The 57,671-nt window shown below is 69.0% G+C and carries 46 protein-coding genes (1 of these 46 running past the window's edge); 25 read left to right on the top strand and 21 right to left on the bottom strand.

Going from position 1 to position 57,671, the window contains the following annotated elements:
* Nucleotides 1-1,019 carry the 5' portion of a family 2B encapsulin nanocompartment shell protein gene (locus tag DMC61_RS29760; RefSeq protein ID WP_125693231.1) on the bottom strand. 403 nt of this gene lie to the left of the window's left edge, so the window shows 1,019 of its 1,422 coding nt (coding positions 1-1,019); its start codon is at nucleotides 1,017-1,019; its stop codon lies beyond the left edge, outside the window.
* 453 nt (nucleotides 1,020-1,472) lie between these two features.
* On the opposite strand from DMC61_RS29760, the gene DMC61_RS29755 reads away from it, so the two are divergent.
* The 4 genes from DMC61_RS29755 to DMC61_RS29740 are packed head-to-tail and all read left to right on the top strand — an operon-like array spanning nucleotide 1,473 to nucleotide 3,546.
* Nucleotides 1,473-1,799, top strand: a complete 327-nt coding sequence (locus tag DMC61_RS29755) for a helix-turn-helix transcriptional regulator (protein ID WP_125693229.1) — start codon at nucleotides 1,473-1,475, stop codon at nucleotides 1,797-1,799.
* On the top strand, nucleotides 1,796-2,449 hold the full coding sequence (locus tag DMC61_RS29750) for a cation transporter (RefSeq protein ID WP_199750137.1): 654 nt from the start codon (nucleotides 1,796-1,798) through the stop codon (nucleotides 2,447-2,449). The genes DMC61_RS29755 and DMC61_RS29750 overlap by 4 nt, the downstream gene beginning before the upstream one ends.
* Before the next feature lie 10 nt (nucleotides 2,450-2,459).
* Nucleotides 2,460-3,071 carry a class I SAM-dependent methyltransferase gene (locus DMC61_RS29745; RefSeq protein ID WP_125693227.1) on the top strand — a complete coding sequence of 204 codons (612 nt, stop codon included), beginning with the start codon at nucleotides 2,460-2,462 and terminating at the stop codon, nucleotides 3,069-3,071.
* 43 nt (nucleotides 3,072-3,114) lie between these two features.
* A complete protein-coding gene (locus tag DMC61_RS29740; protein WP_125693225.1) occupies nucleotides 3,115-3,546 on the top strand; it encodes a hypothetical protein in 432 nt (143 codons plus the stop codon).
* On the opposite strand, the gene DMC61_RS29735 is transcribed toward DMC61_RS29740, so the two are convergent.
* Together DMC61_RS29735 and DMC61_RS29730 are read right to left on the bottom strand one after the other, a co-directional pair.
* Nucleotides 3,492-4,340, bottom strand: coding sequence for an MBL fold metallo-hydrolase (locus tag DMC61_RS29735; RefSeq protein WP_125693223.1), 849 nt, complete (start codon nucleotides 4,338-4,340; stop codon nucleotides 3,492-3,494). The two genes, DMC61_RS29740 and DMC61_RS29735, sit on opposite strands and share 55 nt — an antisense overlap.
* The gene (locus DMC61_RS29730) at nucleotides 4,334-4,912 is read right to left on the bottom strand and encodes a TetR/AcrR family transcriptional regulator (RefSeq protein ID WP_125693221.1); all 579 of its coding nucleotides are present in this window, start codon (nucleotides 4,910-4,912) and stop codon (nucleotides 4,334-4,336) included. Before DMC61_RS29730 ends, DMC61_RS29735 begins: the two co-directional genes overlap by 7 nt.
* A 70-nt stretch (nucleotides 4,913-4,982) precedes the next feature.
* Here DMC61_RS29730 and DMC61_RS29725 point away from each other — a divergent pair, with 70 nt between their 5' ends.
* On the top strand, nucleotides 4,983-5,876 hold the full coding sequence (locus DMC61_RS29725; RefSeq protein ID WP_125693219.1) for an NADP-dependent oxidoreductase: 894 nt from the start codon (nucleotides 4,983-4,985) through the stop codon (nucleotides 5,874-5,876).
* A 6-nt stretch (nucleotides 5,877-5,882) separates the two neighbouring features.
* On the opposite strand, the gene rraA is transcribed toward DMC61_RS29725, so the two are convergent.
* Nucleotides 5,883-6,362, bottom strand: coding sequence for a ribonuclease E activity regulator RraA (rraA, locus tag DMC61_RS29720; protein WP_063273961.1), 480 nt, complete (start codon nucleotides 6,360-6,362; stop codon nucleotides 5,883-5,885).
* The gene (locus tag DMC61_RS29715; RefSeq protein WP_125693217.1) at nucleotides 6,359-6,964 is read right to left on the bottom strand and encodes a TetR/AcrR family transcriptional regulator; all 606 of its coding nucleotides are present in this window, start codon (nucleotides 6,962-6,964) and stop codon (nucleotides 6,359-6,361) included. Before DMC61_RS29715 ends, rraA begins: the two co-directional genes overlap by 4 nt.
* Before the next feature lie 60 nt (nucleotides 6,965-7,024).
* On the opposite strand from DMC61_RS29715, the gene DMC61_RS29710 reads away from it, so the two are divergent.
* On the top strand, nucleotides 7,025-7,261 hold the full coding sequence (locus DMC61_RS29710) for a hypothetical protein (protein ID WP_233595006.1): 237 nt from the start codon (nucleotides 7,025-7,027) through the stop codon (nucleotides 7,259-7,261).
* Here the strand turns inward: DMC61_RS29710 and DMC61_RS29705 are convergent.
* Nucleotides 7,245-7,829 carry an NAD(P)-dependent oxidoreductase gene (locus tag DMC61_RS29705; protein WP_125693215.1) on the bottom strand — a complete coding sequence of 195 codons (585 nt, stop codon included), beginning with the start codon at nucleotides 7,827-7,829 and terminating at the stop codon, nucleotides 7,245-7,247. The two genes, DMC61_RS29710 and DMC61_RS29705, sit on opposite strands and share 17 nt — an antisense overlap.
* Nucleotides 7,826-8,716 carry an EamA family transporter gene (locus DMC61_RS29700; RefSeq protein WP_125693213.1) on the bottom strand — a complete coding sequence of 297 codons (891 nt, stop codon included), beginning with the start codon at nucleotides 8,714-8,716 and terminating at the stop codon, nucleotides 7,826-7,828. The genes DMC61_RS29705 and DMC61_RS29700 overlap by 4 nt, the downstream gene beginning before the upstream one ends.
* Before the next feature lie 79 nt (nucleotides 8,717-8,795).
* Here DMC61_RS29700 and DMC61_RS29695 point away from each other — a divergent pair, with 79 nt between their 5' ends.
* A complete protein-coding gene (locus DMC61_RS29695; protein WP_125693211.1) occupies nucleotides 8,796-9,680 on the top strand; it encodes a LysR family transcriptional regulator in 885 nt (294 codons plus the stop codon).
* Nucleotides 9,681-9,854: 174 nt separating this feature from the next.
* On the opposite strand, the gene DMC61_RS29690 is transcribed toward DMC61_RS29695, so the two are convergent.
* Together DMC61_RS29690 and DMC61_RS29685 are read right to left on the bottom strand one after the other, a co-directional pair.
* The gene (locus tag DMC61_RS29690) at nucleotides 9,855-10,715 is read right to left on the bottom strand and encodes an NAD(P)-dependent oxidoreductase (protein WP_125693209.1); all 861 of its coding nucleotides are present in this window, start codon (nucleotides 10,713-10,715) and stop codon (nucleotides 9,855-9,857) included.
* Nucleotides 10,716-10,725: 10 nt separating this feature from the next.
* Entirely contained in the window at nucleotides 10,726-11,607 is an 882-nt protein-coding gene (locus DMC61_RS29685) for an NAD(P)-dependent oxidoreductase (protein ID WP_125693207.1), read from the bottom strand.
* Between the two features lie 83 nt (nucleotides 11,608-11,690).
* Between DMC61_RS29685 and DMC61_RS29680 the strand changes: the two genes are divergently transcribed.
* The 4 genes from DMC61_RS29680 to DMC61_RS29665 all read left to right on the top strand — a co-directional run bounded on the left by DMC61_RS29680 (nucleotide 11,691) and on the right by DMC61_RS29665 (nucleotide 18,950).
* Nucleotides 11,691-14,879 carry a BTAD domain-containing putative transcriptional regulator gene (locus DMC61_RS29680; RefSeq protein ID WP_125693205.1) on the top strand — a complete coding sequence of 1,063 codons (3,189 nt, stop codon included), beginning with the start codon at nucleotides 11,691-11,693 and terminating at the stop codon, nucleotides 14,877-14,879.
* A 147-nt stretch (nucleotides 14,880-15,026) separates the two neighbouring features.
* Nucleotides 15,027-17,603, top strand: a complete 2,577-nt coding sequence (locus DMC61_RS29675) for an FtsX-like permease family protein (protein WP_125693203.1) — start codon at nucleotides 15,027-15,029, stop codon at nucleotides 17,601-17,603.
* A complete protein-coding gene (locus DMC61_RS29670) occupies nucleotides 17,596-18,288 on the top strand; it encodes an ABC transporter ATP-binding protein (RefSeq protein ID WP_016334419.1) in 693 nt (230 codons plus the stop codon). The genes DMC61_RS29675 and DMC61_RS29670 overlap by 8 nt, the downstream gene beginning before the upstream one ends.
* A complete protein-coding gene (locus tag DMC61_RS29665) occupies nucleotides 18,288-18,950 on the top strand; it encodes an ABC transporter ATP-binding protein (protein WP_125693201.1) in 663 nt (220 codons plus the stop codon). The genes DMC61_RS29670 and DMC61_RS29665 overlap by 1 nt, the downstream gene beginning before the upstream one ends.
* Before the next feature lie 73 nt (nucleotides 18,951-19,023).
* Here DMC61_RS29665 and DMC61_RS29660 read toward each other — a convergent pair whose 3' ends face one another.
* A complete protein-coding gene (locus DMC61_RS29660) occupies nucleotides 19,024-20,667 on the bottom strand; it encodes a tannase/feruloyl esterase family alpha/beta hydrolase (protein ID WP_233595005.1) in 1,644 nt (547 codons plus the stop codon).
* A gap of 226 nt (nucleotides 20,668-20,893) precedes the next feature.
* Here DMC61_RS29660 and DMC61_RS29655 point away from each other — a divergent pair, with 226 nt between their 5' ends.
* Nucleotides 20,894-25,186 (top strand): GH92 family glycosyl hydrolase, encoded by a 4,293-nt coding sequence (locus DMC61_RS29655; RefSeq protein WP_125693199.1) that lies wholly within the window; start codon nucleotides 20,894-20,896, stop codon nucleotides 25,184-25,186.
* A gap of 67 nt (nucleotides 25,187-25,253) precedes the next feature.
* Here the strand turns inward: DMC61_RS29655 and DMC61_RS29650 are convergent, their stop codons facing one another.
* Both DMC61_RS29650 and DMC61_RS29645 read right to left on the bottom strand, forming a co-directional pair.
* Nucleotides 25,254-26,636, bottom strand: coding sequence for an MFS transporter (locus DMC61_RS29650; protein WP_125693197.1), 1,383 nt, complete (start codon nucleotides 26,634-26,636; stop codon nucleotides 25,254-25,256).
* A 368-nt stretch (nucleotides 26,637-27,004) separates the two neighbouring features.
* On the bottom strand, nucleotides 27,005-29,677 hold the full coding sequence (locus DMC61_RS29645) for a M36 family metallopeptidase (RefSeq protein WP_233595004.1): 2,673 nt from the start codon (nucleotides 29,675-29,677) through the stop codon (nucleotides 27,005-27,007).
* 265 nt (nucleotides 29,678-29,942) lie between these two features.
* On the opposite strand from DMC61_RS29645, the gene DMC61_RS29640 reads away from it, so the two are divergent.
* From DMC61_RS29640 to DMC61_RS29625, 4 genes are read left to right on the top strand one after another with little or no spacing between them, the layout of a single operon-like run.
* Complete coding sequence (locus tag DMC61_RS29640) at nucleotides 29,943-30,839, top strand: RNA polymerase sigma-70 factor (protein WP_125693193.1); 897 nt, start codon at nucleotides 29,943-29,945, stop codon at nucleotides 30,837-30,839.
* Nucleotides 30,840-30,870: 31 nt separating this feature from the next.
* Nucleotides 30,871-31,629, top strand: coding sequence for an SDR family oxidoreductase (locus tag DMC61_RS29635; protein ID WP_125693191.1), 759 nt, complete (start codon nucleotides 30,871-30,873; stop codon nucleotides 31,627-31,629).
* Nucleotides 31,630-31,684: 55 nt separating this feature from the next.
* Nucleotides 31,685-34,765, top strand: coding sequence for a GH92 family glycosyl hydrolase (locus tag DMC61_RS29630; RefSeq protein WP_125693189.1), 3,081 nt, complete (start codon nucleotides 31,685-31,687; stop codon nucleotides 34,763-34,765).
* Nucleotides 34,762-36,849 carry an FUSC family protein gene (locus tag DMC61_RS29625; protein ID WP_125693187.1) on the top strand — a complete coding sequence of 696 codons (2,088 nt, stop codon included), beginning with the start codon at nucleotides 34,762-34,764 and terminating at the stop codon, nucleotides 36,847-36,849. Before DMC61_RS29630 ends, DMC61_RS29625 begins: the two co-directional genes overlap by 4 nt.
* 71 nt (nucleotides 36,850-36,920) lie before the next feature.
* Here DMC61_RS29625 and DMC61_RS29620 read toward each other — a convergent pair whose 3' ends face one another.
* Complete coding sequence (locus DMC61_RS29620) at nucleotides 36,921-37,565, bottom strand: DUF4360 domain-containing protein (protein ID WP_016334429.1); 645 nt, start codon at nucleotides 37,563-37,565, stop codon at nucleotides 36,921-36,923.
* 222 nt (nucleotides 37,566-37,787) lie between these two features.
* The gene (locus tag DMC61_RS29615; protein ID WP_063273945.1) at nucleotides 37,788-38,429 is read right to left on the bottom strand and encodes a DUF4360 domain-containing protein; all 642 of its coding nucleotides are present in this window, start codon (nucleotides 38,427-38,429) and stop codon (nucleotides 37,788-37,790) included.
* 383 nt (nucleotides 38,430-38,812) lie between these two features.
* Between DMC61_RS29615 and DMC61_RS29610 the strand changes: the two genes are divergently transcribed.
* The 3 genes from DMC61_RS29610 to DMC61_RS29600 all read left to right on the top strand — a co-directional run bounded on the left by DMC61_RS29610 (nucleotide 38,813) and on the right by DMC61_RS29600 (nucleotide 42,894).
* Nucleotides 38,813-39,301 carry a MarR family winged helix-turn-helix transcriptional regulator gene (locus DMC61_RS29610; RefSeq protein WP_125693185.1) on the top strand — a complete coding sequence of 163 codons (489 nt, stop codon included), beginning with the start codon at nucleotides 38,813-38,815 and terminating at the stop codon, nucleotides 39,299-39,301.
* A 44-nt stretch (nucleotides 39,302-39,345) separates the two neighbouring features.
* Nucleotides 39,346-40,335: a malate dehydrogenase gene (locus DMC61_RS29605; protein ID WP_016334432.1), complete on the top strand. Its 990-nt coding sequence runs from the start codon at nucleotides 39,346-39,348 to the stop codon at nucleotides 40,333-40,335.
* Between the two features lie 111 nt (nucleotides 40,336-40,446).
* Nucleotides 40,447-42,894 (top strand): DUF6493 family protein, encoded by a 2,448-nt coding sequence (locus DMC61_RS29600; protein WP_125693183.1) that lies wholly within the window; start codon nucleotides 40,447-40,449, stop codon nucleotides 42,892-42,894.
* Here DMC61_RS29600 and DMC61_RS29595 read toward each other — a convergent pair.
* On the bottom strand, nucleotides 42,877-44,010 hold the full coding sequence (locus tag DMC61_RS29595; RefSeq protein ID WP_125693181.1) for an SWIM zinc finger family protein: 1,134 nt from the start codon (nucleotides 44,008-44,010) through the stop codon (nucleotides 42,877-42,879). The genes DMC61_RS29600 and DMC61_RS29595 overlap by 18 nt on opposite strands.
* Nucleotides 44,011-44,101: 91 nt before the next feature.
* Nucleotides 44,102-44,971 carry a TetR/AcrR family transcriptional regulator C-terminal domain-containing protein gene (locus DMC61_RS29590; protein ID WP_125693179.1) on the bottom strand — a complete coding sequence of 290 codons (870 nt, stop codon included), beginning with the start codon at nucleotides 44,969-44,971 and terminating at the stop codon, nucleotides 44,102-44,104.
* Nucleotides 44,972-45,059: 88 nt separating this feature from the next.
* On the opposite strand from DMC61_RS29590, the gene DMC61_RS29585 reads away from it, so the two are divergent.
* Both DMC61_RS29585 and DMC61_RS29580 read left to right on the top strand, forming a co-directional pair.
* On the top strand, nucleotides 45,060-46,859 hold the full coding sequence (locus tag DMC61_RS29585; RefSeq protein ID WP_125693177.1) for a right-handed parallel beta-helix repeat-containing protein: 1,800 nt from the start codon (nucleotides 45,060-45,062) through the stop codon (nucleotides 46,857-46,859).
* A 70-nt stretch (nucleotides 46,860-46,929) separates the two neighbouring features.
* Complete coding sequence (locus DMC61_RS29580) at nucleotides 46,930-47,559, top strand: hypothetical protein (protein WP_125693175.1); 630 nt, start codon at nucleotides 46,930-46,932, stop codon at nucleotides 47,557-47,559.
* Nucleotides 47,560-47,577: 18 nt separating this feature from the next.
* Here DMC61_RS29580 and DMC61_RS29575 read toward each other — a convergent pair whose 3' ends face one another.
* Entirely contained in the window at nucleotides 47,578-48,957 is a 1,380-nt protein-coding gene (locus DMC61_RS29575; protein WP_125693173.1) for a PLP-dependent aminotransferase family protein, read from the bottom strand.
* Between DMC61_RS29575 and DMC61_RS29570 the strand changes: the two genes are divergently transcribed.
* Nucleotides 48,956-50,179 (top strand): aminotransferase class V-fold PLP-dependent enzyme, encoded by a 1,224-nt coding sequence (locus tag DMC61_RS29570; protein WP_125693171.1) that lies wholly within the window; start codon nucleotides 48,956-48,958, stop codon nucleotides 50,177-50,179. The two genes, DMC61_RS29575 and DMC61_RS29570, sit on opposite strands and share 2 nt — an antisense overlap.
* Before the next feature lie 56 nt (nucleotides 50,180-50,235).
* Here DMC61_RS29570 and DMC61_RS29565 read toward each other — a convergent pair whose 3' ends face one another.
* From DMC61_RS29565 to DMC61_RS29550, 4 genes are all read right to left on the bottom strand, one after another.
* Nucleotides 50,236-52,278 carry a M3 family metallopeptidase gene (locus DMC61_RS29565; RefSeq protein ID WP_125693169.1) on the bottom strand — a complete coding sequence of 681 codons (2,043 nt, stop codon included), beginning with the start codon at nucleotides 52,276-52,278 and terminating at the stop codon, nucleotides 50,236-50,238.
* Nucleotides 52,279-52,381: 103 nt separating this feature from the next.
* Entirely contained in the window at nucleotides 52,382-53,092 is a 711-nt protein-coding gene (locus DMC61_RS29560; protein WP_043848846.1) for a histidine phosphatase family protein, read from the bottom strand.
* A 106-nt stretch (nucleotides 53,093-53,198) separates the two neighbouring features.
* Nucleotides 53,199-54,038, bottom strand: coding sequence for an undecaprenyl-diphosphate phosphatase (locus tag DMC61_RS29555; RefSeq protein ID WP_016334442.1), 840 nt, complete (start codon nucleotides 54,036-54,038; stop codon nucleotides 53,199-53,201).
* On the bottom strand, nucleotides 54,038-55,084 hold the full coding sequence (locus DMC61_RS29550; protein ID WP_125693167.1) for an LLM class F420-dependent oxidoreductase: 1,047 nt from the start codon (nucleotides 55,082-55,084) through the stop codon (nucleotides 54,038-54,040). The genes DMC61_RS29555 and DMC61_RS29550 overlap by 1 nt, the downstream gene beginning before the upstream one ends.
* A 136-nt stretch (nucleotides 55,085-55,220) precedes the next feature.
* On the opposite strand from DMC61_RS29550, the gene DMC61_RS29545 reads away from it, so the two are divergent.
* The 3 genes from DMC61_RS29545 (at nucleotide 55,221) to DMC61_RS29535 (ending at nucleotide 57,531) form a co-directional block, all read left to right on the top strand.
* Nucleotides 55,221-56,186, top strand: coding sequence for an aldo/keto reductase (locus DMC61_RS29545; protein WP_199750136.1), 966 nt, complete (start codon nucleotides 55,221-55,223; stop codon nucleotides 56,184-56,186).
* Between the two features lie 113 nt (nucleotides 56,187-56,299).
* On the top strand, nucleotides 56,300-57,313 hold the full coding sequence (locus DMC61_RS29540) for a YncE family protein (protein ID WP_125693165.1): 1,014 nt from the start codon (nucleotides 56,300-56,302) through the stop codon (nucleotides 57,311-57,313).
* Nucleotides 57,310-57,531, top strand: coding sequence for a DUF5703 family protein (locus DMC61_RS29535; protein ID WP_016334446.1), 222 nt, complete (start codon nucleotides 57,310-57,312; stop codon nucleotides 57,529-57,531). Before DMC61_RS29540 ends, DMC61_RS29535 begins: the two co-directional genes overlap by 4 nt.
* Nucleotides 57,532-57,671 lie beyond the last annotated feature (140 nt).

Raw genomic sequence — 57,671 nt, 5'->3', positions numbered from 1 at the left:
ACCAGGGCGAGCAGGTCGTCGAAGTCGTCCGGCGTCGGCGGGCCGGTGCGCGTCGCGATCCGCTGGGTGAAGTCGGCGTTGTGGAGCAGGCCGAAGTCGGTGTTGTTGATCATTTCGTGCTCTTGCCGCTCACGCAGCGCTTCGATGGTCAGGCGCAACTGCTGTTCGGTCTGGTCCATCGGCTGGTTGTACAGATCGGACACCCGGCTGTGGACCCGGAGCACGGTCTGGGCGACGCTCAGTTCGTATTCGCGCGGTGAGGTCTCGTAGTCGACGAACGTGCCCGGCAGCAGCGGCTCACCGTCGTGTCCGGACGAGATGTCGATCTCGGCCTCGCCGAAGTCGTTGGAGCGCCCGGAATCCTGTGACGCCTGCTCGATCTGCGCCTGCAGTGATTCGGACTGTTCCAGTACGCGTTCGAAGTCCTGGCGCGTCAGGGTGAGCACGGTGCACGCGGTGGCCGCCTTGGCGGTGAACTCCCAGATGCCGTCGTCGTCGACGAGGATTTGCGCGCCGAAGTAGTCGCCGTCCTTGACCACGCCGAGCGCGGTCTCGTCACCGTAGTGGCCGGGGCCGGTCTTGCTGATCTTGCCGTGCGCGATGAGAAAGACCCGATCGGCGCGATGCCCGAATTCGACGAGTACGTCGCCTGCCGCCACTTCCTGCTGTTCGAAGCGGCGGGCGAGTTCGGCGAGGACTTCTTCGTCGTCATATCCCTTGAGCGGTTTCAGTTCACCGAGTTCCGCCGGGATCACGCTGACCTCGGCGCCCGCCTTCGAGAAGGTCACTCGTCCGTCGCCGACCGCGTAATTGAGCCGCCGGTTGACCCGGTAGGCACCACCGTTCACCTGAACCCATTCGAGCGACTTCAGCAGCCACCGGGACGAAATCCCCTGCATCTGAGGAACGGATTTGGTCGTCGTCGCCAGGTTGCGCGCGGCGGCCCGACCCAAACTCAGCTGCGGATTTTCCGGCCCCTGGACACCTTCGGCGGAAGTGTCCGATTCGGTCACGGTCACAGCAAGGTCCACCCTTCGATAGTCGTGTGAACAAACAAGATCCACAAATCGCGGCGTGCCGGTCATGCCCCGAAGTGCGGCCCCGCAGGATCAACATAGCAAGGGGTTTTTCCCGCACAAGCGCACTATCAGGTAATACGACAAGGCCACCCGAATGCCGATTTTCCCATTGCGCAGGAAAGCTTTTGTTCATGTCACTCGGCGCTTTATGGCGGCACGCAATCGGGCCAGTAATTGTTCTGAGGTGTCACGCGAGGCCACGCCGAAACTCCCCCGCGTGCCCGCGACACGGCCGTTGGAGTGGCCATACGGGACTCTTTCGGGTCGCCTCCGCGTCCTCGTTCGACACTGGCTTGACAGACAGCGACGAAACAGAGGGTCGCGTCCGGACACTCCGTCGGGTCATGGTTCAGCCCTTGCTGACATATCAGCGATGGCTGTACTGTCCTGCGAGTGCTGACATGTGAGACTCAGGGTGCCGCGCTCGCCCGGCTCGGTCGTGCCCTCGCCGACCCGAATCGGTGCCGCATCCTGGTCGCCCTCCTCGACGGGGTGAGCTATCCCGGCAGGCTGGCCGATCAGCTCGGCCTGAGCCGATCGAACGTGTCGAATCACCTCGCCTGCCTGCGTGGCTGCGGGCTGGTCGTGGCGACCTACGAAGGTAGGCAGGTCCGCTATTCGTTGGCGGACGAGCATCTGGCCCGCGCGCTGCGGGAGCTCGTCCAGGTCGTGCTGGCCGTCGACACCGCCGAGCCCTGTGTGGACGAGGTGCTCCGATGAGCGTGGAAAGTGACTCGTGTACGGACGGTTGCCGCGCCGAGGAGTCCACAGTGGCCCCGGATCGGCGCGCGGTGCTGTCCCGGCGCGTCCGGCTTCTGGTCGCCGCGACGATCACCTACAACGTCGTCGAGGCGGTCGTCGCCATCTCCGCGGGCACCATCGCGTCCTCGACCGCCCTGATCGGCTTCGGTCTCGACTCGGTCATCGAGGTCGCTTCGGCCGCGGCCGTCGCGTGGCAGTTCTCCGGCAAGGACCCGGAAGCCCGAGAACGCACCGCACTCAAGGTCATCGCGGTGTCCTTCTTCGCGCTGGCCGCCTATGTCACCGTCGAGTCGGTACGTTCCCTGTTCGGAGCCGATCCCGCCGAGCACTCCCCTGTCGGCATCGTGCTGGCGGCGGTATCCCTGCTCGTGATGCCTTTCCTGTCCTACGCTCAGCGCCGGGCCGGGCGCGAACTGGGCTCCGCGAGCGCCGTCGCCGACTCGAAGCAGACCTTGCTCTGCACCTACCTTTCCGGTGTGCTGCTCGTCGGGTTGCTGCTCAACAGCCTCTTCGGCTGGTACTGGGCCGATCCCGTGGTCGCGCTCGTCATCGCCGCCGTCGCGATCAAGGAAGGCCGCGAGGCCTGGCGCGGCGAGCACTGCTGCTGAAAGGAGCGCCATGACCCCGCCCGCACGGTGGAACCGGTACTGGGACGGCAAATCCCGGAACTACGACCGGGAAATGCAGTTCATGGACCGGAAGCTCTTCGGCGATTCGCGGGCGTGGGCCTGCGGGCAGGCCACCGGTGAAGTCCTCGAAGTCGCCGTCGGGACCGGCCTGAACCTGCCGCTCTATCCAGGCGAAGTCACGCTCACCGGCATCGACCTCAGCGACGGCATGCTCGCCATCGCCCGCGGCCGCGCCGAACGCCTCGGCCATCCGGTGACGCTACGGCGCGCCGACGCGCACGACCTCCCTTTCGACGCCGATTCGTTCGACACCGTCGTCTGCACCCTCGGGCTCTGCGCCATCCCCGACGACGGCAAGGCATTGCGGGAGATGACCCGGGTCCTCCGGCCGGGCGGCAGGCTCATCCTGCTCGACCACATCGCGAGTTCGTCCCGCGCGGTCCGCGGTCTGCAATGGATCGCCGAGAAGATCACCGTGCCGATGGCAGGCGAGCACTTCCTCCGGCGGCCGTTCGACAGGATCGGCGACCTCGGCCTGGCCGTCGAACAGCGGGAGCGGTTCAAACTCGGGCTGGTGGAACGGCTCGTCGCCCGCAAATGAGCCATGTCATCGAAATTTCATCGACACGGACGATCCTGATGACGTGACCTACCCCCAGCAGCAGCCGCCCCTCTGGCAGCAGTACCCCGTCGCCCCGCCGAAGAAGACGCCCAACACCCCACTGATCGCCGGGATCGCCGCCGCGTCGCTCGTCGTGACCGGCGGGGCCATCGCGGTGACCGTGGCGCTCACCACCGGCGGCAGCGCTCCCGAGGTCGACCCCGACCCGTTTTCCGCACAGGCAGGCGATTGCCTCTCGGCCGACGAAGACGCCGGCTCCAACGGCGCGTTCAGCGCCAGCGCCGTGCGGGTGCACTGTTCGGACAGCTCCGCCAACTACACGGTGATGGCACAGCTTTCGAGCGGGTCCGGTTCGGATTGCAACGCCGTGCCCGGCTACGAGTACGGCAACCCCGTCGTCTACGACTTCACGTCGGGCCAGTCGCGGGAACTCTGCGTCATGCCCAAGGGCTGAGCGAGGCGCTGTACCTGCCCGGCGTGCAGATCGCTCACCCACTCCCATCCGGGTTCGGCCGACGAGCCGATCCGCGGGTCTTCGGGAGTGCGGCCGTCGCGCACGGCGTGGACATACGCCCGGTCGCGGTCGATCCGTGCGCGCACCTCGCCGGCGCCGCCGACCGACCCGTGGCCCGGCACGACGACCTGAACGTCGTCCGCGACCTCGTCGAGCAGCCGAAGCCCGGCCAGGTAGTCCCCGAGCGGGTCGGCGGTGTCGTCGAACATCGGGACCAGGACGTCGGAAAGCATGTCGCCCGCGACGAGAACCCCGCTTTCCTCGATCACCAGCGCCGCATGGCCTGGAGCGTGGGCCGGATGCTCGACGAGCCGCAGTTCCGGGCCGCTCCAAGGAATCCGCGTGCTTCCGGCCGGTAGAGCGGTGATGAGGCCGAACAGATCCACCGGCACCTCGCCGGCGATCTCCGGCGGCAGCCCCTCGGCGAAGTCGGCCTTCCAGCCGGTTTTCGACCGCAGATCGCGTAGATAGGCCACGCAGCGTTCCGTGCCGTGGCGCGGCACGTCACCGAACGCGGGATGCCAGAGCGCGTGATCCCAGTCGGGATGTGTCGCGAAACCCGCCACCACGGTCCGGCCGGACTCGGCCAGGTCGTTCGCGAGGCAGGCCATCTCGTCTTCGGTGATCCCGGGATCGACGAGCAGCACGCCTTCCTCGCCATCGACGACGACCGTGTTGTTGCGGAGCAACGCGCTCTGGTGGACCAGTACACCCGCCGCGACCTGGGTCAGCATGCTCCGGTCACCTTCCAGGCCGCTTCGATCATTCGGAAGATCTCGTCCACCGCGGCCTCCGGATCGGCCGCCTCCCGGCCGATCGCGTAGGCGTCGATCACAAACCTCGCGATGGTGCGGCAGGCGATCGCGGACCGCGCCGACTCCGGGTCGGCCGCGATGGCCGCCGCCAGGGACTCCGCGTGACGCAGCCTCATCGAGTCCTCGTACTCCCGCAGAGCGGGCGATCCGTCGATCATGCGCCAGATAGGGGCGGCGCCGTCCGCCGTGCAATGCCGCACCATCGCATGAACCTCGCGGCACAGCGCGGGGATGAGCGGCTCTCCCGGCGACCTTTCGGCGACCGCCCGCGTGAGGCCTTGCTCGAAGTTCGCGTCCTGCTCGAACACCAAAGCCTCTTTCGAGGCGAAGTGGGAGAAGAGCGTCGTGACGGCGACGTCGGCCTCCGCGGCCACCTCGCGGATGCCCACCGCGTCGTACCCGCGCTCCAGGAAAAGCCGCAGGGCGGTCTCGGCGATCTTCTGACGGGTCGCGGCCTTCTTCCGCTCGCGACGTCCGGTCGGCGCTGTCATGCGGTGAAGCTACCAGATACGAAACAACAACCGTTCCAAAACACTAACCGTTAGTGCTACGGTCGGTCGCATGAAGCAAGTGATCTTCACCGAGTTCGGTGGCCCGGAAGTCCTGCGACTCGTCGACGCCGAAGAGCCGCACGCGGGGCCAGGCCAGGTACGCATCGCCGTGCGAGCGGCAGGAGTGAACCCCGTCGACTGGAGAATCCGCGAAGGCCAGGTCCTCGGCGCGCATCCGACCGTGCTGCCGTCCGGGGTGGGCATCGACGCCGCCGGCGTGGTGGACGAGGTCGGCGAAGGCGTCGCTGGGGTCGCGGTCGGCGACTCCGTGTTCGGCGAGGGTTCGAGCACCTATGCCGAGTTCGCCGTGCTGTCGGCCTGGGCGGTAATGCCCGACGGGCTCACCTTCGAGGAGGCGGCCGGATACCCGTCCGTCGTCGAGACCGCACTACGGCTCATCCGCGAAGCCGATGTGCGGCCGGGCGAGACACTGCTGGTCAGCGGTGCGTCCGGTGGAGTCGGCTCGGCCGTGCTGCAGATCGCGCGCGAACGCGGCATCACGGTGATCGGCACCGCGGGCGCCGCGAACCAGGACTATCTGCGCGAACTCGGCGCGCTCGCCACCACCTATGGCGAAGGTTGGGTGGACCGCGTGCGGCGGCTCGGCCGGGTCGACGCAGCCCTCGACCTCGCCGGGTCAGGCGTGATCGCGGAACTGGTCGAGCTGACCGGCGATCCGGCGAAGGTGCTCTCCATCGCCGACCTCGGCGCGCCCGCGTTCGGCGTCCGCTTCTCCGGCGTGGCCGGGAGCGTGCCGGACGCGCTGGCCGAGGCCGTCGACCTCATCTCGCGGGGGAAGCTGCACATCCCGGTCGAGAAGTCCTATTCGCTCGCCGACGCCGCGGCGGCACACGTCGACAGCCATGCCGGGCACACCCGCGGCCGCCGGGTCATCGTGGTCTGAGCGGGTTCAGGCGGCGGGAAGGATGACGACGCCGTCGTCATCGGAGTAGAGCGTGTCGCCGGGAGTGAAGGTCACTCCCCCGAAGCCGACCGGGACGTCGACAGCGCCGGCGCCCGCCTTGGAGCTCTTGCGCGGGTTGGTGCCGAGCGCCTTCACCCCGAGCGGGAGCCCGGCGAGCTCGGCGCTGTCGCGTACCGCGCCGTTGACGACGATGCCCGCCCAGCCGTTGTCGACGGCGGACTTCGCGATCATGTCGCCGGTGAGCGCGCTGTGCAGGGAACCGCCGCCGTCGACCACCAGGACGGCGCCGTCACCCGGGGTGGCCAGAAGTTTCTTGACCAGGCCGTTGTCCTCGTGACAGGAGACGGTGCGGATCGGACCCGAGAAGGACCGATGCCCGCCGAACTGGCGGAACTGGGTGTCGCAGACGCGCAGCCGGTCGCCGTGTTCGTCGACGAGGTCGGCGGTGGTGAAGGAATCGATCACGGTTCCCGAGTGTAGGGCGGGAAAAGCGTGTCCAGAACGTGGGTGAGGATGGCGGCGGGATCCGCGGCGGGGGCGACCGTCTGCCGCAGCGCGAGCCCGATGCCCAGCGCGCCCAGCATGACGACGGCCTGATCCAGTGGCATCGCGGGTTCGAGACGCAGGCGCCGGGTGTGTTCGGCGAGCAGGGCGACCACCTCGTCGTCGTGCCGTCGCTGGATCGCCGCGATCAACGCGGCCGTTTCCGGTTGCTGCGCCGTCGCCGCGAGCACCTCCGCGGCCGCCGCGCTCCACTTCGCCGCGTCCTTGTCCGCCACGTCGACGGGGTTCAGCGCCGCGATCACCTCGTCGCGCGAAGTGGCTCCGGCCAGCGCTTCGCGCAGTCCCCGCAGATGGCCGTCCGCGTCGGCTTCGATGATCGCCAGCCACAGCCCTTCCTTGCCGCCGAAGTGCTTGTAGACGGCGCCGCGGGTGTACCCGGCGTCGGCCGCGATCTCTTCCACCGTCGCCGCGAGGAAACCGCGCCGCAGGAAAACCTGGCGCCCGGCGGCCAGCAAGTGTTCATGGGTGCGGCGCTGCTGCTCGGCCCGCGTCAGCCTGGTCATCGGCTCCCATTCAGTAACAGCGTGTTTCTGGAAACGCGACGTTACTGTACCGTCGTGCGCATGGACCTCCTGGCACCCGTGGCGGCGTTTCTCAGCCTTCCCCTCTTCCTGGCCGGGTTCGCTTGGTACGCCGTCCGTGCCCGGCGTTGCGGTGTCAGCCAGTCCTTGCTCGCGCCGATCGAGGAGATCTGGGATCCGATCGCGCACAAGACGAACATCGAGATCCAGATCGAGGCCGAACGAAGTCCGGAGACGCCGTCCCCCGGTGATCCGCCCGACCTCAGTATCCGACGGTGAAATGCTGGTCCCGTCCCGGATTTTCGAGCTCGTCGACGATGGCGACCGCCGCGGAGAGGATCGTCGTCGTCCCTCGCCAGTAGGCGCCGGTCCGGACGCCGGGCTCGAGGATCGCGGGTGGGCTGAGGTACACCCAGTCGCCTGGGTGCGCTTCGCAGGCTTCAAGCTGTGTCGTGCTGGCCGAAGCGATGGTCCGCCACTCCGCCGGGACGAACGCCGGATCGTCGATCACGAGCCCGCCCGACGGCGAGCGCAGTGGTCCCGCGCCGCCCACGACCAGGACACGGAGACCCGCCGCGGCACCAAGCAGAGCCGTGACCGTGACGGCGACGGTGGCTTCCGCGCCGGGCTCGGGTCTGGTGGCGCCCACGACGGCGTCGACTCCCGCGAAGACCGCGCGCATCCGATCGACGTCGGTGGCGTCACCGCGCACGATCTCGACCCCGGGATGCGGCGATTTCGGTGGCGTACTCCGGAAAACGGCGGTGACGTGGTGTCCACGGGAAGCGGCTTCGGCGACGACACGGGAACCGGCCATCCCCGACGCTCCGACGACGGCGATCTTCATGGGACGGCGCTCTTCGGGGTGATCTGCCCCGCGACGATCGAGGCCAGTGCGAGCGCGAAGCCGACGAGTTGGATCAAGCCGAGCGACTGACCGAGCAGCGCGGCACCGAGCAGTGCGGCGACCATCGGCGAGAGCAGGCCGAGGACGGCGACCGAGGTGACCGGCAGCGACGTGATGCCGCGGAACCACAGGACGTAGGCGAGCAGGCCACCGACCAGGCCGAGCCAGAGGTAACCGAGAGCGGCGTTCAGGTCGATGGCGGGCGGTGCTCCTTCGAACAGGAAGGTCACCGGTACCAGGAACAACCCGCCCGCGGTGAGCTGCCACGAGGCGAAGGCGGTCGGCCCGACGTCCGCGGGGCGCCCCCAGCGTTTGGTGAGCGTGACGCCGAGCGCCATCGTCGCGGCGCCCCCGAGACCCGCGATCACCCCGATGAAGTCGAAGCCCGCCGCCGGCCCGAGCACCACCAGCCCGACACCCACGATCCCGACGACTCCCCAGGCGAACCGCCACGCGGACGGGCTCTGCCGCAGCACGGCCACGGCGAGGATCGCGACGAGCAGCGGCTGGGCGGCGCCGAGCGTGGCGGCGACTCCACCGGGCAGCCGTTCGGCGGCTACGAACAGCAGGGGGAAGAACATCCCTATGTTGAGGACACCGAGCGCGGCGGCCTTCAGCCACCAGGTGCCGCGCGGGAGGGTGCGAGTGATGGCGAGCGCGATGAGTCCGGCGGGCAGGGCGCGCATGAGTCCGGCGAACATCGGGTGTCCCGGCGGGAGGAGTTCGGTGGTGACCACGTAGGTCGTCCCCCAGACCATGGGGGCGAAGGCGGTCAGCGCGGTCCCGGCGAGACCGGTGGCGAGCGGTGTGGTCGTCAGCGTTTTCACGCTTCTCAGCTTCGACGGTGCGGATCAATGAGTCCAACACATGTTTGTCACGTGATCCATCGTGATTCAAGATGGATTGATGGAGCTTCAGCAGATGCGGTACGTCGTGGCCGTGGCGGAGACGAACAGCTTCACGCGGGCCGCGCAACGGTGCCTCGTCGTGCAGTCGGCATTGAGCCACCAGATCGCCCGGCTGGAACGGGAACTCGGCGCGCGGCTGTTCGAGCGCACCAGCCGCCGGGTGCGCCTCACCGCTGCGGGCGAGGCGTTCCTGCCCGCCGCCCGGCAATGCCTCGAAGCCGCCGAACGGGCGGGCTCGGAGGTCGCCGCGGCCGTCGGTGAGATCCGCGGGCGGCTCACCGTCGGAGTGATCCCGACCGTCGCGGCGGTCGACGTCCCGGCCGCTCTGCAGACTTTCCGCAGCCGATACCCGCACGTCCGGATCGGGCTGCGGGTCGGAGCGAGCGGCCAACTTGTCGAGCAGATCAAGGAGGGCGCGATCGAGGTGGCGTTCCTCGGCCTTCCGGTGACCGATCGGCCGGACGGTGTGGGCACCTGCGAACTGGGCCGCGACGACCTGATCGCCGTGGTGGCTCCCGGGCATCCGCTCGCCGTCGAGTCCGAAGTGGACTTGAAGCGGCTTTCGTCCGAAGTGTTCGTGGACTTCCCGTCGGGATCGGCGGGACGGGCCCAGACGGATCAGGCGTTCGCCGCGGCTGGCGTGACCCGGGAGGTCGCGTTCGAAGTGACGGCCGCCGACTTCATGGCGCGGCTCATCCATCAGGGACTGGGGGTGGCGCTGCTGCCGTCGAAGTACGTGCCGAATCTGACCGATGTCGTCACGGTGCCGGTGCGGGATGCGCCCGCTCGGATCGAGCATCTGGTCTGGAACCGCTTCACCGTCACTCCGGCGGCGAAGGCCTTCCTGGAGGTGCTGGGTGTCGCGAGTGGGGAGGACGGTTAGAACCAAGTCGCAGATCCGTGAAGGCCCCCTTCCCTCGGCTCAGCCGAGGAAACGCGACCTTCACACCTTCCCCAGTACGTGAAGGCCCCCTTCACTGCGTCTAGCGCAGTGAAGGGGGCCTTCACGTACTTCAAACGAACACAGGCGGCGGTGGCGTCTCCTGAGCGCGGACGCCTACTTGCCCTCCGCCTTGATGATCTCGTACAGGCTCGTCCACGAGCTACGCCCGTGGCCCGCGGCGATCGCCCGGTCGTAGTGGGACTTGATCGCCTCCGGCAGGATCACGTCGACCCCCGCGTCCCGGCTCGCCTGGACGATGTGGTCGGCCGTCGCGCCCATCATCGTGACGTTGGCGTCGTCGCCCGGGTGATCGCCCTTCTCGATCTGCTCGGCCGCGGCGTCCAGATAGAAATCCATCATCTTGAAGTTGTCCTTGGCGTACGGGACGAACTTCTCCGCAGGCACCCCTGCCGACCGAACCAGTGCGCTCGCGTGCAGGAACACCGAGAGCGAGGTGAGGAAGATGTCCAGCTGCGCCTGGTAGAACAGCTGCGCCAGCCGGACGTCCTCGCCGAGGTAGTCCGGTCGCCCGATCAGCGCCAGGGTGTCGCGGTGCTTCTCGAACACGTCGGTGGGGCCGCTGTAGAAGACGTAGGCCTCGTCCTTGCCCACCAGTTCGGCGGGCACCATCACTCCGCCGGCGACGAACCGCGCACCGCGGGCCTCGACCCACTCGGCGGCTTCGCGGGTCTTCTCCGGGGTGTCCGAGCTGAGGTTGACGATCACCTTGCCCGCCAAGGCGTCTTCGGCCTTGCCGAGGATGTCGTACATCGCGGCGTAGTCGGTGAGGCTCAGCAGCACCAGTTCCGACGCCGACACCGCGTCCGCCGGGGTTTCCGCACGCACGGCACCGGCGGCGACGACGCCGTCCGCGCGGGCGGCGGTGCGGTTCCAGACGGTCACTCCGTGGCCGTTCTCCAGCAGCACGCGGACCATGGCCTGTCCCATCGGGCCGAGCCCGATCAATGTGATCATTGTGTTTTCCTTACTTCTTGAGGAGTTCGATGACGCCGATCAGGTCTTCGGCGCCGTGTCCGTCGGCGACCCGCTTGTCCATCAGCGGCTGCAACGGGGTGAGCAGTTCGGCGCTGATGCCTTGGTCCGCCGCGGCTTTGGCGAGGTTCGGGAAGGCCGCGGCCTGCATCTCGATGTTCGACACGACATCGGTCACGTAGTCGCCGTCGTCGATCTGTTCGGCCGAGCGCTCCAGGAAGCCGCCCATCGCGTCCAGCCAGCCGCGGAGCAACGGCGCGAATTCCCGTGCCTTGACTCCGGCGGAGCCGACCAGCGCGTATGCCTGGATGACGCCGACGAAGTACCCGTACATCCCGCTGAGCAGCGCGATGTCGTGCAGTGGCGCGAGCCCGGGGTCGGCGCCGAGGTAGTTGACGCCGCCGAAGGTCTCGAGCGCGGTGCGCGCCCGGCCGAAGACGGTGCCCGATCCGCTGTAGAAGATGAACGCCGCGGGCGTGCCGATCATCGGCGGGACGGCCATGATGCCGCCGTCCAGATAGGCCGCGCCCAGTTCCTCCGCCCAGGCGCTCATTTCGCGCGCCTGGCCGGGGGTGCCGTTGGTCAGGTTGATCAGCTGCCGTCCCGCGAGCTCCGCCGCCACCGGGTCCAGGACCTCGTGCACCGAGTCGTAGTCCAGCAGGCAGGCGAGCACGATCGCGTTCGTGTCCGCCGCGAGAGCCTCCGAGACGGTCGAAGCGACCGAAGCTCCCTTCGCCGCCACCGCCTCGGTCCGGCTCACGGTCCGGTTCCACACGGTGACGGGGTGGCCCGCCGTCAGTAGTGCTTCTACGAGCGCGGTTCCCATCGCGCCCAGCCCCAGTACCGTCACCGGGGTCTTGCCGTGTTCGCTCATGGGACCACCGTGACGCGCCCCGCGCACGGATCGCTGCGGGTTCACGCACGGTCTTGTCGGTGGTCCACGCTAACGTCGGTTCCGTGCGTTTCGGAGTGCTTGGGCCGCTCGCCGCGTGGACGACCGCGGGCGAGCCCGTCGCCGTGCCCGAGGCGAAGGTCCGCCTCCTGCTCGCCGCGCTGCTGTCCCGCGAGGGCAGGGCGGCGTCGGTGTCGTCGCTGACCGACGATCTCTGGGGCGAGCATCCACCGGGCAATCCCGGCAACACCCTGCAGACCAAGGTCTCCCAGTTGCGCCGCGCCCTGGACAAGGCCGAGCCGGGCGCCAGGGAGCTCGTGACGCACCAGCCGGCCGGTTACGTCCTCGCCGTGGAGCCCGGCGACCTGGACGTTCATCGGTTCCGCGCGCTCACCGCCCGCGCTCGCGACGCGGTCGATCCGCGCGCCCGTGCGGCGCTGCTGGCCGACGCGCTGGCTTTGTGGCGAGGGCCCGCCTATGCCGGCTTTGAGGACGAACTCTTCGCCGTCGCCGCCGCCCAGCGGCTGGAGGAGGAAAGGCTGCTCGCCGAGGAAGACCGTGCCGAAGCCCGGCTGGCGCTCGGCGAACACGGCGTCCTGACCGGGGAGCTGGCCGGTCTGGTCTCGCGGAATCCGCTGCGAGAGCGGCTGCGCGGCCTGCTGATGCGCGCGTTGTACGCGGCCGGTCGGCACAGTGAGGCGCTCGAAACCTATGCCGAGCTGCGCGCCCGCCTGCGTGACGAGTCCGGGCTCGAACCGGGCCCGGACCTCGCGGCGCTGCACCAGGCGATCCTCACCCGCAGCCCGGAGCTGGAGCAGGCTCGCGTGGCCGAGCCGGTGCGCGGCAACCTCCCAGAGGCGCTGACCGAGCTGATCGGCCGCACGAACGCGGTCAAGGAGGTCGAGGCCCTCGTCACCGACACGCGGCTGGTCACCCTCACCGGCCCCGGCGGTGTGGGCAAGACGAGGCTGGCCATCGAGGCCGCGTCGAAGCTCGCGATGGCCGACGGCACCTGGCTCGTCGAGCTGGCCGGTCTGGACGTCGTCGAGTGCCCGACTTGCCCGCCCGAGGACCTCGTCGCCGTGGTCGTCGCGGCCGTGCTGGATCTTCGCGAGGAGGCGACGTCCACCGGAACACTGACCCAGTCGATGGCCGCCGCCTTACGGGACAAGGAGATCCTGCTCGTCCTGGACAACTGCGAGCAGGTCGTCGAGCCGGTCGCGGCGATGGTGGAACGGTTGCTCGCGGCGGTGCCCCGGCTGCGTGTGCTCGCCACCAGCCAGGAACCGCTCGGGCTGCCCGGAGAGAACGTCTGGGCCGTGCCGCCGCTCGAACTGCCCGAGCATCCGGATTTCCCCGCCGTGCGGGAGTCGAGCGCGGTCCGGCTGTTCGCGGCCCGTGCCGAGGCGGCCGCGCCGGGGTTCGCGCTCGACGCGGAGAACGCCGCGGTGGTCGCCCGGATCTGCCGCACCCTCGACGGAATCCCACTGGCACTCGAACTCGCCGCCACCCGCGTCCGGACGCTGGGCGTGCACGAGCTCCTCGCCCGCCTGGACGACCGGTTCGGCCTGCTCTCCTCGGGCAGACGAGGCGGCCCGCGCCGCCAGCAGACCCTCCGCGCGATGATCGACTGGAGCTGGAGCCTCCTGAGCGAGCCCGAGCAGATCGTGCTGCGCAGGCTCGCCGTACACGCCGAGGGTTGCGGGCTCGACGCCGCCGAGTCGGTCTGCGCGGGCGGCGAGATCGCCGCCGGCGACGTCCTGGATCTGCTGTCCCGGCTCGTCGACAGGTCCCTAGTGGTCAGCAGGCCGGGCAGATCCGGCGAACCACGGTTCAGGCTGCTGGAGTCCGTTTCGGCGTACGCCTTGGACCACGCCGGGCAAGCGGGCGAACTCGACGATCTGTACTTGCGGCACGCCCGCTTCCACGTCGAGCTGGCCGAACGCGGCGACGCGGGGTTGCGCGGCCGGGAGCAGCGCCGCTGGCTCGACCGGCTGGACGCCGAGGGCGCCAACACCCGGCGAGCGCTGGAAACGCTGTTGAGGCAAGGAGAACACCGGCTCGCGGCACGGCTGGTGAACGCGACGACCTGGTTCTGGTTCCTGCGCGGGCGGCTCACCGAGGCCCGGCGCTCGCTGGACCTCGTGCTCGCCACGGAGATCGACAACGGCGACGAGTACGCCCAGGCTCTGGGCTGGCGCACCGGGATCGCCGTGCTCGACGGCACCGGCACGGACGCCGCCGTGGAAGAGACCGTGCGGGGCATCGCCGACGCCGGTGTCCGGGCACGGATGTCGTGGTTCCTCGGCTACGCGTGGTCGACGGTCGGCGACCTGTGCCGGGCGGAGAAGCTCACGCTCGACGCGTTGGAAACCGCCCGAGACATCGGCGACGACTGGAGCGCCGCGGCGGCGCTGAGTGACCGGGCGTCCCATCTGATCTCCGGCGGCGACCTCACCGGAGGTGGCCGGATCGCCGCGCAGAGCGCCGCGATCTTCGACGGACTCGGCGAACGCTGGGGCTGGCTGCAGGCGTCGTTCGTCATCGGCATGCTGGCCTCGATCGCCGGGGACTACGACCACTCCGCCCGCGTCCATCGGGAAAGCCTCCGCCGCGCGGAGGAACTCGAACTGTGGCCGGAGGTCACCTACAAACTGTCGTGGCTGGGCCGGACGGCGCTGCTCACGGGCCACTTCGAAGAAGCGAAGGAGTTCCACGAGCGGGCAAGGGCGCTGGCCGTCGAACACGGCTTCAAACCCGGCGAGGTCTACGCCGAAACCGGGCTAGCGCTCGGCGCGCGGCGCGAAGGGCTGTTCGACGAGGCCGAGCGGCGCCTGCTGTCCATACTGGACTGGCATCGCCGGGTGGAGTCCGAAGCGGGCAGCACCCTGGTCCTCGCCGAGCTCGGGTTCATCGCCGAACAGCGCGGGGACGCGGCGGCGGCGAAACGGCTCCAGCTCGAAGGCCTGGCGATCGCGCGCCAGAGCGAGGATCCGCGCGCGATCGCGCTCGGCCTCGAAGGTCTCGCGGGCGCGGAAGCGGCGGCGGGCGCGCATCATCTGGCCGCACGGCTGCTGGGTGCGGCGGCGGCTTCCCGCCGCTCCGTGGGTGCTCCCCTGCCGAAGGCCGAACGCGGCGACGTCGACCGGATCACCGGCGTCGTCGTCGCGGCGCTCGGAGAAACCGCATTCTCGGCGGCGGCCGAGGCAGGTGAAACCACCCCGATCGATCAATTGGTGACGGACAGTCAGTAGGCAGGCACCCGTATCACCACAATGGACCATGCCTTACTTCACGTCCGCAACAAACGGTGATTTCTTTCTGTCGCCCGGGCGCCTCGACCGGTAGCGTGCGTATCCATGCGGGTGAGGTGGGGGGCTCCCGGCGGGCCCAGGGTGACAATGGCGTGGCGAGCGGCTCCGAAGGCGGCGCTGACCAGTCCGCTGACTTTGATCATCGCCGCGGTGACCGCCTTGCTGGCGTGTTTCCTGGGCACGGCCGCCGTGCTGCAGGCTTCGGCCGCGGGCGGCGCGGCCGTCACGTATCAGTCCGACATCGTGTGCCCGGACTACTACGGGCCCGTGTTCAGCAAGGACAACGTCCCCGCCGCGGTCGCTCCGCAGGTGATCGACTCGGTCCGCCGCAACGCGCCGGCACACGGTTTCCCCGCGCCGGTCACCTCCCGCTACACGCCGTACCTGTTCGGCACCGAGTTCAACGGCGACCCCAACTACAAGGTCGTCCTCGCTCATCGTGATCAGGCGATTCAGGGCCATCTCGATGTGGCGGGTGGCTCGACAGGCGCCGGATTCCTGCTCGGCACCGTCGTGGCCGGGGCGGAGAACATCAAGGTCGGCGCCACCCCGAGCATCAAGGGCACTTCGATCCCGCCGGTGACCGGGCTGTATCGCGACCTTCCCGACCCCGCGCCGCGCTGGTGGTGCTCGCAACAGCGGAACGCCGTCGTCAGCAGGCTCGCCAACGACCCGCTCGACTCGGTCATGTTCGCCAACGACGGCAAGACCTTCGACGACACGGTCCGCGCGCTGAACATCCCGACGATCAAGACGCTCCACATGTCGTTCTACGACGCCCCGCCCAAGACCGTGGGCGAGGCCGAGGATCTCCAGGAACGCGGGAAGGCGCTCATCGCCGCGGTCAAGGCGGACCTGGGTTCGCGCGGCCTCGGCGACGCGATCATCGGGTCGCTGCCGTTCGAGCGTTCCGTGGAGATCAGCAACCAGGCGGAATCGAACGTCCTGATCTCGATCCTGCCGCTCGCGGCCATCAGCATCCTGGTCGGCTGCGCCGGGATCGGCACGGTCGCCCTGCAGTGGTACCAGCGGCGGCATCCGCAGCTCAGGCTGCTTTCCGCCCGCGGCAGCGGTCCGGGAGCGCTCGGGCTGCTCGCGGTGGCCGAGCTCGGGCTACCGATCGTCGCGGGCGGCGCGGCGGGCGCGGTGCTGGCCCGGCTGTTGCTCGGCGTGTACGGACCACCGGGTGAACTGAACGACGGGGCGACACTGTGGGGGTCGCTCGTCGCGGCCGCGATCCTGCTCGTCTCGCTCGCGCTGCTCGCCGGCGTGATCTCCGTCCGCACCCACCGGGAGTTCGAACTCGGCCGGGTCCGCTCCGGACGGCGCAAGAAGGTGAAGGTCCTGGCCTTCTTCCCGTGGGAGCTGCTCACCGCCGGTGTCGCGCTGCTCGGCTGGAACCGGCTCGTCGACTACAGCAAGGGATCGCGGATCGGCAACCCGCTCCCCCAGGTCGACCCGCTCGCGCTCACGTATCCGGTGTTCGTCGTGCTCACCGTCGGGCTCGTCGCCGCCCGGCTGGCCTGGCTCGCGCTGCACGCGTCGCATCGCGCGCGGCTGTGGTCCCGGCCCGCGCTGCAGCTGGCCATCCGGCGGCTCGCCAGCGCCCGCGCCCCGGTCACCGGCGTGCTCGTGATCGGCACGCTGGCCATCGGGACGCTGGCCACGGGGATCGGCATCGCGCGTGGCCAGGAAGAGGCGCTGCAGACGAAGTCCGCCATCTTCGTCGGGGCGGAGACCAGGGTCGACACCGAAAGCGTGGTCGGCACCGGCAAGGTCGGGCTGCCCGCCTCGATCACCGACAGCACCGCGATCGTCGGCGAACTGACCGGTGCGGGCAACGTCGTGCTGGTCGTGGATCCGCGGACGTTCCGGCACGCGGCCACGTTCGGCCCGCTCGACGGAGCCGAGGTCGACCGGCTGCTGGGCGAGCTGTCGAGCCCCGGCGCCGGTGTCCCGGCGATCCGGATCGGGAACGATCCCGCCCAGAAAGCCACGCTGCCGGCCGGCCTCGGGGAAGCCAGGGCCGTCGGTGAGCTGCCGATGTTCCCGATCATCGGCACCAAGGCCGGGTACGTGGTCTCCCGGGATTCGTTCACCGAGGCGCAGCTCCGCACGGTTCCCAAGTGGAGCCTGCTGTCCAGCTCGTCGATGACGCAGGTGACCGAGGCGCTGGCGTCCGTGGGGGTGATGACGGCGGTCAACCGTGTGACCCGCGAGTCCGCGCTCGACGCGCTCCCGTTCTACGTGGTGTCGTGGACGTTCTCGTTCATGGCCCTGCTCGGTGCCGTGCTCGGGGTGGTGGCGGTGCTGTCGCTGCTGGTCGCGGTCGAAGTCCGCCGCCGCCAGAACGCGCTGGCCGGGGCCCTGGTGCTGCGGATGGGGATGCGGCCGCGTGCCCTGCTGGCGAGTCACCTGATGGAACTGGGCGCGCTCAGCGGGCTCGCCGTGGTGATCGGCGTCGTCTGCGGTGTGTCGGTCGCGGGACTTTCGGTGCCGCGCTTCGACCCGGCGACGTTCCTCCCGCCACAGTCGGCGCTGCCCGACCCGACCCCGCTCGCTCTGACCGTGCTCGCCGTCGGTGTGCTCGTCGTGGCGCTGGCGGGCTGGATCGCGATGCGCTCGGTGCGCACCGCCCGGACCGCGGAGTTGATCCGTGCCTGAGAAACCGATCTTCCGGCTGCGCGGGATCGGCGTCGACTACCAGACGCCGGCGGGCACCGTGACCGGCGTCGACGACGTCACCATCGACATCCCGGCACGCGGGATCACCGTGCTGGCGGGGCCGTCCGGCTCCGGGAAGTCCACCCTGCTGCGGACGCTCGGCCTGTTCGAGCAGCCCGTGCGGGGCACGATCTCCTTCCAGGGCACCGAAACCGGAAAGCTCCGGCATCGTGACCGGCGAGCACTGCGGCGGCACCACCTCGGCCTGGTGTTCCAGAACCCGACCGACAACCTGCTCGGGTATCTGAGCGTCGCCGACAACCTCCGCGCGGCGGCGGAATCGGCCGGAACCGAATGCCTTCCCGACGACATCCTCGATCAGCTGGGGCTCGGCGGCACCGGCGACTGGCGGATCTCCGCGTTGTCGGGCGGGCAGCAGCAGCGTCTCGCGTTCGGCTGCACGCTCGCTCGCCGCTCGACCGTCGTACTCGCCGACGAGCCGACGTCCCAATTGGACGAAGCCTCGGCCGACCGCGTGCTCGACACCTTGAGATACCTGGCGGGTCAGGATTTCGCCGTCATCGTCGCCTCGCACGACGACCGGCTCATCGAACTCGGCAGCCGGGTGGCGCGGATGCACAAGGGCAGACTGGAAAAGGTCGACGAACGGGAGGTCGTGCCGTGATGGCGGAACCCGCCCTCGAGGCCGTCGGGTTACGCCGCCGGTTCCCCCATCCCAGCGGGGACGTCGAAGTCCTGCGCGGGCTCGAACTGCGGGTGGCCGCGGGTGAACTGGTCACCGTGTCCGGCCGGTCCGGCTCCGGCAAGAGCGCGTTGCTGGCCCTCCTGTGCGGTTTCGACTCGCCCGATTCCGGCAGTGTCCTCCTGGACGGCGTCCCGATAGCGGGCGCGCCGCCCTGGCACACCTGCGCCGTCCTGCCGCAGGCGCTGGGCCTGGCGAACGAGCTGACGATCGCGGAGAACGTGGCGCTGCCGCTGCGGCTCCGGTCCGACGTCCCCAAACCCAGCGCGAAGGACATCCACGCGCGGGTTGCGGAACTGCTGGAGGAACTCGGGATCGGCGACCTCGGCGACCGCTACCCGCTCGAGGTCTCGTTCGGGCAGCAGCAGCGGGTCGCCCTGGCGAGGGCGGTCAGCGGGCGGCCCCGGGTCCTGCTCACCGACGAACCGACGGCGCATCTGGACGCCGGGAGCACGCCGCGGGTGCTGCGGCTGCTGCGGCGCTGTGCCGAAGAGGGTGCCGCGGTGATCGTGGCGACGCACGACGACGAGGTGCACCGGATCGCGGACCGGCGGGTACGGCTGCTGGACGGCGTCCTTTCGTAGCTTCCGGATGTCATGAAAGGGTCGTTCAGGACGTTTTTCGTCCTGAACGACCCTTTCATGACATTTGGCGCGGCTAGGGAGCGACCGGCCCCGCCTTGCCGTACAACCCGTTCCCCGCCCAGTTCACGAGATCGTGCGAAGGCCGCGAAGGCGGGACAGGCACGAAGTTCGCGGCGTCGTCGACGCTTCCCGTGCCGTCGTACTTCGCCTGCAGCGGATACGGGAACACCGGCCGCGTACGGAAGACCTTGCCGTCGGCGTCGCGGCCGGTGGCGATCGTCCGGTCCGGCGCGGTACCGCGCTCGACCCAGGAGACCAGTTCCTTCAGCGGGTCGTACTCGGTCAGCTTGTCGCCCGTCGCGCAGTGGTACAGCGCGGGCACCATGAACAGCCGCGCCCAGTCCCGCGTCGCGGCCGGGCCGCCGTTGGCGCGAGTGAGCCGCTCGTAGTAGTCGATGCTGCCCGCGGCCGGGATCGCCTGATCCGCCCAGCCGTGCCAGATCACGAGTTTCCCGCCCGCACGACGGAATTCGCGCAGATCCGTCGACATCGCGTTGGAGCGGACGCCTTCCGGGGTCAGCCGGTCGAATTCACGGGCGGTGAAGGCGAACTTCTCGACCGACGAATGCGGTGTGCCGATCGGGTACGCCATGTACTTCAGGTAGTTGTCGGCGAGCGCGTGCGCGAACGGGATGCCGCCGGTTTCCGGCGACGGGATGATCCAGCCGTACCAGGACAGTTCGGAGCCGACGGTCTGGCCGCCCGGGTACAGCTTGCGGCCGCGTTCGTCGGTCGGCGGCGCGTAGATCTTCTTCGTGGCGTCCACCTGCGCCGGGGTGAGGCAGCCGGCGTTGTCGGTGCCCTGCGGGCAGGCGATCGTGGCCGGGTCGAACCGGCAGGTGCGCGGGTCGTCGATGGCGCCGTCGCCGAGGCCGTCGGACTTGTCGCAAGAGGACAGTGCGGCGGCGTGCAACGCCGGGAGTTTCTCCGCGGTCAGGATCGGCTTGCCGTCGGCGCCGGTGTTCACCTTGGCGAGCCAGGTCTGGTACACCCCGAGCAGCGGCCCCCAGTATCCGGCCGGTGCGCCCGCGATGATGCCGTCGAAGTCGTGCGGATAGCGCTGCGCGAGCAGCAGCGCCTCGCGGCCGCCGTCGGAGCAGCCGCTGAAGTACGACTTCTTCGGCGGAGCGCCGTAGAACGCCGTGATCAGCCGTTTGGACACCTTCGAGACCACGTGCGGTGCACGGAACGCGAAGTCGTCGCGGGCGGACTGGTCGTTCTCGGCCCATTTGCCGTCGTCGACGATCGCGGGGGTCTTGCCGACGTGCCCGTCGTCGGTGGCCGCCACGGCGACGTCGCCGCCGTGCGGGAGACCGCAGTCGGCGAACGGCGGCGTGGTGACCACTCCGCAGAAGCCGCCGCAGCCGAACTGCAGGTACCGGCCGGCGTAGGTCTTGGTCGGCAGCCGCAGCTGGAACCGCACCGCCGGCTCCACGTAGCCGCGGACGTCGCAGTTCTCCGGTTCGGTCGCCGTCGCCGGTACGACGGTCGCGGTCTCGACGTGTGTGGTCGCGCCGGGTACGTCGTAGGTCCGCACCAGGTCGGCGCAGGTGCGCACCGGGCGGAACGTCGTTTCGCCGGCGGTGGCCGCCGGTGCCGTGAGTATCGAGCCTGCCGTGATGAGCGCTGCCACGCCGAGCATGGACAACCGCCGCATGTCCCCACCCCAGTTTCCCGGATCGGCTTCAGTCGTGTCTTCACCCTGGCCCCGGGCCCGTCGGTTGTCCACCAGGTTTCCGGGCATCCGGGTTGTCCAGTTCGGGCCAGGTTTGTCCGAGTGTCTTGACATCGATGTCACAGCCGGGCTTTTCTCTCTTGGCGCCACCGGTCCCCCTGCCTGGGCGGCGCCCAGCATGCCCCCGCGAGAAAGCATTGGTGCAACGATGCCCCGAAGCGTCAGACCTTGGGTCTGCGGCCTCCTGAGTGCCACGGTGGTGGCGTCCGGGCTGGTAGCCCTCCCGGCCACCGCCTCGGCCGAAGAGCTCCCACCGGATTTCTATTCGTCGTTCGAACAAGGCGAGCCTGAGCCGACGTGGAGCGACACCGTCGACGTCGACCCGTCCGGCAAGCCCAAGGCGTTCGGTGTCGACGGCGCGAACGCCACCACCATCCCCGGTGACATCCGCGGCAAGGTCACCGAGGTCTCCGCCAACAGCGAGAACACCCCGAACGAGGGTGTGGCGAACCTGGTCGACGGTTCGACCGACACCAAGTGGCTGGCCTGGACCCCGACCGGCTGGGCGCAGGTCACGCTGTCCGAGCCGACGTCGATCACCCGGTACGCGCTGTCCTCGGCGAACGACTTCGACAACCGCAACCCGCAGGACTGGACGCTCCAGGGGTCCGCGGACGGGAAGTCCTGGACCGATCTGGACAAGCAGACCGGGCAGAAGTTCAGCGAGCCCTTCCAGAAGAAGGAGTACCGCCTCGCCGCCGCGAGTGCCGCGTACAAGTACTTCCGGCTCGACGTCACCAAGAACAACGGCGGCCCGATCATGCAGCTCTCGGAGCTGCTCCTGGCGAACGAGGACCCGGCGCCGCCAGCGCTGCCGAACATGCGCAGCTTCACCGACAGCGGCCCTGGCAGCGGCTACACCAGCAAGAACCGGGTCGGCTTCACCGGCCTGCGCGCGTTCCGCTACTCCGGCAGCCACAAGGCGCAGGGGCACGGCTGGTCGTACAACAAGATCTTCGACGTCGACATCCCGGTGGCGGCGACCTCGGAGCTGTCGTACAAGGTCCAGCCGGAGTTCATCCGCGGCGACCTGAAGTACCCGAGCATGAACGTCGCGGTGGACCTGGCGTTCACCGATGGCACGTACCTGAGCCAGCTCGGCGCGGTCGACCAGTACGGTTTCGGTCTTTCCCCGCAGGGCCAGGGTGCGAGCAAGGTGCTCTACACCAACCAGTGGAACCTGGTGCGCTCGCAGATCGGCGTGGTCGCGAAGGGCAAGACGATCGACCGGATCCTGGTCGGCTACGACAACGCCGACGGTCCTGGTTCGCTGCAGGGCTGGCTGGACGACATCAAGGTCTCCGCCACGCCCACGCCGCCGGCGAGCCTGCGCCCGTCCGACAACGTGCTCACCACGCGCGGTTCGCTGTCCAACGGCTCGTTCTCGCGCGGCAACAACATGCCCGCCACCGCGGTCCCGCACGGGTTCAACTTCTGGATCCCGACGACCGACGCGGGCACGTTGAGCTGGATGTACTCCTACCACTCGCGCAACAACGAGCAGAACCTCCCGGCGCTGCAGGCGTTCTCCGCGAGCCACGCGCCGAGCCCGTGGATGGCCGACCGGCAGACCTTCCAGTTCCTGCCCTCGACCGCGAGCGGTGTGCCGAACCCGGACCGTGAAGCGCGGAAACTGCCGTTCAAGCACTCCAACGAGACGGCACGGGCGCACTACTACGGCGTCGACTTCGAGAACGGGATCAAGGCCGAGGTCGCGCCGACCGATCACGCCGCGCTATACCGCTTCAAGTTCCCCGGAGCGGACTCGAACCTGATCTTCGACAACGTCAACAACAACGGCGGGCTCACCCTCGACCCGGCGGGCCGAGCGATCACCGGCTACAGCGACGTGAAGAGCGGGCTGTCAGCCGGCGCGACCCGGATGTTCGTCTACGCCACCTTCGACAAGCCGGTGACCGCCGGTTCGAAGCTGTCCACCGGTTCCGGTGACCAGAAGCGGGACAACGTCCTCGGCTACCTGAAGTTCGACGCGGGTGCCGACAAGACGGTGAACATGCGGATCGCGACCTCGCTGATCAGCGTGGACCAGGCGAAGAAGAACATGGAACAGGAGCTCGCGCCGAACGCGACTCTCGAGTCCGTCGCCGACGCCGCGCAGAACGCCTGGGATCAGAAGCTGAAGGTCGTCGAGGTCGAAGGCGCCTCGAAGGACCAGCTGATCACGCTGTACTCCAACCTCTACCGCCTGTTCCTGTACCCGAACTCGGGCTTCGAGAACGTCGGCACGGTGGAGAAGCCGGTGAAGAAGTACGCGAGCCCGGTGTCGCCCAAGGCCGGTCAGGACACCCCGACCCAGACCGGGGCGAAACTGGTCGACGGCGAGTTCTACGTCAACAACGGGTTCTGGGACACCTACCGCACGGTGTGGTCGGCGTATTCGCTGCTCAGCCCGGAGACCACCGGCAAGCTCGTCGACGGTTTCGTGCAGCAGTACCGCGATGGCGGCTGGATCTCGCGCTGGTCCTCCCCCGGCTACGCGGACCTGATGACCGGAACCAGTTCGGACGCCGCGTTCGCGGACGCCTATCTCAAGGGAGTCAAGGGTTTCGACGTCCAGTCGGCCTACGACTCGGCGATCAAGAACGCCACCGTGACCCCGCCGAACGGCGCGGTCGGGCGCAAGGGCATCGACGAGGGCACGTTCCTCGGGTACGCGCCGAACACCGCGGACCACGGGTTCTCCTGGGCGATCGAGGGCTACGTCAACGACAACGCCATCGCGAACATGTCGAAGAAGCTCTACGACGAGGCCCCGGCGAACGACCCGCGCAAACAGGAGTACCTGGACAACTACGGGTACTTCACCGAGCGGGCCACGCAGTACGTGAACGTGTTCGACCCGAGTGTCGGCTTCTTCCAGGGCCGTGACGCGGCGGGCAAGTTCACCCGCAGCAAGGAGCAGTTCGACCCGGAGGTCTGGGGTATCGATTACACCGAGACCAACGCGTACGGCATGCGGTTCTCGGTCCCCCAGGACGGACAGGGCCTGGCGAACCTCTTCGGCGGCAAGGCGGGGCTGGCGTCCAAATTGGACGAATTCTTCGCCAAACCCGAGCAGGGGCTCAAATTCGGCACCTACCCCGGGGTCATCCACGAGATGACCGAGGCCCGGGACGTTCGGATGGGCATGTACGCGCATTCGAACCAGGCCGCGCACCACACGCTCTACATGTACGACTACGCGGGCCAGCCGTCGAAGACGCAGGCGAAGGTCCGCGAGGCGCTGGCCAGGCTGTACGTCGGCAGCGAACTCGGCCAGGGCTACGGCGGCGACGAGGACAACGGCGAGCAGTCGGCCTGGTGGCTGTTCGGCATGCTGGGCTTCTACCCGCTGCAGGTCGGCAGCTCGGACTACGCGATCGGCTCGCCACTGTTCACCAAGGCGACCGTGAACCTGCCGGGTGGCAAGAAGATCGTGGTCAACGCGCCGAAGAACAGCGCGAAGAACGTCTACGTGCAGGGCCTGAAGGTCAACGGCAAGGCGCAGACCTCGACGTCGCTGGCGCATTCGGCGATCGCGAACGGCGGGACGCTCGACTTCGACATGGGTCCGAACCCGTCGTCGTGGGGTACCGGCCCGGACGACGCGCCGAAGTCGATCACCAAGGGCGACGCGGTGCCGACGCCGGTGCACGACCTGACCAAGCCGGTCTCCGGCGCGGACGCGGCGTTCTTAGACAACACGTCGCGGACCGAGGCGAAGGTCACGGCGCCGATCCAGTACCAGGTGCCCTCGACGAACGAGGCGGGTTCGTTCTACACGCTGACTTCGGGCAAGGGCGCGGGCGACGCGAAGAGCTGGGTGCTGAAGGGCTCCTACGACGGGAAGAACTGGGCGGTCGCGGATCAGCGGACCGATCAGAAGTTCTCGTGGCGGCAGCAGACAAGGGCGTTCAAGATCGCGAACCCGGCGCACTACGCCTACTACCGGCTCGAGGTCACGGCGACCACGGGCGGCGAGGCGTCGCTTTCGGAGTTCGAGGTGCTGGGCAAGCCCGACGCGGCGTGCGCTCAGACGATCACCGGCGAGCGCAAGGGTCCGCTGACCGTGCAGAGCGGGGTGACCTGTGTGGACGGTGCGACGGTGTCCGGTCCGGTGTCGGTCGCGGCGGGTGCGAGCCTGATCGTCCGCGGCGGCTCGATCTCCGGTCCGGTGACCGCGAACGGTGCGGCGCAGGTGGTGCTGGACCGGACGAAGGTGGGCGGCCCGGTGGCGATCACCGGGACGACCGGGACGGTCTCGATCGAGCTGACCGAGATCGGCGGACCGGTGGCGTTGACGGGCAACAAGGGACCGGTGCTGACTTCCAGCACGATCGGCGGCCCCCTGGCGTGCGCGGCCAACTCCCCCGCTCCGACGGATTACGACCTGCAGAACACCGTCCGCGGCCCGGCCGCCGGGCAGTGCGCGAAGTTGTAGTCCTCCGGTAAGTACGTGAAGGCCCCCTTCATTGCGTCTAACGCAGTGAAGGGGGCCTTCACGTACTTCAGGAGCGCAGGATGCCGAACCCGACCAGTGCCGCGGACAGCACGGTGAGAGCGAGACCCGCGTAGGTGGTCGCCGTCAGGAAGTCGGCCGAGTGCAGGGCCGCGGTCAGGGCTCCGGGGAAGGCGAGGGCGAGGACGGTGCCGCTCAGCGCGATCCCGATCCCGGTGGTGACTTCGCCGGAGGTGTCGACGAGCGCGGCTCCGATGGTGGTCCGGTTCGCGGGCAGGCCCCGCATGACGTTGGTGCCCGCGACGACGCCGACCACGCGCATCCCCGCCGCGACCAGCGCGAGCGCGACGGCGATCCAGACGTAACCGAACCCGCCGAACAAGGTGTAGACCGCGAGTCCGCACACGACGGCGGCGGCGCTGAGCCAAGCGGCCTTGGTGAGACCGACGCGGGTGATCAGCGGGGTGATGAGGGCGCCGCCCGCGATGAGGACGACGACCTGCGGCAGCATCCCGAGCGCCGCTTGGGCGGGCGCCCAGCCGAGACCGAACTGGAGGTGCAGCGTCACGAGGTAGCTCAGCCCGGCGGTCGCCGCTCCGGCCGCGGCCTTCATCGCCAGACCGCTGGACACGAGCGGCCTGGCGAGGAGGGCCAGATCGAGCAGCGGGTGCCGGGCGGTCTTCTCGCGGAGGACGAAGCAGATTCCGGCGACGAGGGCGGCCGCGGCGGAGCCCCAGGGCAGCGGCGAGGCGGTGCCGGCTTCGACGAAGAACGTAGGGGCGAGCAGGGCGAGGACGATCGTCGCGGTCGCCAGGACCGCTCCCGCGACGTCGATCGGTTCGCGGTGCAGGCCGGCGGGATCGTCGGCAGGGATACCGGTCCGGATGCCGAGGAACGCGAGCGCGGCGACCGGCACGTTCACCAGCAGCAGCGCCTGCCATGGCGCGACGGTGAGTGCCAGCCCGCCGACGGTGGGGCCGACGGCGAGCCCGATCAGGCCCACCGTTGAGATCAGCGTGGTCGCGCGGACGCGCTGCACGTCTTCGTCGAACAGGCGGAACGCGAGGGCGAGCGAACCCGGCGTCGTCATCGCGGCCGCGACACCCATGAGCGCCCGGACCGCGATGAGCTGCCACGCGGCGGTGACGAACATCGTGGCCAGGCTCGCGATGCCGAGCAGGACGAGACCGGTGAGCATGGTCTTGCGCCTGCCCACCCGGTCGGCCAGCGCGCCGAACGCGAGCATGAGGCCGCCGAACACGACGGAATACCCGCCGGTGACCCATTGCAGGGTCGTCGTCGAGGCGGAGAGTTCGCGGCCGATGGTCGGGAGAGCGACGTTGAGGATCGAGTTGTCGAGCATCTCGAACAGGAACACGGCCGAAAGCCCGGCCAGCGCGGGCCACTTCTCGGCGAGAACAGGGGTACGCAAGGGGTCTACTCCTTCGGAAAGAAGGAGTGACGGTTCATTCGATACCGCGTATGCGCGTGCTCGGCGAGGAGCACGTTTCTACCCCGATGCCTCCAGCCTACTGCACTCGTGAGCGTTACGGACGGTTAGGGCCGACGCACTTACTTGTCCGAAGTCCGTGAAGGCCTCCTTGAGGGACTCTGGTTCCCTCAAGGAGGCCTTCACGGACTGGCCACTCGGAGCGCGGCGTGATTGAGGGCGTGACTCACGTGATCAGGGACGTAACTCGCGTGACTGGGTGCGGAACTCGATGTTCCGCCCCTGATCACGCGAGCTCCGCCCTCAATCACGCGAGTTACGCCTTCGATCACGTGAGGCCGGTGGACGGGTCAGGCGGCGGCGCCCCGCACCGCCAGTTTCTGCACGTCCATGTACAGGCACCCGGCCGTCGTCGGTTGTGGCGAGCAGGGCCTGTCCGGATAGAACGACAGCTGGTTGGACGAAACGGTCAGCCGCACGAAGCGCACCCCGGTCGCGCTGCCCGGCGCGAGCTGGAGCGCGGTCAGCTTGTTCAGGTCGGCGGGTTTGAAGTCGCCGGTGCCGGCCTTCACCCAGGTCGCGCCGTCCACCGAGGTCTCGACCGTGACGTCCTTGGCCGCGGCGGGCGGGTCGTCGCCGCAGACGTTGGCCGGGTCGATTTCGATGGCGCTGACGTTGACCGGCTTGCCCAGCTTGAGCGTGACGAAGCGCGTCTCGATCTTGCCGTCGGGGCCGACGACCTTGTCGGTCGACCAGCCGCCACCGCCGAGCGCCGACGAGGCTGCGAGGTCGCCGGGGCCGCAGCCGTACGGGGTGAAGTCCTCGCCGTTGAACGCGGTGACGCCGGCACCCGCGTCGCGGGACGCCCAGTTGAACCGCAGCGCCCAGTCGACCTTGGTGGTTCCCGACCGCACCGAGACCGCGCGGGTCTCGCTGTCCGCGCCGCCGCCGGAGGCGTAGACCTTCGGGTAGGTGCCGGGAAGCACGCCGGGGATGGTGTAGCCGCCCGCGGCGTCGGTGACCGCGGACAGCGAACCGGCGAAACCGGAGTCGTGCCCGCTGAACCGGATCGCGACGCCCGCGATCGGGGTGCCGCTTTCGGAGTCGGTGACCTTGCCGGTCACGGTCCCGGTCGGGGTGCCGGCGGGCGGCGGGGTGGAGAAGTCCTCGGCGGGCGCGGTGTCGGCGCCGGTGATCGACGCGGCGAAGTAGCCCATGCCGCGGGCGGCGAAGGCCTTCCACAGTTTGGCGTGCGCGCGGCCGCCGTTGATCACCGTGTCGGCCTGCAGGATCGCGTTCCGCATGTCGAGGAACGACGGCGCCGCGGGCGAGAGCTCCATCGCGCGGGTGACCAGCGCTCGCGTCAGCTGCACCCCGAGCGCCGAGCGGAGGTCCCACAGCGTGCTCGCCCAGATCTCACCGTCGGCGTGGACCTCGGGGAAGCCGATGATCCGGCCGAGGTCGCCGTAGGTGTAGCCGCCGGGGCCGGCTCCGGGCGTGCCGGGGCACTGCGGCGCACCGGCGCCGACCGGGCAGTCCAGCGGCTGGGTGCGGGCGAGAGGGACACCGTTGCTGACGTAGTCGCCGCCGAGGAGTTCACCGGGTGCCGAGGTGTCCTTGATCGCGTTGCGCCCGACGAGGTAATCGAAGGCGTACCAGTCGCTCCAGGCCTCGCCCATCGAGCCGGACTGCAGGGAGCTCAGGGTGGAGTTGCCCTGTGCGTCGACGACGAGCCGGTTGGACAGGCCGTGGGTGTACTCGTGGTGGATGATCGTGGCGTCGTCCGCGGAGTTCGCCGCGAGGAACGGATCGGTCGGATCCCTCGGGTCGCGGAACAGGAACATCCCCATCGTCGGCGCTTGACCGTCCGGCGGGGTACCCATGAACGCGTTGTTGTAGTAGCCCGGCGTCTGCGCGCCGAGCAGGGTGTGGACCTGGACGGCGTCGCCGTCGACCTTCTCGAAGTTGCCCGCCTCGCGGGTGAAACCGATCGGGAAGGAGGCGAGGTGATCGTGGAAGCTGCCGACGTACGCCAATGCCTGCACGGCGTTCTGTTCGCGGTTCTTCGCCCACGAACCAGGCGTTTTCGGGTCCCAGGAGCAGGGCCTCGCCGTCGAGCACGGCGGGCCGACGACGGCGTTGAAGTCGGTGAACCTGTAGCGGAAGGTTCCGTCGGTGTTCCGGCCGATCTCTTCCTGCGGCTGGAACTTCTGGTCGCCGTTGACGTCGGCGGCGACGTGCGCGACGTTGCCGTCCAGTGTCTTGGCGTCGGCGGGCAGCCAGCCCTTCCGGCTCAGGTCGACCTGCTTCTGGGGGCCGGGCTGAGCCTCCCAGGCGAGGCCCTTGGCACCATCGGCGTCATTGGCGTGGTTCACCAGGTTCTTGCGGTAGAGCAGTTTCCCGGTGCCGGCGTCGGTCACTTCCTGGAACATCTGGTCCACGGCGGGTTTGGCCAGCGTGTACCAGGCGGGACGGATGCCGTCGCCGGTCAAGAACGCGACCTGCTTCGAGTCGGGGCCGGGTGCGGCCAGGGTCGCCGCACCGAGCGACGCGGGAAGGTCGCGCACGGGCGCGCCGTCCAGCTGGATCAGCCTGCCGTCCTTGGTGACGTGTGCCTTCAACCCGTTGCCGAACACCGGAACCCCGCCGACGGACTGGGTGAAGGACAGATGATGCGTGCCTTCGACGTCGACGTAATCCTTGCGCAGGTTCAGTTTCGCGGTGTCGGCGGTACTGAGGCCGACGAGGCCTTCCTTGTCCCGCAGGTAGTCCAGCACGACGTCACGGGGTGACTTTCCGCTCGGTCCGGTGAGGAAGCCGTCGGTGCGGGCCAGGACCCGGGGCGTGCCGGTCAGCTCGTCGAAGTCGAGCAGGGCCTGATTGCCCAGTTCCGCCCGCGCGGTGGCGACGGAGTTCGCCCGCGACGCCGCGAGCCGGTCGTGCGCGGCCAGCACGCGCGGACTGGTTCTCGCCGTGTCACGGACATCGACGTCCTTCCCGGATCTGTCCGGTGTGGTGTGCACGGCGCCCGGTGCCGGTGCCGCACCGGCTTGGGGCGCTGTGACCAGCGCTAATACGGTGATGGCGGTCGCGGCGCACAGCGAGGCACACGAACGCGACGAACGTGACGTCACTCCAGACCCCTCTCTCGGTGGTGACGCAGACGTTCCATTCGTACCGATACAGTCACAGCGGACGTCAGCGCCGATCAGGTACCGCAATCCCGGTGAGCGGTACCCCCGGCAGGATGGTGTCCACAGTGGATTCAAGAGGGATTCGTAGGGGACGATGGACAGCGCCACGGAATTCGAGCGGCTGCGGCCCGCCATGTTCGGGCTCGCGTATCGCCTGCTCGGTTCGGCGGCGGAGGCGGAAGACGCCGTGCAGGACGCCTACCCGAAGTGGGCGGGCGCCGATCGCGAGTCGATCGCGTCGCCGCGGGCGTGGCTGGCGAAGGTGGTCACCAATCTCTGCCTGAACCGGCTGACGTCGGCCAGGGCGCAGCGCGAGCGGTACGTCGGGCCGTGGCTGCCCGAGCCGGTTCTGACCTCGACCGATGTGCTCGGTCCCTTGGAGACGGTGGAGCAGCGGGATTCGGTGTCGCTGGCGATGCTGGTGTTGCTGGAGCAGCTCAGCCCGGTGGAGCGCGCGGTTTTCGTGCTGAAGGAGGCCTTCGCCTACAGCCATCGGGAGATCGCCGGGATCCTCGACGTCTCCGAGGTCAACTCGCGTCAGCTGCACAGCCGTGCGCGAAAGGCGCTGGACCGCTCGGATGAGCGACGGGTTTCGAACCCGCGACAGCACGAGAAGCTGGTCGAAAGCTTCCTGTCCGCGGCGCGGGACGGCGATTTGCCCGCTTTGGAGAGTCTGCTCACCGCCGACGTGACGGCGTGGTCGGACGGTGGCGGCAAGGTCACCGCGGCGCGGCGTCCGGTGCACGGCGCGGCCAAGGTCGCGCGGCTGTACGCCGGGATGTTCGCCGGTGCCGGCCAGGTGTCGATCGAGATCCTGGAGGTCAACGGCGGCCCGGCGGTGGTCGCGACGGCCGGTGACGTCCTGTTCGGCATCCTCGGGTTCGAGGTGGTGAACGGCCGGATCCGCGGGCTGCGCGCGGTCGGGAATCCGGACAAGCTCGCGTTCCTGTCGGGGCAGTTGTCACGTTCCGGGTGGCCCGCTGGTTCTTGAGGGTGGAGGCTCTCGTGAACGGAGGACCAAGGTGACGAACCCGATTCTGGTGACCGGTGGGACCGGCGACCTCGGCCGTGAGGTGGTGGGGCGGCTGGCGGCCGAAGAGCGGCGGGTCCGCATCATGAGCAGGCGGCCTCGGCCCGCGGACGAGCGGCACGAGTGGGCGCGGTGTGACCTGAAGACCGGTGACGGTCTCGCCGAAGCGGTCGACGGGGTGTCGGCGATCGTCCATTGCGCGTCGACGCTGGGCCGCGGGGACGAGCAGGTGACGCGGAACCTGGTCGAGGCCGCGAAGCGGGCGGGAAATCCGCACGTGGTGTACATCTCGATCGTCGGTATCGACGTGATCCGATTCTTCTATTACAACGAGAAGCTGGCCTCGGAGAAGGTGATCGAGGAGTCCGGTCTGCCGTGGACGGTGCTGCGCGCGACACAGTTCCACGAACTCGTCGCACGGGCGTCGTCGGCGCAGCGGCGGCTGCCGGTGACGATCATGCCCTCGGGCTTCCGGTTCCAGCCGGTCAGCACCGGCGATGTCGCGGACCGGCTGGTCGCGCTGGCGTCCGGTGAGCCGTCGGGGCGGGTGCCGGACATGGGCGGCCCGGAGGTGCGGACCGCGCGTGACCTGGCGGAGGCGTATCAGCGCTCGGTGGGGCGCCGGAAGCCGATCTTGTCGCTGTGGGTGCCGGGCAAGGCGGCCAGGGCGTTCCGGGCGGGCGGCAACCTGACCCCGGAGAACGCGACCGGTGCGGGCACGTTCGAGGAGTTCCTCGCCTCACGCGTTTAGTCCTCTGGATGCGGCACACCGAGCCGGGCGCACGCGTGGGAGTTACGGTGGCCTGGTGACGATCACCGGGTTCTTCTCCTCCTTCGAAACGGGTGATCCGCAGCCGGTGGATCCGGCCTTGCGCGTCGGCACCGGGCCGCGTTCGTCGCCGACTGCCAAGCCTGGCGTCGGGTTCACGGGCGCGCACGCGCTCCGCTACGAGAACACGCTGCGCGCGACGCTGTTCGAAGTGGACGTCGAGGTCACCGGCCACACCGAACTGTCCTATGTGGTCTTCCCCGAGGCCGAGTCCGACGTGCCCGGCTATCGCAGCACCTTCGTGGCGCTGGACGTCGAGTTCGACGACGGGACGTCGGCCGGGTTCAGCGCCACGGAGCAGGGGCTGGGCAAGACGCTGTACGTGGACCAGTGGAATCTCGTGCGCCGGCGGCTGGGTGAGTTCGCCGGACGGCGGATCACCCGGATCGTCCTGGTCAGCGAACCGCCGGACGGCGAGAGCGCGGGCTGGGTGGACGACGTCCGGCTCACCGAGCGCACGATCGAGAGCCGCGAGCCCGTCGATCACGTCCGCACCACGCGCGGCACGCATTCCAGTGACAAGTTCTCGCGGGGCAACAACTTCCCCGCGACGGCGATCCCGCACGGCTTCAACTTCTGGACCCCGGTCACCGACGCGAGCGCCACCAACTGGATCTACAGCTACCACCGGCACAACGACGCCGCGAACCGGCCGGCACTGCAGGCGTTCGCGCTGTCGCATCAGCCGAGCCCGTGGATGGGCGACCGGCACACCTTCCAGGTGATGCCGGGCATCGGAGAGGTGGAGGCCGACCGGTCCCGCCGCGCGCTCGCGTTCTCCCACGACGACGAGATCGACCGGCCGCATCACTACGGTGTCCGGTTCGCCAACGGTGTCACCACCGACATCGCCCCGGCGGATCATGCGGCGCTGTTCCGTTTCACCTTCCCGGGTGATCGCGGCTGGCTGCTGTTCGACAACGCCCGCAACCGGGGTGGCTTGCGCCTGGACGCGGCGAACGGCGTGGTCACCGGGCACACCTGGGTCCGCAGCCGGTTGTCGGCCGGGGCGCGGCGGATGTTCGTGTACGCCGAGTTCGACGTCCCGGCCGAACGCGGCGGGAGGATCCGTCGTCCGGTGTGGCGCACGGTGACCGGGTTCCTGGAGTTCGCCGCAGGCGAGGTGACGATGCGGATCGCGACGTCGCTGATCAGCCTCGCGCAGGCGAAGCGGAACCTCGACCAGGAGATCCCGGCAGGCACGAGCTTCGAGCAGGTCCGTGACCAGGCCCGTGCGCGGTGGTCCGAGGTGCTGGACCGGGTGGAGATCGAGAGCGCGACCGAGGACCAGCGCACCACGTTCTACTCCAACCTCTACCGGCTCTTCCTGTATCCGAACTCCGCGCACGAGGACACACCGAAGGGCGTCCGTCACGCGAGCCCGGTCATCCGCCGCCTCTGGCCCAGCTCACGCACCAGGACCGGCGCGAAGGTCGTGGACGGCGAGATGTACGTCAACAACGGCTTCTGGGACACCTACCGCACCACGTGGCCCGCGTACGCCCTGCTCACCCCGGGCCGGTGCGGGCGGATGATCGACGGGTTCGTCCAGCAGTACCGCGAGGGCGGCTGGATCTCGCGCTGGTCCTCCCCCGGCTACGCCAACCTCATGACCGGCACCAGTTCCGACGTGGCGTTCGCCGACGCGTACCTCAAGGGCGTGCGCGGCTTCGACGTCGAGGCCGCCTACGAAGCGGCGCTGAAGAACGCGACCGTGACACCGGGCGGCCAGAGCGTCGGCCGGAAGGGGCTGCACGAGTCGATCTTCCTCGGGTTCACGCCGACGTCGGTCCACGAAGGCCTGTCGTGGGCGCTGGAGGGCTGCGTCAACGACTTCGGCCTCGCCAACTTCGCCGAGGCGCTCGGACGGAGCGACGACGCCGTCTACTTCCGGCAGCGCTCGCAGCAGTACGCGAACCACTTCGACCACTTGATCGGGTTCTTCCAGGGCCGCAACCGAGACGGGAGCCGTCATTTCGGCGCCGCGGGTTACGACCCCGAGGCATGGGGCGGCGACTTCACCGAGACGAACTCCTGGAACACCGCGTTCTCCGTTCCCCACGACGGCGCCGGGCTCGCCGCGCTGCACGGCGGCACCGAAGCGCTGGAGTCCAAACTGGACACCTTCTTCGCGACCCCGGAGACCGGCCGCAAACCGGGCTCCTACGGCGGGCTGATCCACGAGATGACCGAGGCCCGCGACGTCCGGATGGGACAGTACGGGCATTCCAACCAGCCGTCGCACCACATTCCCTGGATCTATCACCACGCGGGCGCGCCGTCGAAGACCCAGCGGATCGTGCGGGAGGTCCTGCGGCGGCTCTACGTCGGGAGCGACCTCGGCCAGGGTTATCCGGGCGACGAGGACAACGGCGAGATGTCGGCTTGGTACGTCTTCGCCGCGCTCGGGTTCTATCCGCTGGCGATGGGCAGCCCCGAGTACGTGATCGGCTCGCCGCTGTTCACGAAGGCGACCGTCCACCTGGAGAACGGGAAGGACCTGGTCATCGAGGCGCCCGGCAACACGGAGGACACCGTGTACGTCCAGGGGCTGACGATCGACGGGCAACCGCACGACAGCGGCACGCTCGCGCATTCCGTGCTGGCCGAGGGCGCGGTGCTGAAGTTCACGATGGGCGAGCAGCCGTCGGAGTGGGGCCGCTTCCCCGCCGAGCCCGCCGCGCCGAGCCCGCTCACGGACATCACGGTGGCCGACGGCTCCCTGTTCGACGACACCACCAAGACCGAGATCACCTTCCCCGGGCGTGAACCCGTCATCGAGTTCCCCGTCGAGGACGCCTCGCGCGAGGTGGTGATGTACACGCTGACCTCGGGAAGCCGGCGGGGTGATCCGCGGTCGTGGGTACTGGAGGGCTCCGACGACGGCGAGCACTGGACGCTGCTGGACCAGCGCGAGGGCGAGAAGTTCCGCTGGCGCCGTCAGACGCGGCCGTTCGCCCTCGCCGGGCCGGTGAAGCACGCCCGATACCGTCTTCGCGTCACCTCGTCCACCGCCCGGCGGGTCACCCTCGCCCAAGGAGAGCTGCTCGCCCGATGATCTCCCGCATCACCCAGGCCACGACCGACCGTCTGGTCGCCTCCGATCCCGGCTTGGTCCGGCTCCGGCTCGGTTTCTCGGCCGTGCTCAGCATCGTGGTCGCGGTGCTGGCGATCCTGCCGTTCCATCAGCCGCTCACGGTCGTCCTCGTCGCCGCGATCGCCGCGATGACGTCCGCCTTCACCGTCAACGACGAGACCCCGGGCCAGCAGGCGGTCACCCTGGCGTTGGGACTGGTGCTCGGCGCGGCGTCGCTCACCGCGGCGAGCGTGGGGGCGGCGGTGCCGCCGCTGGACAGCATCGTGTTCGTGTTGCTGATCTTCGTCGCGGTCTACGCGCAGCGATTCGGTTCGCGCGGGATCGCGCTGGGTTCGCTGTCGTTCTTCCTGTTCTTCTTCGCGATGTTCCTGCAGACGCATCTGAAGCAGGTCCCGGTGCTGCTGCTGGCACTGACCATCGGGATCGCGGCCAACGCGGTGGTCCGGTTCGTGCTGCTGCGACGGCATACCGACGCGGAGTTCCTGCGGATCCGGCGCGCGTTCCGGGCCCGGCTCGCCGCCGTGGTGCGGGCGGCGGAGGACCACCTGGCGGTCGGCGGCAGCGAGCGCACCCGCAAGCGGCTCCGCACGACGAACGCCCGGATGCACGAGTCCGTGCTGCTCATCGAGGACACCGCACCGGAGGTGACCGGCGCGGATTCGGTGAACCGGCTGCGCCGCCGGGCGATCGAGGTCGAGCTGGCGGTGCAGTGGCTGACGATCACGGTGCAGCGCACCTGCGCGGAGGATCTCGACGACGACGTCCGCGACGATCTGATCGCGCGGATGCGGCGGTTCCGGTCGCTGATCGAGCGCGACCCGCGAGAGCTGCCGCTGATCAGCGAGACCGAAGAGTTCAGCAAGATGCTGGTGGAAGGCAGCCGGATCGACGAGCACGCCGCGCCCGGCGACGGCGTCCGGCGCGCGCTCGCCGAACTCGCGCTGGCCGACGTCCGCGCGCAGCGGGTCGCCGAGCACGACGTCTCCGATGCCGCCGACGATCCCGAAGACCCCGACGAGGAGAAGTCGTCGGCGTTCGCCTACGACAACCAGACACGTAGCGCCATCCAGGCCGTGGTGGGCGGCGGGCTCGCCGTGCTCGGCGGGGAGCTGGTGTCGAGCCAGCGGTGGTACTGGGCGGTGCTGACGGTGTTCGTGGTGTTCATCGGCTCGTCGACCGCGGGGGCGACGTTCGTCAAGGGGGTCCGGCGGATCGGCGGCACGCTGATCGGGATCGTGGGCGGGCTGGTGCTGACGCTGCTCGTGTCCGGCAGTGTGCCCGCGACGCTGGCGCTGATCCTGGTGTGCGTGTTCGGCATGGTCTACATGGCGCGGGTGTCGCAGGTGATCATGGCGTTCTTCATCACCAGCATGCTCGGGCTGCTGTACAGCCTGCTGGGGACGTTCAGCCTCGAGGTGCTGTGGATCCGAGTCGCGGAGACCGCCGTCGGCGCGGCGGCCGGGGTGCTGGCGGCGGTGGTGATCGTGCCGGTGCGCACGCGCGCGGTGATGCTCGACGACGTCTCGGCGTTGCTGGAGGAACTGGACGAGTTCGTCGAGAAGACCGCGGGCCTGTTGTCCGGCGCGGAGAACGTGAGCGTGATCGAGAAGTCGCGTGATCTGGACCGGGCGGTGGCCAAGGTCCGCACGACGATCGAGCCGCTGACGCATCCGGTGAACCTCAGCAGCCGCCGTGACTACGGCTGGCACGTGCTCACGACGGTGGAGACGATCGCCTTCCGCGCCCGGCACGTCGCGGCGCGGTCGCAGGCGGGCCTGCTGCTCAACGAGGCGGACCGGCTCCTGCTGTACACCGGGCGGATCCGGACGAACATCGCCGTGCTGCGGGAGGCGATCGGTGATCCCGGCGGTTCGGGGCACGGGACGCTGGTGCGGGACGACGGGACACCGGTGGCGGACCGGATCGACGATCCGCGGGCGCGTTCGGTGCTGACCAGTTTCGGGCATCTCGACGAGACGGTGATCGCGCTGGGGCGGGTGTTCGGGGTGGAGGCCACGGATCCGGCTCCGTCCGGGAAGTCGTGACGACCTCGGCCGAGTCACGTGAAGGCCCCCTTCACCGCGTCTAGCGCGGTGAAGGGGGCCTTCACGTGACTTCAGTTCTTCGGTTTCGGGCAGTTCTTCCACGAGAAGTGGTAGGTGGTCTTGATGGAACCGTCGGTCGAGTCCATGGTGACGAAGCTGGTGGTCTTCTTCGGATCGGAAGTGCCGACCGCGGCCCGCAGTTCCGTGTTGATGTTGAAGTTCCGGTCCTCACCACAGGGTTTGTAGACGATGGCGCCGACTTCGATGTTGTCGGTGAACTGCCAGTTGTCCTCGAACGGGCCTTTGAGGCTGTGGTTCACATACGACGTCGGCGAATTGCCTTGGAAGTAGTAATTGGCCCGTTCCAGTCCGGTGGCTCCCGCCGCCAAGGACGCGAATCCGCGGTAATCGGTGCCCGCGATACCGTAGGTGAATCCCTGCGGTACGTGGACATAGAGGTTGAGCTGACAGTTCTTGCGCAGATCGGTCGGTTTCGCGCCGACGCCGACCTGTGCGGTGTATTCGCTGTAGGTGACCGTGAACGCGGTGTTGTCCGGTGATACCGAAACGGCCGCCGTACCGGGTTTGCATCCGGTTCCGTTGACCGTCACGACATCGATGACAATCTTGTCGGCCGGTAACGGGGGCGGCACCCAGGCGTTCGGGGTGACGACCGAGGAGAAAAGCGTTACGGCAGCGACCAGCACGTTGAGCATGGGATCCTTCCCAAAGCTTCGACACGGCGGGATCGGGGGATTCAGCGAGGCGATTTCCCCGCCGTCCGCCGGAAATGGGGTCGTCGAGAAGACTCGTCGCCGCCGGGCAGGGGCGGCGACGAGCGGTGAAGTCCTCGTTCAGAGCGGCCAAGGCCCTGACCGGGCATGGGTGGGACGGCCTTCTTCCGGACCGGGAAGCAGGCCGTCACCCTGGAGGAGAGGTCAGGAGGTCGGGCAGGTCTTCCACGAGAAGTGGTAGGTGGTCTTGAAGGCGCCGTCGGTGGAGTCCATCGTGATGAAACTGGTGGTCTTCTTCGGATCCGACGAACCCGCGCCGACCCTCAGTTCCGTGTTCACGTTGAGATTCCGGTCCTCGCCGCACGGCTTGTAGATGATGACGCCACCTTCGGCCTCGTCACGGAATTGCCAGTTGTCCGAGATCGGCCCGTTGACGGGATGGCTCACCTGTGCGGTCGGCGAATTCCCCTGGAAGTAGTAATTCGCCCGCTGCAATGCCTTGGCGCCGGATTCGAGCGAGGCGAAACCGCGGTAATCGGCGCTGGCGATACCGTAGGTGAATCCCTGCGGCACGTGGATGTTGAGGTTCAGCTGGCAGTTCTTCCGGAAGTCGGTGGGCTTCGAGCCGACGCCGACCTGCGCGGTGTATTCGCTGTAGGTGACCGTGAAGGAAGTGTTGTCCCTGGCGACGGCCACCGCGGACGAACCCGGCGGACAGCCGGATCCATTGACGGTGACGACGTCGATGACGACCCGATCGGGCGGCGGCCCGGGCGGCGGGGACATACTGTTCGGCGTTATTATCGACGAGAAAAGAGATACGGCGGCAACCACTGCATTGAGCATGGGGTCCTTCCCAAAACTTCCACACGGGGGGCGGGGAACTGGGCGGACTCATGTTAGCGAGTCGATCATCACGATGCCGCCCGCCGATCGGACGAAACCGTCTCGGCAATCGGTTCATGAAAACACATTATGGACTGTAACCGTTTTCCGGAGTCATTGAGAACACCGTCGGCACCGGAAAACACCATTAGATTCGCACGATATGGAAAATGCTTTCGCGGCTTCGCCGTTGACGATTTCGTGGAGACAAGCCGGCGGTCGCCGTCGCGGATCTCGCTCTCCGTACTGCGCATGGTGTTCCATCCGTTTCGTTCGACTCCTTCGCGGTTAGATGCCAAATGATTAGACATCAAACCCTTAGATTCATGCACTATGCTCCTGACGTGCAGAAACCCACCGCGGCACCCATCGGGGTCGTCCTCGCCAAGACCGCCAAATCCGTCGGACGCGCCTTCGATCCGGCACTGGCCGCCGACGGGGGCTCACAGCCCGTCTGGCAGATCCTGATCACACTGAAGACCCGGCACGTGGCCAACCAGCGAGAACTCGCGGCCGCGGTCGGCATCCAGGGCGCCACGCTCACCCATCATCTGAACGCCATGGAGAGTGCGGGCTTGATCACCCGGCGGCGCGCTCCCGACAACCGGCGGGTGCACGTGGTCGAACTCACCGACGAGGGTGAAACCGTCTTCCACCGGCTGGCGAAGGCTGCGATCGCGCACGACAAACGGATCCGGGCCGGATTCAGCGACGACGAGATCACCACGCTGGCCGCGCTGCTCTCGCGACTCGCCGCGAACGTGACCGCCGACGGCATCGATCAAGAAAACAGTGACTGGACGCACCCGGACGGCGACTCGGGACAGGACTAGCATCGCGGTACAAAGTCGATGTCGCCTCAAGCTGGAGAACCGCAATGACCCAAGCCCCTGTCAACGTCACCGTCACCGGTGCGGCCGGCCAGATCGGCTACGCGCTGCTCTTCCGCATCGCGTCCGGTCAGCTGCTCGGCCCGGACACCCCGGTGAAGCTGCGGCTCCTGGAGATCCCGCAGGCGGTCAAGGCGGCTGAGGGCACCGCGATGGAACTCGAAGACGGCGCGTTCCCGCTGCTGTCGGGCATCGACATCTTCGACGACCCGAAGCAGGCCTTCGAGGGCGCGAACGTCGCCCTGCTCGTCGGCGCTCGTCCCCGCGCGAAGGGCATGGAGCGCGGCGACCTGCTCGAGGCCAACGGTGGCATCTTCAAGCCGCAGGGTGAGGCCATCAACGCCGGCGCGGCGAGCGACATCAAGGTCCTCGTGGTCGGCAACCCGGCCAACACCAACGCCCTCATCGCGCAGGCCCACGCGCCGGACGTCCCGGCCGACCGCTTCACCGCGATGACCCGCCTCGACCACAACCGCGCCCTCGCGCAGCTGTCGAAGAAGCTGGGCGTACCGGTGACCGAGCTGAAGAAGGTCGCGATCTGGGGCAACCACTCCGCGACCCAGTACCCGTCGATCGCGCACGCCGAGGTGTCCGGCAAGGCCGCCACCGAGGTCATCACCGACCAGGCGTGGCTGACCGACGACTTCATCCCGACCGTCGCCAAGCGCGGCGCGGCGATCATCGAGGCCCGCGGCCTGTCCTCCGCGGCGTCGGCCGCCTCCGCGGCGATCGACCACGTCCACACCTGGGTCAACGGCACCCCGGAGGGTGACTGGACCTCGGCGGCGGTCGTGTCCGACGGCTCCTACGGTGTCCCCGAGGGCCTGATCTCCTCGTTCCCGGTCACCGCCGCGAACGGCGAGTACAAGATCGTCCAGGGCCTGGAGATCGACGACTTCTCGCGTGCCCGCATCGACGCCTCGGTCAACGAGCTGGCCGAAGAGCGCGACGCGGTGAAGAAGCTCGGCCTCATCTGAGCCTGAACCACCTCACGAAGGCGGCCGTGTCCCCCGGGACGCGGCCGCCTTCCGGCTTCGATCTCGTGAGTGCGGCGCACCCGTCCTCACCACTCACGACACAATGGGCCCGTGCACCTCGACGAGCTCCTCACCGGCCAGCCCTCGGAAGTCCTCACCCGGGCCCTCGAACTTTCCCCCGCCGAGCGCAAAGCCCTCGTCCCCGAACTCCTGGCCGCCTTCAAGGACAGCCGCGAGTTCGTCGAGATCAAGCCCGACACCTACGGCGCCCGCAACCCGCTCAGGGCCCAGCAAGCCGCGACCGCCCTCTGGACCGCCCTCCCCGCCAGCGACCCCCTGCTGCGCAAACTCTGGATCCCCTCACCCACGATCCTCGAACGTGTCCTGCAGGACCGCTCGCTCACCGAACGCAAGACGATCGCGCTGCGCATGATCGGCCACCACACCGCCTGGGAGGCCATCCGCCGCATGATCCTCGATGGCGACCTCGAACCCATCCGGACACCGGAGTACCACGCCGCCTGGTTCCGCTGGGCCGGACGCTTCGGCGGGAAACCACTCGCCGAACGGCTCCGGACCGAACGCGAAGCCCTCACCGAAATCTGGGAACTGCTCACGATCGAAGGCAACGGCGACGGCAGCTTCGCCGCCTTCGACAAGTACGTCCGCGACGAGGACAAATGGTCCACCGCGCTGCTCGAACTCACCGAGACCGGCGAACTCGACCGCACCCGGCTCCTCGACCTCACCTTGGACGTCCTCGCCCGCGACTTCGCCGCCTTCCGCGCCCAGTGGTACTCCGCGCTCCACGAAGCGCTCGCCCCCACCCCGGACGAACGCACAGCGGCTCAACACCGCTACGCCCGGCTGTGCGGAAGCAGCCTCCCCCGCACCGTCTCCTTCGCCGTCAAAGCACTGTCCCTTGTGGACAAACAAGGCACACTGGACGACGAAGTCGCCCTCCAGCACCTCCCCGCCGCGGCCGCCGGACGCGGCGCCGCCACCGCCAAACTCGCCCTCAAACTCGCCGGCCGCATCGCCGACCGGCGCCCCGAACTCACCGGCCTCGCCAACGAAGTCTTCGAAGCGGCAATCACCCACGACGCCTCCGACGTCCGCGCCATCGCCACCGCCCGGCTCGGTGTCACCCCTGAGGCACCACCCGTCATCGAGACCACCGAGTACCCGGAACCCAGCCGAACGCCGTGGGACCAGCGCAAAACGCTGACCGTCCCGCTCGAAGTCCCCGACACCCCGGCCGCGGTCGCCGAAGCCCTCTCCTCCCTCCTCGCCGACCCCGACCAGGCAGACCTCCTCCTGGCCGCCCTCGACGGCGCCCACCGTGTCGCCGGCGAGCTCCAGGACGCCCTAAAACCGCTGGTGAAACGCGCCGCCCGAATCGTCGACCAGCAGTACAGCGCGGCGGTACCGAAGATGATCGCCACCCTCGTCCTCGGCCTCACCGGCCGCGACGTCGCCCCGCTACCGCAGGTCGACGGCTGGCGCCGTCCCCTCCACCACCGGATCACCGCCCTCCTCGAAGGCACCGCCGTCCCCGTCTCCGCCGCCACCCACCATGGCGGCTGGCTCGACCCGGTCGTCTTCGTCGCCCGCATGCTCGAACACCCCGACGCGGCAGAAGACGACGTCGCCGACGCACTGCTCCGGCTCGCCCCCGACACGAGATCCGCGGCCCTCGCGCTCGCCGCGGATCTCACCGGACCGCACGCCGACACGATCCGCTACGCCCTCGGCGGACCGGCCATCGACCACACGGGCTGGACCGCCCTCGCCGCAGCCCGCGCCCGGCACCCCGAATCCGCCGACCCCGCCGCCGCACTCCGCGGCGAACCCGGACCGCCCGTCACCTGGACGGCGAAAGCCGGCCTGACCGACTACGGCTCGAACACACTGAACGTCGAACAAACCCCGGAACCCGTCTCACCGGGAGTTCCCTGGCTGGGCATCCCGTTCGAGAGCCGGGCCCCCGAATGGCTCGGCTTCACCGAATGCCACGAAGCGGTCTCCTCCCCGTACGACCGCGACCACCTCGAAGCCACCGTCGCCGGGAACCTCTACTTCAACGACATCGAAGTCGGCTATCCCGTGGAGAAGGCCGCGCTGCCACCGTTCCTCGACAGCCCCTCGGTACCGGGCCTCCCCGGCACGATGCTCCTCGCCACCACTCTCGCACTGAAACGCCCCGCCGCCGTCCAACTCGGGACCGACGCCGTGCTCACCCTGCTGGAGCAGCGGATGCTCGGCCCCCGCGCGCTCGGCGAGGCGCTGGGCGTACTCGGCTCGCAGCTCATCATCACGCGGCTGGCACCCCGGCTCGCGACCGTCGCGAACGAACACCCCATCGCCGTACTGTCCACACTGGACACTTTGCTGCCGAAGCTGGCGCCCTCCCACCGCGGCATCTTCGCGCTGCTGGAGCTCGCCGCGGACCTCGTGGACCGTGGAGCGGGCACGATCAGCGCCGAAACGAAGGAATGGCTCGCAGGCTTCAAGGGCAGCTCGAAAGCGGCGAAGGCGGCGTCACGCCTCGGCGGCTGACATCCGGGCCGCCAGCACGTGCGAACAAGGCCCTCGGTTCTCCTGGTGCTTGGCCCACCACGCACACGTGCATCCGGCGGGCGAAAGCCGGACACGCTGTACCGAGCCCGCGCGGATGATCTCGTAGCCGCCGTCCGGCAACATACGGACGGCTCCGGCGGCAACGAGCTCCCGGGCTTTCGCCAGCCGGCCGTTCGCCGGAGCAGCGCCGCTCGGGAGCTCGCGTGGGAACCACGTGCCGTCGACGACGTCGTGCCCGGCGCGCCCCGCGACGAGTTCCGGTGCTTCGAGCCCCGCCGCCAGCGCGTTCAGCCACCCGCCTTCGCCCGAGAAACCGCGGGACGGCTCCGGCGACAACGTGACGACGAGCCGCGCACGCTCCAACCGAAGCACCCAAGTCGCGACCTCGCTGTCCGGTCGCGTGTAGACGGTCAGCCCCTCGACGAACCGGGTGAGCGGCTCGACGATCCGCAACCGATGGAGCCCGGTCGCCGGAATCGAGTCCCGGCCCGGCCGTGACGTCAGCCGGAGCCCACGGCCCGACGCCACCGCCCAAGACTTGCCGACCGAAGTGGGGAGCTTCCGCAGGAAGTTCCGCGCCTCCGTCTTGTCCAGCTCCGCCTTCTCGACCGCACTCGCCGTGACAGCGGCGACCTCGGCGAAACCGGACACCCAGCGATCCGGCAACGGCACCACGGACTCGTCGTTCTGCCCGTCAAGAGTGCGGAGACGGATTCCTTCGCCGCGAACAGTCAGGTGCAACGGATCCTGTGCGACGACCCCGGCCAGGACCGTCCGCGTCGCCTCGGACAGGTCCACATTGGTGCAACCCTTACCGAGCTCACCCGCCTCCAGCAGATCGAGCCTGGCGTAGACACCGCAGCACGGCGAGAAAGCCTCCGCTCGCAGCGTCGTCCGGTCCGCGGTGAACACCGGATCGGACTCGGCGATCAATCGCTTCACCATGGACGGCGGCGTCCAGAACCGGGTGCGAGCGACCTTCCCCAGCACGAGCAGCGCCTGGGCCGCCTGCGCTCCGGGCTCCAGAAAACCCTCGAAAAGCACGGACGTCGGGGCGTCCTCTTCCAACTGCTCCAGCAAGACCTCGGTGACCACCGGGCAACCCTAGCCAGGGCCCCCGACAGTCCTTGCGGGTTTTGCCATTGGCTTGAAGTTGATCTTGTCAATTGCCTGGCTGAATAGGTCGTTATACACTTTGAGCCTGACGACGCCGGTAGGCGCGTTGCTGGCACGCCCGCGAGCAGTAGTCCCGAGGCCTGCCCCGTCCTCCCCCGTCCAACGGCTTACCGCACACGACGCACTCCCCTCCCCCGGTTTCGTCACTGATTACCTCACTCCCCTGGCTTCGGACGAGCGCCTCGATACCGTCAAGGGTCCTCCGCAGGCCGAATTCGAAGGCGTCCAGCGGAGCATCCATTCCTCCGGCCTTCCACAGCCGCTCCAGCGCCGGATAGCGGTCCAGGCGCTCGAAGAGGGACTCGCGTTCGCTCCACCAGCGCTCATGGGTCACCCCCGTGCGCCGCTGGAGCTCCGCGGCCTCCCCCGCCTGACGCGCGGCCGACTCGACGAATCCGCCCACCAGGTTCACCACGGCGATCACTTCCGCCGGCGCCAAACCGCTACGCGAAGCCACGTCCAGCGCGTGGTCGTAGCCGGCCATGATGTTCGGCCCCGGGAGGCGGCGGGAACCGGCGCTGTGGACCAGCCACGGATGCCTGTGGTGCATCTCCCAGGCTCGCCGCGCCCAGCGTTCGAGACCCGCTCGCCAGCCGAGCCCGTCCGAAGACCCCATCGGGAACTCGCCGTACACCGCGTCACGCATGAGCTCCACCAGTTCCGCCTTGCCGGGGACGTACCGGTAGAGCGACATGGTGGTGGTGCCGAACCGTTCCGCGACCTTGCGCATCGACAGCGAGGCGAGCCCTTCGGCGTCCGCGACCTCGACGGCCGCCGCGACGATCCGGCCGAGGCTCAACCCGGGCCGCTCCGGCTCGGACGTCCCCCACAGCAGCTCGATCGCGCGCTCCGGATCCGGCTGCGCGTCGTCTTCCGCCACCCGTTACTCCCTTGACGCTCTTCGCTCGTTCGTGTTTAGGTGATAAACCTCAGTATATCCCATATACCTCTCGCAGGAGCGCTTCAGCATGCCCGAAATCAGGTTCTTCGTATCCCCGGACGGCAGGGACGACTGGCCCGGCACCGCCGAACAGCCGTTCGCCGGCCCGAAAGCGGCCCAGAAGGCCGTCCGTGCCGCCACGGCCACCATGACCGGCGACGTCATCGTGTCCTTCACGGCAGGCGTCCACCACCTGGACGAACCTCTTGTCTTCACTGACACGCAGGGCGATTCCGGCTCGAACGGCTTCCGCGTGATCTACCAGGCACACGGCTACGGAACGGCCGACCAGGCCGAAGTGGAACTGAGCGGCAGCCGCCGGATCGCCGGCTGGACGACGGGCCACGACGGGGCCTGGACCGCCCCGATCGGCAATCTGGCGCCACGACGGCTCACCGTCGACGGCAAACCCGCGGCGCGAGCGGCTCGCACGGACGGACTCCCGGGGACCGTGACGAAAACAGCGACCGGTTACGTCACGGACAGCACGGAGCCTCAGTCGTGGCCGGACCCGTCCGGGCTGGAGTTCGTGTATCCGGGCGTCTACCCGTGGTCCGAAGCCCGGCTCGCGGTCGCGTCGATCTCCGGTGATGCCTCGTCGACAACGATCACCATGGCTCAGCCCGCCTTCGACCACGCCAAATCCCTCTACGACGCCAAGTGGTACGGCGCCGGTGGCGACGGCGCCTGGGATGGTCTCGCCGCGCCGTCCACGCTCGAGAACAACGTGGCTTTCCTGACCGAACCGGGAACCTTCGCCGTCGGCCGCACCGACACGGGCGAGCACGTCCTGCATTACCGTCCGCGTCCCGGAGAGGAGATCGGCGAGACCAGCGTCGTCGCTCCGGTGCTCGAAACGCTCATCAACGCACGAGGTGTCCACGACCTCGTGCTGCGCGGCTTCACCTTCACCGACGCGACCTGGTCCGGCCCTGCCCGCACCGGCGGCTACCTGCACTATCACGGCAACGCTCGCTACGAACGAGGCGACTTCCAGAAGATCGACCTCGGCACGGACGTGGGCTACGTCCACGTGCCCGCGGAGCCGGTCCAGTTGCCCGCCAACATCAGCCTCACGTCCGTCAGCCGCGTCTCCCTGGAGGGCAACCATTTCACCCGGCTCGGCGCGGGAGGACTGCTGATCGAGGACGCCACCGACGTGCGGATCCGGGCCAACGTCTTCGACGAGATCTCGGGCAGCGGGATCGCCGTCCATACGAGCACCCGGGTCGCGGTCGAAGACAACCTGGTCCACCACATCGGTACCGAGTACCGCGGTTCCCCCGCCCTCCTCGTGGTCGAGTCCGCGGAGACCACCGTGGCACACAACGAGATCCACGACGTCCCGCACAACGGCATCGTGGTCACCGGCGGCGAGCGCGCCAGGGGCACGCAGGTGATCTCGAACCTCGTCGAACGCAGCATGGGGAAGCTCATGGACGGCGGCGGGATCTACCTGTCGGCCCCGCAGGGCTCGTCGTTCGCCGGTGGCGCGCTGGTCCGCGGCAACGTCATCCGTGACGTCCTCACCTCGTACAACTTCGGTCTCTACACCGACTACGGCGCGGCGTGGATCACCGTCCTCGGCAACATCGTCCACCGGGCCGACACCCCGGTCGTGCTCCAGGTGGGGCCACCGATGGAGAACGTCGCCTTCGTCGGCAACTTCTGGGACGCCCTGCCCGACGGTTACGACACCCCACCAGAGACGGTGACCGTGGCCGGGAACACGGTGCTGCCCAAGGAGGGGTTCGACAAGGCCGTCCGGGCGGACCCGGCGGGCGCGGACATCCTCGCGCGGGCGGGCCGCCGGGGTCTGGAACGATGATCACCGCTCCTGCCGGGCGCGAGTCCGGCAGGAGCCGCTCCGGCCACGATTCCCGAGGAGACCACGCGCGATGCCGACCCAGACCACGGAAGCCCCCGGGACCCGCCGACGTCTCGCGCGGATCGCGACCGAGGTGCTCGCTCCTTGGGTCTGGGTGCTCGGTCTCCCGCTGATCGTCGCCTGGAAGGTCACCGGATATCACGTCGGCGAGACGGTGCTCTGGGGTCTCGTCGTCGGCGTCACCGGCTCGCTGATCCCGATGGCCGTGATCGTGCGCGGCGCCAGGAAGGGCAAGTGGGACAGCCACCATGTCACCGATCGCGCCGGACGGCTCGTCCCGTTCGCGGTCTGCATCGGCTCGCTGACCGCCGGCTTCGTCGGCCTCATCGCCGGCGGTGCCCCGCACGAGATGATCGCGCTCGCGGCCGCCGAGCTCGTCTGCCTGATCGCCGCGCTCGCGATCACCTTCGGGCTCGAGTTCAAGATCTCGATGCACGCGATGGTGGCGGCGGGTGCGGCCGCGATGCTGATCCGTGTCTACGGCCCCTGGCTCGCACTGGTCTTCCTCGGCGTCGCCTGGGTCTGCTGGTCCCGCGTCGAACTCGGTGATCACACCAAAGCCGAGGTCACGGCCGGGATGGCCGCAGGTGTCGTCCTCGGCGGTGGGGTTTATCTGTTGCTTGACGCGGTTTTGGCCTGAGCCGAGCGGTATAGTTCGTTATACACTTTCTAGCCGCTTGATGCCTTCGGCGAGTTCGGCGACGTCGGCCGCGGCGGCGAAGCCGAGCCGGAGGAACGGACCGGCCGGTTCGGCGGCGAAGAACCGGTCCCCCGTCCCCACGACGACTCCCCGTTCCCTCGCCGCGCGGGCGACCGCGTTCGCGTCACTCCCCGCCGGTAGCCGCACCCACAGGTGCAGCCCACCCTCGGGCAGCCGCGCGACAGTCCACTCTGGACGCTCCCCTGCCAGCGCCGCGGCCGCTTTTCCGCACCGCTGCCGTAGTTCGGAGCCCAGTTTCCGTACGTGACGTTCCCAGGACGGCGCGCTGAGCAGTTCTAGGGCCGCCTCCTGCAGCGGACGGGAGACGAAGAAGTCGTCGACCCGCCGGATCGCCTTCATCCGGTCGAGAACGGGTCCACGCGCGATCAGCGCCCCGATCCGGAGGCTCGGCGCGGCGGCTTTGGTCACCGACGTCAGATGGACGACCGTGCCGTCGCGGTCGTCGCTGATCAGCGGTCGCGGCGCGGTGACCCCATGCGAGAGGTGCCGGGCGAAATCGTCCTCCAGCACGAAGGCGCCCGCCGCGCGCGCCACCTCCAGCACCTGAGTGCGGCGTTCCGGCGTGAGCACGGTCCCGGTCGGGTTGTGAAAGGTGGGCTGGCAGTAGAACAGCCGGGCACCGGTCATCGCGAACGCCTCGGCCAGCAGATCCGGCCGGACCCCGTCGTCGTCGATCGGGACCGGCACCGGGCGGAGCCCCGCCGCCCGGGCGGCGGCGAGCGCTCCCGGATAGGTCGGCGATTCGACGAGGACCGGGCTGCCGGGTGCCGCGATCGCCCGGAACGCCATGGAGAGCCCACTCTGGCCGCCGGCGGTGATCAGGACGTCGTCCGGTGACGCACCGGCGGGCCCCGCGAACACCGACCTCAACGCGGCCAGACCGGCGGCGGGGGCCCGGTCCCAGGAATCCGGACGGCGCCCCGCCCGCGCGAGCGCCGCGCTCAGGAAGCGGGTCGCCTGCAGTGAGCCATGCGGATATCCGCCGTCGAGAAGGATCGCGCCCTCCGGCGGCGGCCCGAGGACACCGGTGAGCGACGTGGTGTCGACACTGCGGTCGGTCAGCGCGACGGTCTGCCAAGCCGTGTCGAGTGGCCCCTCCGCCACCGACGGCCTGGCCGCCACATACGTCCCGCTCCCGGGCCGGGTCACCACGGCGCCCTCGGCCGCCAGCAGAGCGATCGCACGCGAGACCGTCACCGGGCCGACCCGGTAGCGCTCGATCAGCTCACGGCTGCTGGGCAACCGGTCCCCCGCGGCCGCCGAGCGGATCAGGGAACGCAACTGGAGGACGAGTGCGGAAGTGCTACTATCCGACATGAAAGACCATGATAGTGCTACTGGAAACCGCACGGAATCACTACTGGACATCGCCGCTCTGCGAGCCGATACGCCGGGCAGCGAGAAGGTCGTCCACTTCAACAACGCGGGCTGTGGGTTACTGGCGAAGCCGGTACTCGCCGCCATGCTCGATCACCTGAGGCTCGAAGCCGAAATCGGCGGCTACGAGGCCGCGGCGGCACGGTCGGATCAGGTCGCGGGCTTCTACCGCGAAATCGCCGCCTTGATCAACGCGCGGTCCCGTAACATCGCCTTCGCGGCGAGCGCCACCCACGCCTACTCCACCGCGCTTTCCTCGATCCGGTTCGAATCCGGAGACGTCGTGCTCACCACCCGCAACGACTTCATCTCCAACCAGATCGCGTTCCTGTCGCTGCGGAAGCGGTTCGGCGTCGAGATCGTGCACGCACCGGACACCCGAGAGGGCGGTGTCGACGTCGAGGCCATGGCAGCCCTGATGCGCGCGAGGAAACCGAAACTGGTCGCGGCCACGCATATCCCGACCAACTCGGGGCTCGTCCAGCCGATCGCCGAAATCGGGCGGCATTGCCGGGAGCTCGGCCTGCTTTATCTGGTCGACGCCTGCCAGTCGATCGGCCAGTACCCCATCGACGTCGAAGAGATCGGAGCCGACCTGCTCACCTCGACGTGCCGCAAATTCCTGCGTGGCCCGCGCGGTTCGGGGTTCCTGTTCGTCTCCGACCGGTTTCTCGAAGCCGGGCACGAGCCGCTGTTCATCGACATGCACGGTGCCCGCTGGAGCGCGCCCGGCGCTTACGAACCCGCGAAGTCGGCTTCCCGCTTCGAAGAATGGGAATTCCCTTACGCCACCGTGCTCGGCTGCGCGGCCGCGGCGAGGTACGCCCGTGAGGTCGGCCTGGAGGCGATCTCACGACGCACCCCCGCGCTCGCGGCGAGGCTGCGGGACGGTCTCGGCGCCATCGCGGGCGTCGAAGTCCTCGACCGGGGGCCGGAACTGGGTGCCTTGGTGACGTTCTCCATCAAGGGCTGGGAAGCCGTGCCCTTCAAGGAGGCGATGGACGCCAGGCGGATCAACTCGGCACTCAGCTACCGGGAGTTCGCGCAGTTCGACTTCGGCGACAAGGACGTCGATTGGTGCCTGCGGCTGAGCCCGCACTACTACAACACCGAGCGGGAAGTGGACGACGTCGCCGCGGCCGTCGCCGAACTCGCCGCCTGAACGCGGTCTCCCCGCCTGGGCCCTGGGGGTGCCCGGGCGGGGAGACCGTCAGGAGGTCAGGCCCCGGCGAGACCGCGGCGCTTCAGCAGCGGCTCGATCTCCGGGTCGCGGCCGCGGAACGCGCGGAAGGCGGCCATCGGGTCGACGCTGCCGCCCCGCCCGAGCAGTTCGCTGCGGAAGTGGTCGCCGTTCTCCCTGGTGAGCCCGCCGTTCTCGCGGAACCACTGCACGGTGTCGGCGTCGAGCACCTCGCTCCAGATGTAGGAGTAGTACCCGGCGCTGTAGCCGCCGCTGAAGATGTGCGCGAAGTAGGTGGTGCGGTAACGCGGCGGCACCGCTTCCAGCGCGACACCTGCCTTGGTCAGCGCCTCGGCCTCGAACCGCTGGACGTCGTCGACGTTGTCCTCGGTGCCCAGCGCGTGCCACGCCTGGTCGAGGAGCGACGCTGCGAGGTACTCGGTGGTCGAGAAGCCCTCGCCGTACTGCTGGGAGGCCAGGAGCTTGTCGATCTGCTCCTGCGGCAGCGGCTCGCCGGTCACGTGGTGCTTGGCGTAGTTGGCGAGCACCTCGGGCCACAGCATCCACATCTCGTTGACCTGCGAGGGGTATTCGACGAAGTCACGCGGGACGTTGGTGCCGGAGAACATCGGGTACTCGACGTCCGAAAGCAGCGAGTGCAGCGCGTGCCCGAACTCGTGGAACGCGGTGACGACCTCGTCGAAGGTCAGCAGGGTCGGCTCCCCCGCCGGCGGCTTGGCGACGTTGAGCACGTTCACCACGACCGTCTTGGTGCCCAGGAGCTTCGTCTGGTCGACGAAGTTGTTCATCCAGGCGCCGCCGCGCTTGGAGTCGCGGGCGTAGTAGTCGAGCAGGAACAGGCCGAGCTCCGAGCCGTCGGCGTCGAAGACCTCGAAGATCCGGACCTCGGGGTGGTACTTCGGCAGGTCCTCCCGCTCGGTGAAGCTCAGGCCGTAGAGCTTCGACGCGGCGAAGAAGACTCCGTCGGTCAGCACCCGGTTCAGCTCGAAGTACGGGCGCAGCGCCGCGGTGTCGACCTCGAAGCGGTCCTTGCGCACGCGCTCGGCGTAGAACGCCCAGTCCCACGGCCGCAGGATCGCGCCGGGGATGTCGGCTTCGAGGTAGCGCTGCAGTTCTTCGGCCTCCGCCTTGGCGTTGGCGACCGCGACCGGCGCGAGACGTTCCAGGAGCCCGACAGCGGCCTGAGCGGTCTTCGCGGTCTCGTCCTCGATGACGTACGACGCGTGGTCGGGGAAACCGAGCACGGCGGCCCGCTCCGCCCGCAGGCGGACCAGTTCGGCCACGATCCCGTTGTTGTCGGACTCGTTGCCCCGGTTGCCGCGGGAAACCGACGCGGTGAAGATCCGCTCGCGCAGCGCACGGTCCTCCAGCGAGGCCAACGCGGCCTGCGCGGTCGGCAAGGTCAGCTTGAGGACGTACTTGCCTTCCTCACCGGCGGTTTCGGCGGCCGTGGCGATCTCGTCCTCGCCCAGTCCCGCGAGCTCCGCGACGTCGTCGACGACCACGGCGAGCTCGTTGGTGTCCTTGAGCAGGTTCTGCTGGAAGCGGGTCGACAGCGTCGAAAGCTGCTCGTTCAGCTCGCGCAGGCGTTTCTGGTCGGCCTCGGGCAACCCGGCACCGGCACGGCGCACGTCGGTGTGGTGGCGCTCCAGAAGGCGGAGCGACTCGCCGTCGAGGCCGAGTTCGTCCTTGCGCTCGAACAGGGAGTTGATCCTCGCGAACAACGCCGGGTTCAGGTTGATGGCGTCGGCGTGCGCGGCCAGCCGCGGCGCCATCTCGGCCTGCACGCGCTGGATCTCGTCGTTCGCGTTCGATCCGGCGAGGTTGAAGAACACGCTGGACACGCGGGACAGCAACCTGCCGGACTTCTCGAGCGCGACGATGGTGTTTTCGAAGGTCGGCGGCTCGGCGGAGTTGGCGATCTCTTCGATTTCCGCGGCGTGCTCGGCGAGACCCGCTTCGAAGGCGGGAAGGAAGTGTTCGTCGGCGATCCGGTCGAACGGCGGAAGGGCGTAGGGCAGCTCACTCGGCGCGGCGAACGGGTTGTCCTGCGAAATCATCGGTGTTGCTCCCGGGTCGTCGAATCTGCTGTTCAGGCCACCTTACGGGCAGTGAGGGGCCGGTGGATGCCGTCCGTGGCGTGACACCGCGGACGAGGAGCCGTCACGCTCCGGTGGTACCGCCCACCACCGCGTCGGAGCTCGGCTTTCCCTTGCCACGCTTGGCTTTCGCCTTGGCCGGCGGTGGTGCGATACCGGCGAGGTCGCCGCCGTTGTCGTTGACGCGCAACACGAACGGACGAGTCTCGGTGTACCGGACGACCGAAACCGACGCCGGGTCGACCACGATCCGCTGGAAGGAATCGAGATGCTGGCCGAGCGCGTCGGCGAGGATCGCCTTGATCACATCGCCATGGCTGCATAAGAGCCATACCGCGTTTTCGCCGTACTTCTCGGTGATCCGGGCGTCGTGCGCGCGGACGGCCGCGACCGACCGCGCCTGCATCTCGGCGAGCCCTTCGCCGCCGGGGAAGACCGCGGCCGACGGATGCGCCTGCACGACCCGCCAGAGGGGTTCCTTCACCAGATCCTTGAGCGCGCGCCCGGTCCATTCACCGTAGTCCACTTCGGACAAACCCGGCTCTTTGACCTTGTCCAGACCGCGTGCCTCGGCCAGCTTCGCGACCGTCTGGCGGCAGCGGAGCATCGGCGAAACCACCAGCTCGGCGAGCGGGACCGGCGCCAGGCGCTCGACGAGCGCGGCCGCCTGCGCCCGGCCGGTGTCGTCCAAGCCGACCTTGGGCGTGCGCCCGGCCAGCACACCCGAACCGTTCGCCGTGGACTTGCCGTGGCGCAGAAGGATCACAGTACTCACGTGGCCCACCCTACGTGTCGTGCTTTGCCCCTCCCGCGTTTCGTCCTCTGGATGCGGTACTTGCGCGTGCAAGGACCGCATCCAGAGGACTGAATGCGCCGGGGGGTTACAGGTGCGGGCCCTCTTGGGGGTCCAAGACACCGGTGAAGATCAGGACGAAGAGCAGCGCGCCGAGCACGAGCCGGTAGATCACGAACGGCACGAAGCTCTTGGTCTTGATGTAGGACATCAGCCACGCGATGACGGCGTACCCGACACCGAACGCGACCAGCGTCGCCAGGATCGTCGGCCCCCACTGCGCCGGGGCGCCGTCCTTGCCGATGTCGGTCAGCTTGTACAGGCCCGAGCCGAACACCGCGGGCAGCGCCAGCAGGAAGGAGTACTCCGCCGCCTCGGCGCGGGTGTAGCCGAGCAGCAGCCCGGCGCTCGTGGTGCCACCGGAGCGCGAGACACCCGGGATCAGCGCCAGCGCCTGTGCGAACCCGAAGCCGAGGCCGTGCGGCACGGTCAGGTGGTCGAGGGTGCGCTGCTGCTTCCCGATGCGGTCGGCAACCAGGAGGATCAGGCCGAACACGATCAGCGTGGTCGCGGTGATCCGCAGGTCACGGAAGGTTTCGTCGATGGCGTCCTGCAGCAGCAGGCCCAGCACCACGATCGGCAGCGAGCCGACGATGATCAGCCAGCCCAGCCGCGCGTCGGGATCCTGACGCCAGTCCTTCTTGTAGATCGAGAAGAACCAGGCGCGGAGGATCTTCCCGATCTTCGACGAGAAGTACAGGATGACCGCGAGTTCGGTGCCGATCTGGGTCACCGCGGTGAACGCGGCGCCCGGGTCGTCCCAGCCGGCGAGCGCCGCGGTGATCCGCAGGTGCGCGCTGGACGAGATCGGCAGGAACTCCGTGAGGCCCTGGACGAGCCCGAGGACCAGTGCTTCGAACCATCCCATCAGGCGACACCGGCCGATTCGACGGCTTCGGCGGCGACCTCGAGGGCGTGTGCGGAGCCCTCGGGATCCGGCATGGCGGGCGCGACGGTCAGCGTCGTGACGCCGGACTCCGCGAAGGCCTGCATCCGCTCGGCGATGCGCTCCTTGGGCCCCAGCAGCGACGTCGCGTCGATGAACTCCAGCGGGACGGCCGCCATGGCGCCCTCGTAGTCCTTGCCCAGGTACTTCTGCTGCACGTCGGCCGCTTCGCGCTCGAAACCCATCCGGCAGGCGAGCTGGTTGTAGAAGTTCTTCTCGCGGCTGCCCATCCCGCCGATGTACAGCGCCGCGTACCCGCGGACCGCGTCGGCGCAGGCCTTCCAGTCGTCACCGACCACGAGCGGGACGGTGGGGACGACGTCGAAGCCGTCGAGGGAACGCTCGGCCTTCTCCGCCCCGGCCTGGATCAGCTTCAGCTGCTCACCGGCGTGCTCCGGCGAGTAGAACACCGGCAGCCAGCCGTTCGCGATCTCGCCGGTCAGTTCGAGGTTCTTCGGGCCGATGGCGGCCAGGTACACGGGGATCTCTTCGCGCACAGGGTGCACGGTCAGGGTCAGGGCCTTGCCGGGTCCGCCGGGCAGCGGCAACTGGAAGTGGTCGCCGTCGTACCGGACCCGGTCGCGGCTCAGCGCCTTGCGGACGATGTCGACGTATTCGCGAGTGCGGCCGAGCGGCGACGCGAACTTCACGCCGTGCCAGCCCTCGGAGACCTGCGGGCCGGAAACACCGAGGCCGAGGCGGAACCGGCCGCCGGAGAGCGTGTCCAGGGTCGCGGCGGTCATCGCGGTCATCGCCGGTGTCCGAGCGGGGATCTGCAGCACCGCGCTGCCCACGTCGATCCGCGAGGTCTGCGCCGCCACCCATGAGAGCACCGTCGGTGCGTCCGAACCGTAGGCCTCCGCGGCCCAGACGACCGCGTAGTCCAGTTCGTCCGCCTTCTTCGCCAATGCCAGGTTGGCCGCGTCGTTCCCCGCGCCCCAATAGCCCAAGTTCAGTCCGAGTCGCACGGCGTGAATGTATCCATCGGAGTGTCACTCCTCCGTTCAGGGTGTTGACAGCCGATAACCCGCACGGTGGTACTCGATCACGACACGCTCACCTGCTCCGCGACCCTTACTTGCCTTCCGGCTAGGCTCGCCCGTCGTGGAAAAGCGACAGCTCGGCCGGTCGGGACTTCGGGTCTCGCGGATGGCCCTCGGGACCATGACGTGGGGTGGCGACACCGACTCGGAGGAGGCGGCCAGCCAGCTGGTCGCGTTCGTCGACGCCGGGGGCACCCTGGTCGACACCGCCGACATCTACGGCGAGGGAGAGAGCGAGCGCGTCCTCGGCGCGCTGCTCGGCGACCTGGTCCCCCGGGACGACATCGTGCTCGCCACCAAGGCCGTCGCCCGCCGCACCGACGGCCCGTTCGGCGGCGGCGCCTCGCGCGGTGCCCTGCTGAGCGCGCTCGAAGGCTCGCTGCGACGGCTCGGCACCGACCACATCGACCTGTGGCAGCTGCACGCCTGGGACACCACCGTGCCGGTCGACGAGACGCTCGCCGCCCTGGAGTACGCCGTGACCAGCGGAAAGGTCCGCTACGTCGGCGTCTCCAACTACTCGGGCTGGCAGCTCGCGACCGCCGCGGCCCGCAGTTCGGCCGTCGCCCCGCTGGTCTCGACGCAGGTCGAGTACTCGCTGCTGGAGCGCGGGGTCGATCGCGAAGTCGTCCCCGCGGCGGAGCACCACGGCATCGGGCTCCTGCCATGGGCGCCGCTCGGCCGGGGCGTGCTCACCGGCAAGTACCGCAGCGGGACCCCCGCCGATTCACGCGGCGCTTCGAGTGTTTTCGCGGGCTATGTCGAACATCACCGGACCGATCGCGCGGCCCGGATCGTGCAGGCGGTCGCGACCGCCGCGGACGGCCTCGGCACCTCGCCGCTGGCGGTCGCGCTGGCATGGGTCCGCGACCGGCCCGGAGTGGTCGCGCCCGTGGTCGGAGCCCGTGACACCGGTCAGCTGACCGGTTCGCTGACGGCCGAGGACATCACGCTCCCGCCCGCCATCCGCTCGGCGCTCGACGACGTCAGCGCGATCGAGGTCGGGTACCCGGAACGCGGCCTCTGAGCCGTCTCGAATAGTGGATTAGGTGACTGTTGGGTGACGCTGACGTGACGTGGTGGAGTTCCAGGAGGATGCTGGACAAGTCCGTTCGACGAGTAGCAGGTGGAGGCACCAAGGTGGGTCGGCTGTCCGCCGTTTCCCGGATCGCGATCCCGCTCGCCGGTGTCCTGGTGCTTTCGTCCTGTAGTACGGACGACACGCCCAACGACTCCTTGCAGATCGTGCAGAACCCCGTCGCGGCGACCGCGGCGGTCTCCCCCGCCGTGACGGTCAAACCCGCCGGTTCGGTCTTCGCGGTGCCGGGCGTCCGTGCCCTGGTGACCGACGAGGCGAGCAAGTCGCTGGTAGTCGCCGTTTCTGAGCCGCCGTCGCTGCGCATCTACGATCTCGCCGCCTTGGACGCCCCGAATACGACCGTGGCCTTGCCCGGTCCTGCCGAGCGCCTGACGGTCTCGGGCTCCCAGGTGCTCGCCAGCGTGCCCGGCAAGAGCCTCCTGGCGAAGGTCTCCCTGCCCGGCGGTGCGCTGGAGACGGTCCCGGTCGCGGGGCAGCCGTCGGCCGGTCTCGCCGACGGCGACGCGACGCTGGTGTCCGTCCGGGACCGCAAGGCCGTCGAGGTGCTGTCGAAGAACGCGGGACCAAGGACCATCACCGGCCAGATCTACAGCGCCGACGACGTGCTGAACACCGGTGACGGCGTCGTCGTGCTCGACAAGCTCCGCACCGCCCTGTTCGCCGTCGACCTCACCGAGGGCAAGATCGGCGAAGGCCTGCGCGCCGGCGACGGCGCCGCCAACGCCGTCACCGACGATCTCGGCCGTGTCTTCGTCACCGACGCGCGCGCGGGCGCCCTGCTGGCGTTCTCCACGACGCCGCTGCTGCTGCGCCAGCGTTATCCCGTTCCCGGCGGGGCGTACGGCATCGCCTACGACCGCACCCGCGGCCTCGCCTGGGTCACGCTCACCGAACGCAACGAGGTCGTCGGTTTCGACGTCCGCGGTGGAGAACCGATCGAGAAGCACCGGTTCCCCACCGTGCGGCAGCCAGATTCGGTCACCGTCGACGAGCAGGGCGGCCGCGTGGTCGTCGGCTCGGCCATCGGAGAAGGGATCCAGGTGATCACGCCATGACAGTGGTGGACGAGGCGGTGGTCGAAGGGGATTGGGAGTACCGGCGGCTGCAGCTGCCCCCTGGTGTTTCCCGGCGGGCGGCGGCGACGCAGCTGTCGATCCACGCCGAGTTCGCCGGCTGGGAGCTTTCGACCGTACGGCTCTATTCGGACGGGACCCGGAGGGTGTGGTTGCGCCGCAAGCGCACCGCCACACCGCTGCCCGGCCTCATCACCTGAGAGGTGAAGGGGAGGCGGTTTCAACTGGTTGGTGCAAGTAGTGCTTTGTCGAGTGCTTGTGCGGGTGTGAGGAGGTCGAGTGTAGGGCGTGGTCGGGTGTTGAGGCGGAGGGCGATGGTGTCGCAGTGGGTTTGGGTGAG

Origin of the sequence: Amycolatopsis sp. WAC 04169, from assembly GCF_003947535.1 — a bacterium.
Classification (GTDB): domain Bacteria; phylum Actinomycetota; class Actinomycetes; order Mycobacteriales; family Pseudonocardiaceae; genus Amycolatopsis; species Amycolatopsis keratiniphila.
Note: the sequence above shows the minus strand (reverse complement) of the source record. Positions and strands in the feature narration are given on the sequence as shown.

What these genes read in the sequence shown, in the direction of transcription:
- DMC61_RS29690 (WP_125693209.1), bottom strand. Translation starts at nt 10,715, where the DNA reads ATGATCACATTGATCGGGCTCGGCCCGATGGGACAGGCCATGGTCCGC.
- DMC61_RS29735 (WP_125693223.1), bottom strand. Translation starts at nt 4,340, where the DNA reads ATGCTGACCCAGGTCGCGGCGGGTGTACTGGTCCACCAGAGCGCGTTG.
- DMC61_RS29725 (WP_125693219.1), top strand. Translation starts at nt 4,983, where the DNA reads ATGAAGCAAGTGATCTTCACCGAGTTCGGTGGCCCGGAAGTCCTGCGA.
- DMC61_RS29625 (WP_125693187.1), top strand. Translation starts at nt 34,762, where the DNA reads ATGATCTCCCGCATCACCCAGGCCACGACCGACCGTCTGGTCGCCTCC.
- DMC61_RS29580 (WP_125693175.1), top strand. Translation starts at nt 46,930, where the DNA reads ATGCCGACCCAGACCACGGAAGCCCCCGGGACCCGCCGACGTCTCGCG.
- DMC61_RS29745 (WP_125693227.1), top strand. Translation starts at nt 2,460, where the DNA reads ATGACCCCGCCCGCACGGTGGAACCGGTACTGGGACGGCAAATCCCGG.
- DMC61_RS29640 (WP_125693193.1), top strand. Translation starts at nt 29,943, where the DNA reads ATGGACAGCGCCACGGAATTCGAGCGGCTGCGGCCCGCCATGTTCGGG.
- DMC61_RS29535 (WP_016334446.1), top strand. Translation starts at nt 57,310, where the DNA reads ATGACAGTGGTGGACGAGGCGGTGGTCGAAGGGGATTGGGAGTACCGG.
- DMC61_RS29585 (WP_125693177.1), top strand. Translation starts at nt 45,060, where the DNA reads ATGCCCGAAATCAGGTTCTTCGTATCCCCGGACGGCAGGGACGACTGG.
- DMC61_RS29675 (WP_125693203.1), top strand. Translation starts at nt 15,027, where the DNA reads ATGGCGTGGCGAGCGGCTCCGAAGGCGGCGCTGACCAGTCCGCTGACT.
- DMC61_RS29660 (WP_233595005.1), bottom strand. Translation starts at nt 20,667, where the DNA reads ATGCGGCGGTTGTCCATGCTCGGCGTGGCAGCGCTCATCACGGCAGGC.
- DMC61_RS29655 (WP_125693199.1), top strand. Translation starts at nt 20,894, where the DNA reads ATGCCCCGAAGCGTCAGACCTTGGGTCTGCGGCCTCCTGAGTGCCACG.
- DMC61_RS29575 (WP_125693173.1), bottom strand. Translation starts at nt 48,957, where the DNA reads ATGTCGGATAGTAGCACTTCCGCACTCGTCCTCCAGTTGCGTTCCCTG.
- DMC61_RS29665 (WP_125693201.1), top strand. Translation starts at nt 18,288, where the DNA reads ATGGCGGAACCCGCCCTCGAGGCCGTCGGGTTACGCCGCCGGTTCCCC.
- DMC61_RS29620 (WP_016334429.1), bottom strand. Translation starts at nt 37,565, where the DNA reads ATGCTCAACGTGCTGGTCGCTGCCGTAACGCTTTTCTCCTCGGTCGTC.
- DMC61_RS29705 (WP_125693215.1), bottom strand. Translation starts at nt 7,829, where the DNA reads ATGAAGATCGCCGTCGTCGGAGCGTCGGGGATGGCCGGTTCCCGTGTC.
- DMC61_RS29715 (WP_125693217.1), bottom strand. Translation starts at nt 6,964, where the DNA reads ATGACCAGGCTGACGCGGGCCGAGCAGCAGCGCCGCACCCATGAACAC.
- DMC61_RS29730 (WP_125693221.1), bottom strand. Translation starts at nt 4,912, where the DNA reads ATGACAGCGCCGACCGGACGTCGCGAGCGGAAGAAGGCCGCGACCCGT.
- DMC61_RS29570 (WP_125693171.1), top strand. Translation starts at nt 48,956, where the DNA reads ATGAAAGACCATGATAGTGCTACTGGAAACCGCACGGAATCACTACTG.
- DMC61_RS29605 (WP_016334432.1), top strand. Translation starts at nt 39,346, where the DNA reads ATGACCCAAGCCCCTGTCAACGTCACCGTCACCGGTGCGGCCGGCCAG.
- DMC61_RS29695 (WP_125693211.1), top strand. Translation starts at nt 8,796, where the DNA reads ATGGAGCTTCAGCAGATGCGGTACGTCGTGGCCGTGGCGGAGACGAAC.
- DMC61_RS29565 (WP_125693169.1), bottom strand. Translation starts at nt 52,278, where the DNA reads ATGATTTCGCAGGACAACCCGTTCGCCGCGCCGAGTGAGCTGCCCTAC.
- DMC61_RS29555 (WP_016334442.1), bottom strand. Translation starts at nt 54,038, where the DNA reads ATGGGATGGTTCGAAGCACTGGTCCTCGGGCTCGTCCAGGGCCTCACG.
- DMC61_RS29615 (WP_063273945.1), bottom strand. Translation starts at nt 38,429, where the DNA reads ATGCTCAATGCAGTGGTTGCCGCCGTATCTCTTTTCTCGTCGATAATA.
- DMC61_RS29750 (WP_199750137.1), top strand. Translation starts at nt 1,796, where the DNA reads ATGAGCGTGGAAAGTGACTCGTGTACGGACGGTTGCCGCGCCGAGGAG.
- DMC61_RS29710 (WP_233595006.1), top strand. Translation starts at nt 7,025, where the DNA reads ATGGACCTCCTGGCACCCGTGGCGGCGTTTCTCAGCCTTCCCCTCTTC.
- DMC61_RS29685 (WP_125693207.1), bottom strand. Translation starts at nt 11,607, where the DNA reads ATGAGCGAACACGGCAAGACCCCGGTGACGGTACTGGGGCTGGGCGCG.